Origin of the sequence: Nocardia kruczakiae NBRC 101016, from assembly GCF_001612965.1 — a bacterium.
In the GTDB taxonomy this organism is placed as follows: Bacteria; Actinomycetota; Actinomycetes; order Mycobacteriales; family Mycobacteriaceae; genus Nocardia; species Nocardia kruczakiae.
Genome location: NZ_BDBL01000018.1, coordinates 1 through 57,671, shown reverse-complemented (window position 1 = coordinate 57,671; position 57,671 = coordinate 1). Strand labels below are relative to the sequence as shown.

Below are 57,671 nucleotides of genomic sequence, written 5' to 3'. Positions count from 1 at the left end.
GGTGAGTTCGGCCGGTTCGGTGACCTGCCGATCGCCCACCTTGACGATCACATCGCCCTCGGCGATACCCGCCTTGGCGGCCGGGCTGTTGCCGACCACATCGGCCACCGCGGCGCCGCTCATGACGTCGTTCTCGACCTGCTTGGTCTTCGCGCTGACACCGAGCCACGGGTGATACATCACACCGTCGCGGATCAGGGTCTGCGATACCCGCTGCACCAGATCCACCGGGATCGCGAAGCCGAGGCCGACCGATCCGCCGCTCTCGCTGCGGATGGCGGTGTTGATGCCGATCAACCGGCCCTCGCCGTCGACCAGGGCGCCGCCGGAGTTGCCGTGGTTGATCGCGGCGTCGGTCTGCACGGCGTCGAAGGCGCCCGCGGTGTCGTCGCCGGCCTCGGGGCTCTCCTGGATCGCGCGGTGCAACGCGCTGACGATGCCGGAGGTGACGGTCTTGCTCAGGCCCAGCGGCGAGCCGATGGCCAGCACGTCGTCACCGACCTGCACATCGCTCGACTTCCCGAGCCGGGCGACGGTGAGGTTCTTGACGTCGACCTTCAGCACCGCGAGGTCGGTCTTGGGGTCGCGGCCGACCAGCTGGGCCGGGGCCCTGGTGCCGTCGGAGAAGGTGGCCTGGATCTTGGCGCGCCCGGATTTGTCCTGCGCGGCCATCGAGATGACGTGATTGTTGGTGACGATGTAGCCGTTGCCGTCGATGACCACGCCGGAACCGAGGGCGCCGTTGTCGCCGACGGTCTCGCGGATCGAGACGACCGAGGGCAGCACCGCGTCGGCCACCTTGGCGACCTGGCTGTGCGGTTTGTCGGTGTTGCTCTCCTGCTGCAGCGCGATCTTGCGCGAGGTCAGCGCTCCGGTGTTCTCGGCGGTGAATCGGCCGACGAGGCCGCCGAGCACGCCGATGATCAATGCGGCCACACCCAGGATCGCCAATGCCTTGGGCGCGACCTTGCCGCCGAACAGCACCTCGCGGGCGCCGAGTTTGACGCCCGGCGGCAGCGGCTGCGGGGCAGGGGTGTGGATGGCGGGATCGCCGAGCCGGGCCGCGGCCGCGGGATCGCGCCACGGATCGACCGGTGCGCTCGGATCGGGTGTGTCGGCCCCGGCCTCGGGATCGCGCTGGAGGAGCTCGTCGGAACCCGCCGGCCGTCCGAAGGCCTCGGCGAGCACCGCGTCCGGCGGGCGATTGACCAATTCGGGAGCGTCGTGGCGCGGCGCGGGCGCGGCCTGGGTATGTGAGGCGAAAGATCCGGCCTGCCCCTCGGGGCGGCGGAAAGCGCGGGCGGTGTGTTTATCGATATCCGGGCGGTACACCGGGCGCGGCCCCAGCACGGGCGCGTCCGACGGCCTCAGGTTCCCCCTGGCCGCCGAATCCGATGAAGCGGACGGCGTCGATTCGGTGGTCACGTTCGCAAACTCTACTTGCGCCACCATCCCGTCCACCGCCTGCTCTCGAATCCCATTTCTCGATTCGAGGAGGAAGCGAAACGGAACGAATCCGCCCGCAGGCCGAGGAAACTCGCGCCACGCGACATATCGTCGGTGCTGCTACCGGTGAGGTCGGCCAACGGAATTCGGCTCAGCGTGTCCTGCAGATCCGTCGGCGCGGAAATCTGCATCTGTGCCGCGCGGCGCAATGCCACCCGGGCCTGCTGCTGCGCCTCGACCTCGGCGGCGCATTCGGGGCAGCGGGACAGATGTTCGGCCGCGCGCAGATAGGCGTTCATTCTCAGCTCGCCGTCGACATACGCGACGACGGCCTCATTGGCCAGGTGTTCGGTGGGGGCGAATCGACCCTCGCCGGTCATACGGATGCACACCCTTCCGACGGACTCCAGCTTCGCCGGGCACGGCCGCGGCGCTGCACCGCTGTCTACCCGACTTTCTCCTCAGCGGCGAACCGCTGCTGAGAACCATTATGCGCAAGGTATTCCCGCAACGCCTGACGGCCGCGGTGGATACGGCTGCGCACGGTACCCAGCTTCACCCCGAGGGTAGCGCCGATCTCCTCGTAGGACAGACCCTCGATATCGCAGAGCACGACGGCCGCGCGGAATTCCGGCGCCAGCGCGTCGAGCGCCCGCTGCAGGTCCGGATCCAGCCGGGCATCGTGATAGACCTGCTCGGGTCCGGGACCCTCGGACGGCACCCGGTCGTAGTCCTCGGGCAGCGCCTCCATCCGGATACGGTTGCGCCGGCGAACCATGTCCAGGAACAGATTCGTGGTGATCCGGTGCAGCCAGCCCTCGAACGTGCCGGGCTGGTAGTTCTGCAACGAGCGGAAGACCCGGATGAAAGTCTCCTGGGTGAGGTCCTCGGCGTCCTGCGGGTCACCGGTCAGGCGGTAGGCCAGCCGGTACACCCGGTCGGCGTGCTCGCGGACCAGGTCGTCCCAGGACGGCATCATGGTGCGGTCGCCGGTGGCGTCGAAGGCGGCGGTACCGCTCAGCGCATCGTCGTCCGCGGCATCGCCCGCGACGGCTTCGGTATCGTCGAAGTCGGCGCCGTTCAGGACGTCGGCCCCGGGACGGACCTCGACTTCGGTACGGACATCGCTACGAGCCGCACCGGGCAGCTCGTAGTCGGCCGAGACGCCGATCGGCAGACTCGACTCGGGCAGGGTGGCGTACTCGCGCGCCGCATCGACCTTGTGGATGGGGTGACCTCCTACTCGGGACCGTGGTAGGCGCACGACGACTGGTGGTCGTCGCGTACCGGGTACAACCCCGAACCTGAGTCCGGTGTTCCCGGGCGCCGTCCGACGGTCGGCCGGCCCTTGCTTGGTCATTACTCTGGCGGTTCCCGATGTGCCGGTGGTATGGGGAGGCTGAGGGACACCTGAGAAAAACACCGGCCGTCGTCGCGCCCCCCGACTGCCACGCCGTTAGCCTCATATTCGTGAGCCACATCCCAGCGGCATCGGCCCTGCAGCGCAACCTCGCCTACGTGGAGGACTCCGTGGTCGAGGACGAGATCCTCATCGCGGCGCGGGAGCGGGCCACCGAACTGGGCGCCGCGCCGGTGCCGCCGTCGGTGGGAGCGCTGCTCAGCATGTACGCCCAGCTGCTCGGCGCGCGGGCGGTGGTCGAGGTCGGCACCGGTGCCGGCATCAGCGGCCTGTGGCTGCTCGACGGCATGCGCGAGGACGGCACGCTGACCACGATCGACTCCGAGCCGGAACATCAGCGCGCGGCCAAGGACGCCTTCCGCGCGGCCGATATCGCCCCCGCGCGCACCCGGCTGATCAACGGCCGTGCGCTGGACGTGCTGCCCCGGCTCGCCGACGGCGCCTACGACCTGGTGTTCATCGATGCGGCCCCGCTCGAACATCCGCAGTACGTCGAGCAGGCCGTACGTTTGCTGCGCGAGGGTGGGGCGGTCCTGATGTACAACGCGCTGCTGGGTGGGCGGGTGCCCGATCCGGCGCAGCGCGACGCCGCGACCCAGGCGGTGCGGGCGGCGACGCGGGCCGTGGCCGAGGATCCGGACCTGACCAGCGTGCTGATCCCGGTCGGCGACGGCCTGCTCTGCGCCTCGCGCGGCTAGTCACCGCTCGCGATCACCCGGCGGCTCGATCCCGCCTGCCCCGGCATTAACTCGCAGGACGCTGTCCACCTGCGTATTCGATCAACGAAATTCGCCGCGTGCCGAGTCTTGCGTGCGGATTGAACGAGTGTTTAGTATATTGAACATGTGTTTAAGGGAGCAGCCGTACCGGAAGGATCCGCCTCGGATCTGAGCACGCCCGCCCGAATCCGGGATGCGGCGATCGTCGTCTTCGGAGAAGAGGGATTCGGGATCGGGGTGCGGGCCATCGCCAAGGCGGCGGGGGTCTCGCCCGGACTCGTCAATCACCACTTCGGTTCCAAGGACGGCCTGCGCGAGGCGTGTGACGAGCACGTACGTGCCGTCATTCGTGCCGCGAAGACGGAATACGTCCAGCAGCCCTCGCCGACTTCGACCCTGAAGGCCCTCGCCGACATCGAGGAGTTCGCGCCCTACACCGCATATCTGATGCGCAGCTTCCAGGCCGGCGGAACGCTGATGACCTCGCTGTTCGATCAGATGCGCGCGGATGTGGAGTCCTATCTCGAGGTCGGCATCGCGGCCGGCACGTTGCGCCGGCCCAGGGACGTCTCGGCGACGGCGAATTATCTGGCGGTGCAGAACGGCGGGGGATTCTTCTTCTACCTGCAGCTCTACGCCGCCCGCCACGAAGGAAAGCTCGACTTTCGACAAGCGTTGCGCGAGTACGCCGACCAGATGATGCTGCCGGCCATGGAGGTCAACACCCACGGCCTGTTCGCCGATTCCTCGGTGCTCGACTCGTTGCTCGCCGAAATGTGAACCCATATCTCGCAAGGAGATTCGATGTCATCGGCAATCGAGGTCCGGAAGCTGCACAAGCACTTCGGATCGGTACGCGCCTTGGACGGCCTCGACCTCGAGGTCGCCGAGGGCGAGGTGCACGGCTTCCTCGGGCCCAACGGGGCCGGCAAGTCGACCACCATCCGCATTCTGCTCGGCATCCTGGCACGCACCTCTGGGCAGGCGCGGGTGCTCGGGCGCGACCCGTGGACCGATGCGGTCGACCTGCATCGCGATATCGCCTACGTCCCCGGCGATGTCACGCTGTGGCCGTCGCTGTCGGGCGGGGAGACGATCGATCTGCTGGGGCGGATGCGCGGCGGAATCGATACCGGGCGCCGCGCCGAGATGATCGAGCGCTTCGAACTCGATCCGCGCAAGAAGGCGCGCACCTACTCCAAGGGCAATCGGCAGAAGGTCGCCCTCGTGTCCGCCTTCTCCTCGAATGCGCGCCTGCTGCTGCTCGACGAGCCGACCTCGGGCCTGGATCCGTTGATGGAACAGGTTTTTCGCGAGTGCGCGCGGGAAGCGGCCGAGCGCGGCGCCACGGTGCTGTTGTCGAGCCACATCCTCTCCGAGGTAGAGGCGCTGTGTGATCGGGTCACGATCATCCGCGCCGGCAAGACCGTGGAGAGCGGCACCCTGGCCGAGATGCGTCATCTCAGCCGCACGGCGATCACGGCCGAACTCGTCGGCGACCCGGGCGATATCGGCGCCATCGCGGGCGTCGAGGACGTCACGATCGAGGACCACACGCTGCGCTGCCAGGTCGACAGCGAACATCTCGGGGAACTGATCCGTGTGCTCGGCGACGCCGGCGTGCGCAGTCTGGTCAGTCAGCCGCCGACGCTGGAAGAGCTTTTCCTGCGCCACTATTCGCTCGACGGCGACGCGCCGGACGAGGCCCGGCGACGCGCACACGCTGCCGCGCGGGACGAGCAGGCATTGAGCGAGGCGACGAAATGACCACCGCGACCCTCGACCGCCCGCACGGCGGGTTCGCCGAATCCTCCACTCGCGCCCCGGAATTCACCGGAACCGGGCAGCTGCTGCGGCTGTACCTGCGGCGGGACCGGATCGTCTTGCCGCTGTGGGTGCTGGTGCTCTCGGCGCCGCTGGGCAGCGTCTACGTCTCCAGCGTGAAGAATCTGTACTCGTCGCCGGCCGATCTGCGGAATTTCGCGCACACCATCCTGTCCAGCCCGGCGCAGCTGGCGCTGTACGGCCCGATCTACAACACCAGCATCGGTGCGGCGGGCGTGTGGAAGGCGGGGGCGTTCTACACCCTGATCGGCATCGCCACCATCCTCACCGTCATCCGGCACACCCGCGCCGAGGAGGAGACCGGACGCGAGGAGCTGCTCGCCTCGACCCGGATGGGCCGCTTCGCCGCCCTGACCGCCACCCTCCTGCTGACCTGTGCCGCCTGCGTGACGGTCGGAATCGTCGCGACGCTGAGCATCGCCTCGTCGGGAGTGCCGTTCGACGGCTCGCTGGCCTTCGGCGCGGCGCTGGCCGCCTCGGGCATCGTCTTCGCGGCGGTGGCCGCGGTCGCCGCGCAGCTGAGCGCGAGCGCGCGCCTGGCCCGCGGCATCGCCCTGGCGGTACTCGCGGTGACCTTCACCCTGCGTGCCGTCGGTGACGCGCGGGCCGGAGACGGTCCCACCGACATCCTGACCTGGTTGTCGCCGCAGGGCTGGTCGCTGCAGGTCCGTCCCTTCGCGGGAGATCACTGGTGGGTCCTGCTGCTGCACGCGGTGACCACCGTGGTCCTGATCGCGGTCGCCTATACGTTGCTGCGGCGGCGCGACCTGGGGGCCGGGCTGATCGCCGACCGGCCCGGTCCCACGGCCGGATCGGCCCTGTTGAGCGGGTCGTTCGGGCTGGCCTGGCGGTTGCAGCGCGGCACCCTGGTGGCATGGACGGTCGGGCTCGCGCTCTACGGTCTGATCATCGGCAGCGTGGTCCACGGCATCGGCGACGAGATCGGCTCCAGCCAGACCGTGCGCGACATCATCGCCCGGCTCGGCGGTTCGCAGGGGGTGGAGCAGGCCTTCCTGAACACCGCCTTCTCGATGGTCGGGCTGGGCGCGGCAGCCTTCTCGATCTCGGCCGCGCTGCGGATGTACGCGGAGGAGAGCGACGATCGCGCCGAAACGGTGCTCACCGGCGCCGTCGGCCGAATCCGCTGGGCCGCAAGCCATCTGATCTTCGCCTTCGGCGGTCCGGTGGTGGCGCTGTTCGTCTCCGGAGCCATCGGTGGCCTGGCCTACGGGATCGCCGCATCGGATATGGGTGCCAAGTTCCCGGAGGCGCTCGGCGCGGCGATGATCCAGATTCCCGCCGTGTGGGTGTTCACCGCGATCACGGTGCTGCTGTTCGGACTGCTGCCGCGCTGGACGCCGGTGGCGTGGGGAGTGTTCACCGCGGGCATGGCGATCTATCTGCTCGGCTCGATCTCCGGTATGCCGCAATGGATTCTGGATCTCAACCCCTATGGTCATCTGCCGAAACTGCCGGCGGAGGATTTCCGCGCGGTGCCGGTGATCGTGCTGCTGGTGCTCGCGGCGGTGATCACCGCGGTCGGACTCGCGGGCTGGCGCCGACGCGATCTGCGCTGATCCGCAGGGTATTTCGCCGTCCGGTCGCTCCGGTTCCGGAGCGCCGGGCGGCCGTTCCCGTGGCCCGGATCACCCGGCAGCCGATACCATTGGCACAGTGGGTAATTCGGCGGTACCGGGAGGCGGGGAGTGTACGAGCGCGGAATCCTGATCGAGGTCGCGCCGCGCGGGTGGCTGGTCCTGGCTCTCGTCAGCCTCGGCGCGGCGGTCTTCGTGGCGCTGCTGGTGATGTTGCTGGTCAGTGACGACAAATTCGACGATCCGGCGAGATATCCCAGAGTGCCGCACGGCACCTGCGCACCGTTCTGCTACACGCCGGAGAGCCCGGGCGTCACCGAACCGGCTCCGCCGCCGCAGTATCCGATGCCGGGCCGCTGAGGCGGCGCAGCCTCGAATTCGGGTCAGACCCAGACGCCCTTGCCGACGGTGACCACGCCGCCGTTGCTCACCGCGAACCGCTCGCGGTCGCGGTCCAGATCGACGCCGATGATCTCGCCCTCGCCGACCATCACGTTCTTGTCGAGGATCGCGCGCCGCACGACCGCGCCGCGGCCGATCCGGACCCCGGGCATCAGCACACTGCCCTCCACGGTCGCCCCGTCCTCGATGAACACATTCGAGCTCAGCACCGAATTGCGCACCGTCGCCGCGGACAGGATGCTGCCCGCCCCCACGATGCACTCCTGGGCCAGCCCGCCTTGCGCGAATTTCGCCGGCGCCAGATTCTCCGCGGTACCGCGGATGGGCCAGTGCTTGTTGTAGAGATTGAAGATCGGATGCACCGAGACCAGGTCCATATGCGCCGCGTAGAAGGCGTCGATGGTGCCGACGTCGCGCCAGTAGCCGCGGTCGCGGTCGGTGGAGCCGGGAACGTCGTTGCGCGCGAAGTCGTAGACACCGGCCTGCCCCTGGGAGACCAGCGCCGGAATGATGTCGCCACCCATGTCGTGATCGGAATCGACATCGTCGGCATCGGCGCGAATCGCGTCGACCAGCACCTTGGTGGTGAAGACGTAATTGCCCATCGAGGCGAAGGTCATATTCGGATCGTCGGGGGTGCCGGGCGGATGGACCGGCTTCTCCAGGAATTGCGTGATGCGGCCCGATTCGTCGGAATCGATACAGCCGAAGGCGCCCGCCTCACTGCGTGGCACCCGGATTCCGGCCACGGTCACTCCCGCGCCGGAATCGATGTGGTGGGCGACCATCTGTTCGGGATCCATGCGATAGACGTGGTCGGCGCCGAACACCACGATGTAGTCGGGATCCTCGTCGTAGATCAGATTCAGCGATTGCATGATCGCGTCGGCGCTGCCGGTGTACCAGCGCGGTCCCAGCCGCTGCTGTGCCGGGACCGGAGTGATGTATTCGCCGCCGAAGCCGGACAGCCGCCAGGTCTGGGAGATGTGCCGGTCGAGAGAATGCGATTTGTACTGGGTCAAGACGCAGATGCGCAGATAACCGGCGTTGACGAGGTTGGAGAGGACGAAATCGATCAGGCGGTAGGCGCCCCCGAACGGGACCGCCGGCTTGGCGCGGTCCTTGGTGAGGGGAAAGAGTCGTTTGCCCTCACCACCGGCTAGCACTACTCCGAGTACGTGCGGCTGGCTCCTCACGGAATTCAACCTACCGTCCCAGGACACGGCGTGTCCGATGCCGGTTCACTCCGGCGTGGCCGGGCAGGTGTGGTGAGGCGAGGGCGCACCGATTAGGTTGGACCGGTGAGTTTCGCGGATGGCGACCGCGAGCCGATATCGATTGCCGACCCCGATCTGCTCCGGGTCGCGATGTTGACCCGCGAATATCCCCCCGAGGTGTACGGCGGGGCAGGCGTGCACGTGACCGAGTTGGTCCCGCACTTGCGCCGGCTGTGCGAGGTGACCGTGCACTGCATGGGCGCCGACCGCGTCGACGCGGTGGTGCACCAGCCCGACCCGATGCTGTTCGCGGCCAATTCCGCCCTGCAGATGATGTCCGCGCAGCTGCGCATGGCCGATGCCGTCGGCGCCGTCGACGTGGTCCATTCCCACACCTGGTACACCGGGCTGGGCGGGCATCTGGCGGCGAGCCTGTACGACATCCCGCACGTGCTGACCGCGCATTCGCTGGAGCCGCGCCGGCCGTGGAAGGCCGAACAGCTGGGCGGCGGCTACCGGTTGTCGTCGTGGTCGGAACGGACCGCGATGGAGAATGCCGATGCGGTGATCGCGGTCAGCGAGGGTATGCGCCGCGACGTCCTCGACGCCTATCCGACCGTCGACCCCGCGCGAGTACACGTGGTGCACAACGGGATCGATGCCCGGGCCTGGTTTCCGGGCGGCCCGGTGCCCGAGGCCCGCGATGTGCTCGCGGAACTGGGAGTGCGCGACGATGCGCCGATCGCGGCGTTCGTCGGCCGCATCACCCGGCAGAAGGGAGTCGCCCACCTGCTCGCCGCGGCCCGCGATATCGATCCCGGGATTCAGCTGGTGCTCTGCGCGGGCGCCCCGGATACCCCGCAGTTGGAGGCCGAGGCGGCCGCGGCGGTGCGCGAACTCGCCGCGACGCGCGGCGGGGTGTTCTGGGTCCGCGATATGTTGCCGACCGAGCAGGTGCGCCAGATCCTCTCCGCCGCAAGCGTTTTCATCTGTCCCTCGGTGTACGAGCCGCTCGGGATCGTGAATCTGGAGGCGATGGCCTGCGGCACCGCGGTGGTCGCCTCGGATGTCGGCGGGATCCCGGAGGTCGTCGCCGACGGGCAGACCGGGCGGCTGGCCCATTACGACCCGCAGGCGCCCCGCGACTTCGAACGAGACCTCGCCGACCTGGTCAACGACCTCGCCGGCGACGCCGAGACCGCGGCGCGATTCGGGGCGGCCGGGCGGGCGCGCGCGACGGCCGAATTCAGCTGGGCGAAGGTCGCCGCCCGCACCACCGATCTCTACGACCGCATCCGCAAGGGCTGACGGCCGGGCAGGCACCGGTCGGCGGGCCGCAGTGCCCACGAGGTGACGGTCAGCACGGTCATGGCGCTCAGCACCGCCACTTCCGCGCGCGCGTAGCCGGTGACCAGATGCGAGGCGATCGCGCCCGTGTAGACGAAAAACGTTCCGGCGTAAGCCCATTCCTTGCACAGGGGGAGCCGGGGAGCGGCCAGCACGATCGCGGCCGGGATCTTCCACACGCCTAGCAACACCAGGAAATAGCGCGGATATCCGAGATGGGTCACCACATCGGTCACGAACGGGATGCGGGCGAGATCCCAGACGCCACCCACCCCGGCCTCGGCGACGATGGCGGTGGTGGCGACCCGATAGGCGAGGGTGCGGTAGCGGCCGGTGAACGCCGCGGGCGCCGGTTCGCTGCGGAAGCGTCCGGTAGGGCCGGTCGACGTGGCCGTACGGACCGGCTGAGAGCGGGAAAGACTGCGCATGGCTGCCTCCTGGCTGATTATGGTGGGTGGGCCGCACTTGATATGGCCGCACTGATATGGCCGCACCGATATGGCCGCACTGATATGGCCGCACTGATATGGCGTAGCGCGTGGCGAGGATGTGACCGGCATGAGCGAGCGCGAACAGGCCCTGCAACGGCTGCACGATCAGTGGCCGCGTCTGCGGGCGCTCGCACACCACATCCTGGGCTCGGCGGTCGACGCGGAGGACGCCGTGCAGGAGACCTGGCTGCGCGTGCATCGCAGCCCGCCCCGCGCGGTCGGCGATATCGATGCCTGGCTGACCACGGCCGTGGCGCACACCTGCCTGGATCTGTTGCGCGCCAAGCGGTCTCGGCCGGAGTATCCGAGCGGTGCCCGGCTGCCGGATCCGCTGCTCGTCGCCGATCACCACTCGGGACCGGAAGAGCAAGCGCTGCTGACGGATTCGGTGAGCCTGGCGATGCAGAGAGTGCTGTCACAGCTGGATCCGGCCGAACGTGTCGCCTTCGTCCTGCACGACATCTTCGCGGTGCCGTTCGATCACATCGCCACGCTGCTGGACCGAACCCCCGCCGCCGCACGGCAATCGGCCAGTCGCGCGCGGCGTCGGCTGCGCGCCGCGCCGATGCCCGAGGGTGACCCCGGCGACCAGCGCGCGGTGGTGGATGCCTTCTTCGCGGCCGCCCGTGGTGGGGACTTCGAGGCTCTAGTGGCGCAATTGGCCCCGGGAATCGTCCTGCGCGCCGACGCCGGTGCGGGAGGCGGCTGGGAGATTCACGGCCCGCGCGACACCGCCGACCGTGCGATGCTGTTCGCCCGTCCCTCCTCGGACGTGCGGCCGGTCCTGGTGAACGGTGCCGTCGGTGCGGTCGTCATGTTCGACGGACAGCCCGGAGTGCTGCTCGCCTTCACGGTGACGGCCGGGCGTATCGCGGAGATCTACGTCTACGCCGACCGAGAGCGCGTGGCGGGCTTCTTCAGGTGACCAGCGTGAACGCCGGTCAGCGGTGGTAGGTCGCGACCGTGACCGAGGCCGTAACCGGCATGGCTTCGGGGAGGTCGGCTATCGAGGCGTCGCGGGATGCGGCGGCGTGGTGAGCCGACGGACCCATGCCGACCACATTCGCGATCGCGACGTGATCGAGGGTCATCTCGTATTCGACCGTGACGCGTTCGGCGGGCCGGAAATCCGCGGACAGCGCGTCGGTCAGGCGTTCGTCCTTGTCCGTCTGCACGCCGACCATATCCAGCGGCGCGATGAGCTCGGCCAGGTGGCGCGGGGTGGGCGTGACGACGACGAAGGTGCCACCCGGGCGCAACACCCGCGCGACCTCGGCGGGGTTGCGCGGCGCGAAGACACACAGCACCCGGTCGAGCGCGTGGTCCCGGATCGGCAGCCCCCGCCATACGTCGGCGAGTATCGAGGCCGCACGCGAATGGGCGCGAGCGGCCCGGCGCGCAGCCGGTTTCGAGACGTCGAGTGCGATGCCGTGCGCGCCGGGCGCCGCCTGGAGCCCGGCCGCCAGGTAGTAGCCGGTGCCGGCGCCGATTTCGAGAATCGTGCGGGTCGGCGCGCCGTCGGCCACGGCCTCGGCCGTCGCGCGCGCGATCGGGTCGAAATGGCCCGCGCTCTGGAACCGGGCCCGGGCGTCCAGCATGTCCGCGGTATCGCCGGTCATCTTGGTCGCGGCGCCGGTCAGCAGGCTGACGTAGCCCTGTTTGGCGAGATCGAAGCTGTGGCCGGACTCGCACACCAGGCGCCGATCCCGGAGCACGACGCCCGCCCGGCATTCGGGGCAGGCCACCGCGGATGCGATCGCCGCCAGGGGTGTGGCGTGGACTGTGGGCGTCCTCGGCGTGGGGCCGGGGTTCGCTTCACGCGTCTCGTGGTCCGGACCGTTCATGTGGTCCGGCGGGTGGATACGGCCGCCCGGCCGGGGTAGCCGCCGCGACGGGCGCAGATCCGGCCGGTGATCCGGCCGGATCTGCGCGCGCGGGTTCGCGCCGGCAATTTCATCACCGGTGTATTTCGTTGGGTCGAGCGGCTAGCTGGTTACCGCGGTGAGCTCTTTACCGAGAGCTGCCGCTTCCTCCGGCGTGAGCTCGACGACCAAACGCCCGCCACCCTCGAGTGGAACCCGCATGACGATTCCACGCCCTTCCTTGGTTGCCTCGAGGGGACCGTCCCCGGTGCGGGGCTTCATGGCCGCCATCCTCTGCTCCCTCCAGATCCGCGCGGTCTGCTGCGCACTTCTCGGAACTAATGTGTTGTCACCAACAGGCAGCCGCCGGACGCGACAGGCATGTCCGGTGGGCTGCACCACGCCCATTCTTCCTTATCAGCGAACCGGCCGGGTACCTGAGTTCGAAAACCGACCGGCGTGGCGCGCGATCAACGCCGCAGATCGACCCAGCAATCGGCCAGATGGTCATCGACCATTCCGGTCGCCTGCATCAATGCGTAGGCCGTGGTCGGACCCACGAACCGGAACCCGCGCTTCTTGAGTTCTCTTGCGAGAGCTACGGATTCGGGTGTGACGGCGGGCACGTCGGACAGCGCACGCGGACGCGGGCGAGCCGGCGGCGCGAACGACCAGAGCAGCTCGTCCAGCCCCGGGCTCAGGTCCCGCGCAACCCGGGCATTGGCGACACACGCGAGGATTTTGGCGCGATTGCGCACGATGCCTGGATCGGCCAGCAGCCGTTCCACGTCGTCGTCCCCGAATTCGGCCACCCGGTCGATGGCGAATCCGGCGAATGCCGCCCGGAACGCCGGTCGCTTGCGCAGGATCGTGATCCACGACAGCCCCGACTGGAATGCCTCGAGGCACATCCGCTCGAACAGCGCATCGTCCCCGTGCAGCGGCCGGCCCCACTCGGTGTCGTGATAATCCCGGTAGAGCTGCGACGACTGCGACCAGCCGCAGCGCACCTTCCCGTCGTCCACGACCGCCTCGACGCTCATCGCAGTCCTCCGGCGGATGAGGGGGGATCGCCCGGTAACGGCGGTGGCGCCCACCCGGTCGCGGATGCCTCCGTCGCCGGCGCGAATCCGGTGTTCCGTTCCGGTCCCGGGGCGGCGATGTAACCGGTGGTTCCGGCCGCTTCCGGTTCGGTCGTGGGCTCCGATCCGGGCCGGTGGTCGGGTGTCGAAACGGCCGGTGCCGCGGCGTCACTCCCGGCGGTCTGCGGGGTGGTTCCGTGCTGGACCGATCCCGGAGCCGGTGCCGCGGTCTGCGCGGTGGCGTCAGGCGGTGAAGCGGCACCGCCGGGCGGTGACGCGACACTGCCGAGAGTGTCGTGGGCCGGACCGAGGCTGCCCGGCTGACCGACAGTAGACCCGGTGGGCGTGGCAGTGCCGGGGCCCGGTGCATATCCGCTCCCCGAATAGCCGGCCACCGGGAAGGCGGTGCCCGTCGGCGTCCCCGGCCCGGTGGGGAGGCTGCCGAAACCACTGCTGCCGAAACCACCGCCGATGGCGACGCCTGGCCCGGCGGTGAGGCCCGCCCCGGGACCGAAGCCCGCCCCGGGACCGAAACCGGTGCCGAAGCCATCGACCGGACCGATGGACGTCGGACCGGTCGGACCGCCGAGGGCCGGGTTACCTGGATAGGCCGGACCACCGAGAACCGGGCTACCGGAATCGGCCGGACCGCCGAGAGCGGTGTTGCCCGGACCCACCGGAGCGCCGAACGCGTGGCTACCCGGTCCGGCCGACGCCGGTCCGCCCAGGCTGTTGGGAGTCGTGCCGCCGGGACCGCCGAAGGTGGCACCACCGGGAGCCGGCGTCCCCGGCCCGGCCGACGCCGGCCCGCCCAGACCGTTGAGAGTCGTGCCGCCGGGACCGCCGAAGGCTGCTCCGCCGACAGTCGGGGTGCTCGGTCCGGCCGAGGCCGGTCCGCCGAGGCTGGGGGGAGTCGTGCTGTCGGGACCGGCGAAGGGGGCACCGCCGAAGAAGGTTCCGGTGCTGAAGTTGGTGGTCGTGCCGTTGGCGGCGGCCGGGGGAGTGTCCGTGGAAGGCGTGCTTCCTGTATTCGGTTGCGCCGCCGAGGTTTCCGGCTCTCCGATGGCGGACGGAGTGGCGACGCGGCTGCGCTCGAGCTGAAGTTCCAGTTCGTCGATCCGTGCGGCCAATCGGCTCAGCGCCCAGTCGACCTCGCCCGCCTTGTACCCCCGGAAGACCTGCTGGAATCGCAACGCGCGCACATCCGAGCCGCGAATCCCCGCGGCGGGCAGCACCGTCACCGTCGTGCCCTCCGGCAGCGGACCCAATTCCTCCCCGCGCCCGAACACCGCACTGGCCACCAGGAACAGCAACGCGGCCACCAAGCCGACGATGAGCACGTACAACAGCAGCGTGAGCATAGGTCGAGCTTAGGTGGCGACACCGACAGCGAGCCCGGCAGCTGTGGCGAGCCGGTGCCGACCTACAGGTGCCGGGTCGTGTCGATGCCCAGCGACATGCCCGCCAGCCCACGGCGGCGCACCGCCAGCTTGTCGGCGATGCTCCGAAGCGCTTGAGCCGCAGGGTTTTCCGGGTCGCTCAGGACGATCGGGGTGCCTTCGTCACCGGCCTCGCGCAGTTCCTGGGTGATCGGGATCTGGCCGAGCATCGGCACCTCGGCGCCGACCGCACGGGTGAGCCGGTCGGCGACGGCCTGGCCGCCGCCCGAACCGTAGAGCTCCATGCGGGAACCGTCGGGCAGATCCAGCCACGACATGTTCTCCACGACACCGGCGATGCGCTGACGGGTCTGCAGGGCGATGGCCCCGGCCCGTTCGGCGACCTCGGCGGCGGCCGGCTGGGGCGTGGTCACGACCAGGATCTCGGCGTTCGGAATGAGCTGGGCGATGGAGATCGCGACGTCACCGGTGCCCGGCGGCAGGTCCAGCAGCAGCACGTCCAGGTCACCCCAGAACACGTCGGCCAGGAACTGCTGCAGCGCGCGGTGCAGCATCGGTCCGCGCCACACCACCGGGGTGTTGCCCTGGGTGAACATGGCGATCGAGATGACCTTCACGTCGTGCGCGACCGGCGGCATGATCATCCGCTCCACCTGGGTGGGCCGCTGGTCGGTGCCGAGCATGCGCGGTACGGAGTGGCCGTAGATATCGGCGTCCAGCACGCCGACCGAGAGACCGCGTGCCGCGAGCGCGGCCGCGAGATTGACGGTGACGCTCGACTTTCCGACGCCGCCTTTACCGGAGGCGACCGCGTACACGCGGGTCAGCGACCCCGGCTGGGCGAACGGGATCACCGGGTCGGCGGAGTCGCCGCGCAACTGCTTGCGCAGTTCGGTGCGCTGCTCGTCGCTCATCACATCGAGGTCGACGGTCACGGCACCGACGCCGGCCACATCGGCCACCGCCTTGGTGACCATCTCGGTCAGCTTGGTGCGTAGCGGGCAGGCCGCGGTCGTCAGGTAGATCTCGACGTGGACACTGCTGTCGTCGCGGACCGAGACGCTCTTGACCATGCCGAGTTCGGTGATCGGCTTGCGGATCTCCGGGTCGTCCACCTTCGCGAGCGCGCCCCGCACATCCGTTTCCGTAACCACTGGCATATCGGTGAGTCTAGCGACCGTGGCGATGGCGCCGTTCGGGGCAGCCTGACCGGCTACCGTCCGGCTCAGATTCGCGGCAGCTGGCTGGGCTTGGGCGCCACACCCGTCCGGTACGCGACCTCCCACGCCATCACGTTGGCGACGTAGGCCATCGAGTTGTTGTAACGCATGATCGCCTTGGACTGCTGCGACAGATCCGACATGTCCAGTCCGCCCGAGCAGAGGTAGTTGCCGGCGGTCAGGGCGGCGTCGAACAGGTTCTGCGGATCGGCGATGCCGTCGCCGTCGCCGTCCCCGGCGTATTTGCGCCACGTCTCGGGCAGGAACTGCATCGGGCCGACCGCGCGGGTGTAGCCCCGCATGCCGCCGTCGAGATCGTCACCGGTCGCGTGCACGACGTTGTTGCCCGCCAGGCTCCCGTCGAGGACGGGCCCGTAGATCGGGTCGAGCGCGACGCCCTTGGAATCGGCCTTGCCGTAGGCGTGATGCGATTCGACCTGTCCGATACCGGCCAGCACCGACCACGGCATATGGCAATCCGGCTGCTCCTGGGCCAGAACGCGTTCCGCGTTCTGGTAGGCAGCGTAGGCGATGCCCGGCAGGCCGTTGGGTCCCGGCGGCAGATCGGCGGCGACCCGGCCTTCCGGCTGCGCAACGGTTTTCACGATCGGCGGGCCGGGATGCTTTGCGGCGCGCATCATTTCGTCCGGCGCGGCCTGCTGGTCCACGGCCTGCTGAGCATCCGGAGTGTGTTGCGGCAGAGCCACAGCGGTGAATTCGCCGGTGTTGACCTCGGCGGCGGAGGCGCCGACGGCCACGAGTCCCGCGGGGACGAGGCCGGTCAGAGCGATAACGGATCCGCGCCGGACAGGGGTGGCCGGCTGCTTACGGTGACGTCCCACGATGTGGTGACCCTCCAATGCTCGCTGTGAGCTTTTCGTGACACAACGAGATCAGATTACCGCATCCGAGACCTTTTCGTTACTGCTTCGTGACCGCCTGTCCCGTTTACGCCGAAACCCCCGCCTCAGCGGGGGTTTCGGATCGAACGAGGGCGTCGGGCGACTACTGCGGCGGCGCCGGCGGACCCGGCAGCACGGGCAGCGGGACGACGATTCCGAACGGCAGCGTGATCCCCGGCTGCTGTGTCGGGCTCGGCGGTGCGGCCGGCGCGGGTGCCGCCGCCTCCGGGCCGGGTTCCGGTGTCTTGGACGGCGTTTGCGACTCCTGCTCGGGCGCGACCGGTGCCGGCGCGCCGTTCGGCTGTGCCGGTGCGCCCGGCTGCGCTCCGGGCGCAGGCTGGCCCTGCGGCTGCGTGCACGCCGGGGCGGCCGGCTTCGGTGCGTTCGGATCGGCCGGGGCCGCATTCTGATTCGCCGGCGCGTTCGGATCGGCGGGCTTGCCCTCGGCCGCCTGCGGATCGACCGGGCGCACCGGGTCGCCCGCCGCCCAGCGCTGGGTCTGGGCGGGTGCGGCCGGTCGGGCGGGTTGCCCGGGTTGCGGCATCGGCGCCGGCACCGCGGCCGGATCGCACGGATTCGGCTTCGGCGGCGGGCAGAAGATGCCGCACGGAATCGGCGGCAGCCCGGGGATATTGATCATCACCTGCGTCGGCTGCTGCGGCGCGGGCACGGTGGTGGTGGCCTGCGACGGCGGCTCGGTGGTGGTCGGAATGCTGCCGTTGGCGGCAAGGATGTCCGGACCCGCGGGCGGGGCCTGCATCGTGCCCGGCGGAATCAGATCGGGCGAGATCTGTACCTGGGTCGGGGCGCCGCCGGTCTTGTAGGCGTTGGCCCAGCTCAGCACGTTGGCCGCATAGGCCGTCGAGTTGTTGTAGCGCAGGACCGCGCGCAGTTCCTGCTGCGGGTCACGCAGATTCAGCCCACCCGAGCACAGGTACTTACCGGCGGCCAGCGACGCGTCGAAGACGTTGTTCGGATCCGCGACACCGTCGCCGTTACCGTCGGACGCGTACAGCGACCAGGTGCCGGGCAGGAATTGCATCGGGCCGACCGCCCGCACGAAATTGCCGTCGGCGGCCTTGATGACCTCGTTACCCGGCAGTGTGCCGTCCAGCGAGGGCCCGTAGATGGTGCCGATGGTCGTGCCGGCGGCGTCGGTGCGGCCGTGCCCGGCGTGATTGGACTCGATGCGTCCGATCCCGGCGAGCAGGCTCCAGTTCAGACCGCAGTTCGGCTCCGAGGACTGCAGTGTCAGTTCGGCATTGCGATATGCGGCGAGCACGATCTCCGGAATACCGAAGGCTCCGCTACCGCCCGGCAACGCGATGTCCTGCAGCGGAACGGTACCGCCGAACAACGGCGCCCCATCCGCGGGCGCCGTCATAGCTCTGAGTTTGCGAGGAGGTTCGGGAGCGGCGGGTACCAGCCCCACCGCCTCGGCGTCGGAGTTGCCGGCGTCGGTGGGGGAGCTCGCTGCCGCCAGGCGCGCCTCGGTCGTCTTCGGCGCACTGGTTCGCGCGGTCGTGTGCGCCGCCGAACCTGTAGCCATCAAACCCGCAACCACCAGCGCCGATACGGTAATCGGTCCAGATATTCGCATCGACACAACCAATCCCCTCGTAGTTGTTGAGCGACCTGATACGCGCGGGGCCGCCACGGACAACGTGATCCAGGTTACCTGCCAGTCAGCACGTTGTTATCGATAATTGCGGTCAGCCGCCATCTATTTGAGGCGAAATCGGTACTCGACCCCTCTTCCTATCGGTACTTTTCTTGGACTTCGCGGTCTCGACAGCATCTTCGTCGTCCAGCGGCGCGTGTAGTTGGAGCCGCGCCAGCGCGTCTTTGATGTCTTCGAGTTCGCGGCGCAGATAGTCGCGAGTGGCGACCTCGCCCACCGCGATCCGCAGCGCCGCCAGTTCCCGTGCCAGGAATTCGGTGTCGGCCTTGGTCTGTGCCGCGCGGCGGCGATCCTCCTCGAGAGATACCTTGTCGCGGTTGTCCTGCCGATTCTGGGCCAGCAGGATCAGGGGTGCGGCGTAGGCGGCCTGCGTGGAGAAGGCCAGGTTCAGCAGGATGAACGGATACGGATCCCACTGCAGGCTCACCGCGAAGACATTGAGCCCGATCCAGACCACGACCACGACCGTCTGCAACAGCAGATAACGACCGGTCCCCAGGAATCGGGCCACCGTCTCGCTGCCGCGCGCCACCGCCTCGGCGTCGATCTCGAAACGGAACCGCGATTCGACCGGGGTCTCCAAGCGCTGCCGAGCGATCGGCTTGTCCGAACGGGCCGCGCGTTCGCTGCGCTCACTCATGCCTTCGCCCTTCCGGCCGCCGCGCTACCCGTCTCCGCTTTGCCCGTCTCCGCTTTGCCCGCCGCTGCTCTGCCCGTCGCCGCCGCCGCGCGCGCCGCGGCCGCGATCGAATGGATCGTGCTCGCCGGCTCGAAGGCGTCCTCGTCCTGTTCGCGCCAGTCCTCGGGGAGCAGATGGTCGAGCACGTCGTCGACGCTCACCGCGCCGAGAAGGTGATTCTCCTCGTCCACCACCGGCCCGCAGACCAGGTTGTAGGTCGCGAAATAGCGGGTGACCGCGGTGAGCGGGGCATCGGGATGCAACTGGGTGAGGTCGCTGTCGACCAGTCCGCCGACCAGCGTCGCCGGCGGCTCGCGCAGTAACTGCTGGGTGTGCACGCAGCCCAGATAACGGCCCGTCGGTGTGGCGGTCGGCGGCCGGACGACGAACACCATGGAGGCCAGCGCCGGGGTGAGATCGGGGTCGCGGATGCGGGCCAGCGCCTCGGCGACGCTCGCCGCGGGGGTGAGCACCACGGGGCGGGGCGTCATCATGCCGCCCGCGGTGTAGGGCGAATATTCGAGCAGGCGCCGCACCGGCTCGGATTCCTCGGGATCCATCAGTGCCAGCAGCGCCTCGGCCTCACCGGTCGGCAGTTCGCCGAGCAGGTCGGCGGCGTCGTCGGGGTCCATCGCCTCGAGCAGATCGGCCGCGCGTTCGACGCCCAGATTCTGCAGCACGTCGACCTGGTCGTTCTCCGGGAGTTCCTGCACGACGTCGGCGAGGCGTTCGTCGTCGAGGGCCCGGGCCAGCTCGATCCGGCGCTTCTCGGGCAGTTCGCGCAGCAGATGCGCCACATCGGCCGGGCGCAGGCCCTCGAACTGGCCGAGCAACTGGGTGACGTCCTGACCGGGCAGATTCAATTCGTGCTGGGTCAGCCCGCGCACATCCGACCACTCGACCACGTGCACCTCGCGGCGCCGGCCCAGGCGCCGATGCCCGCGCACCGCCACCCGCGAGAGCACCCAGTCGCGGGTGCGGCTCTGTTCGATGCCCAGATCGACGACGAAGACGTCCACCCCCTCGAGGTCAGGGAGTTCGGGATCGACCACGCGCACCTTGGAGTCGAGTACCTGCGCCAACGCCAGCATTTCGCCGGGCCGCTGCTCGAAGCGGCGCAGGCTCACGGTGCCGGTGTTGAGGTTGACCGAGTTCGGCTCGATCGCGTTGACCCGGAGCATCGGGACGAAAATACGTTTGCGCGTGGGTAATTCGACCAGTAGCCCCAGCACCCGGGGTTGCTGGCGGTCGTAGCGGATGGAGATCACCACGTCTCGCAGACGGCCGATAGACTCGCCGTCCGGACCCAGTACCACCAGGCCCGCCAGCCTGGCGGCGAAAACTTTCGTTGCTGCCATAAGTGCAAGGCTATGTGGTGCAGCCCCGCGAGACGATTCAGGAGCCGCCCATGTCAACGCGTCGTTCGGTGCTCGCCGTACCCGGCAGTAATCTGCGGATGATCGACAAGGCCAAGGGTTTGCCCGCCGACGAGATCTTTCTCGACCTCGAGGATGCGGTCGCCCCGCCCGCCAAGGCCGCCGCGCGCGCCAATATCGTCGCCGCGCTGAACTCGCCCGGCTGGGGCACGCAGATCAAGGTGGTTCGGGTCAACGACTGGACGACGGAATGGACCTACGCCGACGTCATCTCGGTGGTCGAGGGCGCCGGTCGGGATCTGGACGCGATTCTGCTGCCGAAGGTCCTCGACGGCGCCCAGGTGCGCGCACTCGATCTGCTGCTGACGCAGCTGGAGAAGGCCAACGGCCTCGAGGTCGGGCGCATCGGCATCGAGCCGCAGATCGAGAACGCGCAGGGGCTGCGCAACATCGACGAGATCGCCACCGCCAGTGCGCGCGTGCAGACCCTGGTCTTCGGCCCCGCCGACTTCATGGCCAGTATCAATATGCGCACACTGGTGGTCGGTGAACAGCCCGAGGGCTACGAACCCGGCGACGCCTACCACCACATTCTGATGACCATCCTGCTCGCCGCCCGGGCGCACGGCCTGCAGGCCATCGACGGTCCCTATCTGCAGATCCGCGACCTCGACGGCTTCCGCCGCGCCGCATCCCGTACCGCGGCCCTCGGATTCGACGGCAAATGGGTGCTGCACCCCACCCAGGTCGAGGCGTGCAACGAAATCTTCAGCCCTCGCCAGGCCGACTACGACCGCGCCGAGGAAATCCTGGACGCCTACGCCTACCACACCTCGACCGCCGGCGGTGCCCGCGGCGCGGTGATGCTCGGCGACGAGATGATCGACGAGGCCAGCGCGAAGATGGCCCAGGTCGTCGCGGAGAAGGGGCGGGCCGCCGCGATGACGCGCACCACGAGTTTCGTCCCGCCGCAGGCATAACGACAACTCACAATCGACCGCCCCGTTACTAGTGAAACCTCTTGAACGGCGGGCGAATCCGGCGAGCGGTGGTCCGGGCGTGTTTAGGCTCTGCGCAGCCGAGAGTTGAGGAGTGTGGCTTGTCCGAGGCAACCGTGGACCAGGCAACCGTGGACCAGGCGACCACAGGCGAGGCGACCGCGGATGCGTCGGCATACACGCGGTCGCTGGTGGGATATGCCTACCGTGCCGAGGACTACTACGAGGTCGGGCGGGAGAAGATCCGCGAGTACGCCCGCGCCGTGCAGGATTACGGCTCGGTGCACTGGCGGGAGGCCGACGCGGCGGAGTACGGCTACGGCGCGGTGGTCGCGCCGCCCACCTTCCTGTCGATTCCCGCGATGCTGGCCAATCGCAGGCTGTTCGAACGCGTCATCACCGGCTACGACGTGTACGTGCAGACCGATCAGGTCTTCGAGTTCCATCGGCCGGTGGTCTCCGGCGACCGACTCGTGAGCGATGTCGAGGTCAGCGCGGTGCGCACCATCGCGGGCAAGGATCTGATCACCGTCACCAACACCTTCACCGATCAGTTCGACGAGGTCGTCCACGTGATGCACACGACCGCGGTCGGCGTCACCGGGGAGGACATCGACTCGGGTATCGCGGGTGCGATCGAACGGGTGATCATGCACGGCGTAGGTGCGCCGTCGGCGGCGCCGGGTCTGTCCGAGGCGGAGTTGCTGGACGCCGCCGTCGCCCCGCGTCGCGACCACCGCTTCTCGGAGGTGTCGCGAACACGTGTGCCGCACAACGTCGTCCGGTTCGACGAGGTCGCGGTCGGTGACGAGCTTCCGTCGCGCACCGCGCGAATCACACGCGGTGATCTGGTGAACTACGCGGGCGTCTCGGGTGACGCCAATCCCATCCACTGGCACGACGGCGTCGCCGCGCTCGCGGGCCTGCCCGACGTCATCGCGCACGGCATGCTCACCATGGGGCTCGGCGCGGGCTTCGTCACCGGATGGCTCGGCGACCCGGGAGCGCTGATCAGATACGCGGTGCGGCTGTCGAACTACACGATCGTGGATGCCCGGTCCGCCGGCGTCGTCGAATTCACCGGCCGGATCAAATCCCTCGATCCGCGGACGCGCACGGCCGTCGTGGTGGTCGTCGCGAAGTCGGCGGGCCGCAAGATATTCGGACTGGCCACCGCCGAGGTCCGCTTGGCGTGACGGGGAGCCGCCCGGCTCGTCCGGGTCGACGAGCGCTGCCCACCTGCTGTGATCCTCGCCCGGGCGATGTCCGATTTGCCGCTCCTCGGCGGTAAAATCGGACACGCGGGGCGGCCGCCGGGGCGCCGCATCCAGCCACAGCGGCGATATCGACCTAGGATCGTGGAGTTATGACCAATCCGTTGGGTAGTCCGAATCGCAATCGGCCCGGCTTGCCGACGCCGCCGTCGGGGTGGCCGGTCGCCTCCTATCCGACCTATGCCGAGGCGCAGCGGGCGGTCGACTATCTGGCCGACAACCAGTTCCCGGTGGAGAACATGACCATCGTGGGTGTCGATCTGATGCAGGTCGAACGAGTGCTGGGCCGGCTCACCTGGGGCAAAGTCATTGGCGGCGGCATGGTTTCGGGCGCCTGGCTGGGCCTGTTCCTGGGGTTGCTGCTGAGCCTGTTCACCACGGGTGGCGTGATCGGGCCGCTGGTGGTCGGCCTGGTCGGCGGCGTCATCTTCGGGCTCATCTCGGCGGTGATCCCGTACGCCGCCACCCGCGGCACCCGCGACTTCGCGTCCACCATGCAGTTGGTCGCCGGACGCTACGACGTGCTGTGTGATCCGAAGGTCGCCGAGCAGGCGCGGGATATGCTGGCGCGCCTGGCGCTGTAGGGCTCTGGCACGCTCTAGGGCTATGGAACTCGATCAGGTGCGGTCCGCGGTACTGACGCATTTCGGCATTCCCCGGACGGGGCCGGGATTCGACGACACGCGCTTCGACTCCGCGTCGGTGACCTTCCTCGGCCTGGAACCGATCGACATCCTGCGCATCCCCGACGGCGAGTTCGTGCACTACGTCACCCTCGGTGGCTCCCGGCATCCGATGACCGATTCCGCGGCGGCCCTGGCCGATCCCGTACGCGGCCCGCGCGCCGAATTGGTGCTGACGCTGCGCGGCGGCGCCGGTGCACAGGCGGGGCTGCCGCGCGGACTCGGTGTGCTGATCGCCGCTCCGTCGGTGGAAGGCGTTGTGCTGCAACCGGATGCGCTGCTCGACCTGGGAGAGCCGTTGTGGCACAACGCTCCCTTCACCGCGGTGCTGCTGGGCGAGGCGGATATCGATGAAGTCCCCCTGCCGGAGCCCGCCGATCCGGTGCGATTCCTGTCGGTCGCGCCGATCACCGCCACCGAGGCGGCATGGGTGCGAGTGCGCGGGGCCGCGGCGCTGCGGGACGCGTGGACCGAAGCGGGGATCGACATCCGCGATCCGCACCGCGCCGCGGCGAATCTGTAGTCCTCACAACCACTTGTTACGCCGCAGCGCGACGAACAGCGCGCCGCAGATGACCAGGATCACCACCCACACCATCCCGTAGCCGTAGGTCCACGACAGCTCCGGCATATGGGTGAAATTCATACCGTAGATGCCGGCGATCATGGTGGGCACCGCGGCCATCGCGGCCCAGGCCGAGATCTTGCGCATATCGGTGTTCTGCTGGACGCTCACCTTCGCCAGCGCCGCGTTGATCAGCGCGCTGAGCGCCTCGTCGAAATCGCTGATCCGTTCGGCGACCGCGGTGTGGTGGTCGGCGACGTCACGCAGATAGCGGCGGATCTCCTTCGGCATCGGCAGTTCCGAACTGCGGCTGAGCACCTGTAGCGGCAACGCCAGCGGGTTGACCGCCCGACGCAACTCCACCACCTCGCGCTTGAGCTGATAGATGGCCTCGATGGTGAGCCGGCTGCGCGGGGTGAAGACCTCTTCCTCCATCCCCTCCACATCGTCTTCGACCGACTGGGTCACCAGCAGATACGAATCCACCACGTGGTCGGCGACGGCGTGCAGGACCGCCCCGGGCCCCAGCGCCAGGCGTTCGGGATGCTTCTCCATCTCCTCGCGAACCACCTTCAGCGCGGTGTGCTCGCCGTGACGGACGGTGACCACGAAATTCGCGCCCACGAAGATCATGATCTCGCCGGTCTGCACGATCTCGCTGACCGAATTGGGGTCGTGTTCGAGATATTTCACGGTGCGCAGCACCAGGAACAGGGTGTCGTCGTAGCGTTCCAGTTTGGGGCGCTGATGCGCGTGCACGGCATCTTCGACCGCGAGTTCGTGCAGGCCGAAAATCTCGGCGACCTCGGCCATCTGGTCCGCGTCCGGAGCGTGCATACCCACCCAGACGAAGCCGTCGCCGCGCTCGCGTACCTGCGCCAGCGCATCCGCCGGGGTCACATGCCCGGACTGCCGATGGCCGTCGACATAGACGCCGCAGTCGACGATCGCACGGGCGGTGGGGACCGGGATCCGGGGCAGCTGCGGCCCGCGCCGCGACCTCCCGGAGCCACGGAACGGGGGAAACGGCGGTATCGAGGGCACGTCCCGGATGCTAGTTGGGCAAGATGGAACGCGTGCGCATCGACCTCCACACCCATTCGACCGCATCCGACGGCACAGACACTCCCGGCGAGCTGATGCGCGCGGCCGCCGCGGCGGGGCTGGACGTGGTGGCGATCACCGATCACGACACCACCTCCGGGTGGGACGAGGCGGTCGCCGCGTTGCCCGCTGGGCTGCGTTTGGTGCGCGGGATGGAGATGTCCTGCGTCGGCATGGGGGAGGACGGCTGGCCGGTGCCGGTGCATCTGCTGGCCTATCTGTTCGATCCGGCCGATGCCGCCTTCGCCGCCGAACGCGAGCGGTTGCGCACCGAACGGGTATCGCGGGTGCGCGCGATGGCCGATCTCATGGTGGCCGACGGCCTGCCGATCGATCCGGACGCGGTCCTCGCGGCCGCGGGCCCGGCGGCGGGACGACCCCATCTGGCGCGAGCGCTGGTCGAGGCCGGTGTGGTCCCGACGGTCGGCGCGGCCTTCGACGAACTGCTCGCGCCCCGTGGCCGCTACTACGTCGAGAAGGCCGACACCCCGTTGCGGCAGGCGGTGGACATGGTCGCGGCGGCCGGCGGAGTGACCGTGGTCGCGCACGCGCGGGCCCGCACCCGCGGGCGGCTGCTGGCGATCGACGACATCCGCGATCTGGCCGGGCACGGGCTGGGCGGACTCGAGATCGATCACCCCGATCACAATCCGGCCGACCGGGCGGTGCTCCGCGAGCTGGCACGCGAACTGGACCTCATCGGCACCGGATCCTCGGACTATCACGGCGCCGACAAATCCGTGGGCCTGGGTGAATGCACCACGGACGCAGAGCAATTCGAGCGTCTGGCCGAGAAGGCGAGCGGGGTCGCGGTGATCGCCTCGTGAGAGTCGTGCGGGCGCTCAGCGGAACCGTGGCCGCCGGACTGGTGGTGCTCGCCGCGGTCGTCGTCGGCGCGGCGGTCCTCGGGGTGCGGCGCGGATTTCCGGGACCGGGTGCGAGCAGTGTCGCCTGGCATATCGGAATGGCGGTGCTGGCACTCGGCGCGCAAATTTTTTCCGATCGACGTCGGGGAATTTCGGCGTTTTTCGGATCGCTGGTCGTCTTTGTGGCGGCGGGTTACCTATTGGTTACGCAATGGTGGAATTAGCCTTCGCGTAACAGTTGCGGCCGGATGAATTGTGGCCGAATATTTTCCTTTGTGAGCGTGCGTAGCCGGTCTACTATTCGCGCGGAATCCGAGATCGCGGCGGAGGCGTCCGCCGATGTGCTGGTGGTGGGTGGCGGTCCGGCGGGCGCCTGGGCGGCGTTGACGGCGGCGACGGCCGGAGCGCGGGTGATCCTGGTCGACAAGGGGCGTTCCGGGGAATGCGGACCGACGTCGAAAGGCGTTGTCGCACTGTGGGATATCCCGCCGGGACCGGATCGGGAGCGGGCACTGGTGCGCAGTCTGTCGCACGGCGGCGACCTCGGTGACCCCGAGTGGATGGACCGGGTGCTCGGCGAAACGCATCACCGCATCGCCCATCTGCTGCGCTGGGGATACCGGCAGACCGGAGACGGGCTCGGGACGCGCGTCCATCTCGAGGGCCGGCGGTATCTGGCGGCGCTGCGGCGCACCCTGTTCCGGTTGGGTGTGCGGGTCGTCGACCATCATCCGGCGCTGTATCTGCTGGTCGACGGCGACGGTGTGGTCTGCGGGGCCGGTGGGGTGGCCGGCGACGACCACTACCGCGGCTGGACGGTCCGCGCGGGCGCGGTGGTGCTCGCGACGGGTGGCTGCGCATTCCTGGCCGGCGGCGCCGGAACAGATGTCGACACCGGTGAGGGGTTGCTGATGGCGGTGGAGGCGGGCACCGAACTGTCGGGGATGGAGTTCTCCGGCGCGTACGGACTCGCCACGATGAGCGATCTGCGCGAGCCCCGGTTCGCGAACCTGTACGACGAATCGGGAGCTCGCATCGACGGTGACGACTTCACCGCCCGGTCCGCGGCCCTCGCCGCGCTGGCGCAGGGGCAGGCGGTCTACGCCGACATTCCGCCGGCGCCGGCGGTCCGGTACGGCCCGGCGTCGGCGGCGCCCGCGGGGACCGCGGCGGTGTCCGTGACCGGTGCCGATTCCGTCGGGGCGTCGATCGATCCTCGGTCCGGCTGGGTGCGGTTGCGTCCGGTGCTGCAAGGTACGGTGCGTGGTTCGGGCGGGGTCAGGTTGATCGGATTCGATTGCGCCACAACGGTTCCCGGGCTGTATGCCGCAGGCGACGTGGCCTCGCGGGAACCGATCACCGGTGCCGTCGGCGGATTCGACGGGCACGGTGGCGGGTGGGCGATCTCGTCCGGGATGTGGGCCGGATCGGGCGCGGCGCGGTTCGCTCGCCGCCGCGGCCGGATCGGGGACGCACGGCCGGTTCCGGGGGCCGGGCTGAATCATCACCTGGGGGCCGATGCGCGCGCCGACATCGATCCTCGTGCGGTGATCGGGCTGGTGCAGGAACATACGCTGCCGCTGCGGCGCAGCTACTGGCGCAGTGCGGGCAGTCTGCGCGACAGCATCGCCGAACTCGACGCGATGTGGCCGGTCACCGAATACGGACTCGGCGGCACCGGCGCCGACCAGGTTCGGGCCCGGCAGGCCGCGGCATTGCTGGCCGTGGCCCGCTGGACGAAATACAGCGCCCTGGCCCGGACCGAAACCCGGGGCCTGCATCGGCGCACCGATCATCCCGGCCCGGCCCGCGACTGGCGCCGCCGCCTGCTCACGGGCGGCGTGAACGAGATCTGGGTGCGCCCGGCATGATGTGCCGGATGGGGCCCTGAGCTCACACCGGCGTTCCGGTTCCCGGTGGGACTGTTCACCGCCGCTTCCCAGCACGGGCGAGTTTCCCCTTACGCGCAGGTAATTCGGCGGCCCTACCCTCGGAAGATGGCAGTAGACACCCGGCCTCGGGCCGGTCCCGCATCCGAGCGGATCGCGCCCCGGTCGAGGAGCGATTTTGCAACTCCCTGTTCCTACTGGCAGAATGTTGCGGATTCCCGGCCGACGCCACCGCCCGGTCCGGGACGGTTGGTGACCTTCGGTTCGTGACGCACGGCTCCGATCCGCGGATCACCCCATAGCCTTGCCCGGACCACCCGTCCGGTTCTCGCTCGATGGATCGTGCGCGGCCAGATCGCAAAGAAGCCCGGATCGCAAACACGCGATGCGACGTAATCACCGAACGGTTTTGCGCGACCGCGTGAACGCCCGGTCGGCGCACATCGTTCGAATTCCGAAGACCTTTAATACGAAAACCCGGCGGTAACCGTGAGCCGGTTCAGCCCGGACCGAGCAGGAGTGAAATCGTGTCATCTGTGACTGACGCACCGAATGCCACTACAGCGAGCCGTGAAACCGATACGACCGATCTGTCCGCTATCACGCACGAGGAAATTTTCGCCGGCCATCTCGGTGGCAAGCTTTCGGTGGAATTGTCCTCACCGCTGGAGACCCAGCGGGATCTGTCCATCGCGTACACGCCGGGCGTCGCGCAGGTGAGTCGCGCCATCCACAAGGACGAGGCGCTGGCCAAGCGCTACACGTGGACCGACCGGCTGGTGGTCGTGGTGAGCGACGGCACCGCGGTGCTCGGCCTCGGCGATATCGGCCCGCGGGCGTCGCTGCCGGTCATGGAGGGCAAGGCCGCGCTGTTCAAGAAGTTCGCCGGGCTGGACTCGATTCCGATCGTGCTCGACACCAAGGATGTCGACGAGATCGTGGAGACCCTGGTGCGCCTGCGGCCGAGCTTCGGCGCGGTGAACCTGGAGGACATCTCCGCCCCGCGTTGCTTCGAGATCGAGAAGCGCGTCGTCGAGGCGCTGGACTGCCCGGTCATGCACGACGACCAGCACGGCACCGCCATCGTGGTGCTGGCCGCGCTCAACGGTGCGGCCAAGGTGCAGGGCCGCGATATCGCCGACCTGAAGGTGGTCGTCTCCGGCGCCGGCGCCGCGGGTGTGGCCTGCTCGAACATCCTGCTGGCCGCGGGAGTGTCGGATGTGGTGGTGCTCGACTCGAAGGGCATCGTGAGCCGGGACCGCGCGGACCTCAACGAGGTGAAGGCCGATCTGGCCGCGCGCACCAACCCGCGCGGCATCACCGGCGGTGCGGCCGAGGCCCTGGCCGGTGCGGATGTGTTCCTGGGCCTGTCGGCCGGGACCATCGCCGAGGAATTGATCGCCTCGATGGCGCCGGAGTCGATCGTGTTCGCCATGTCGAACCCGGACCCGGAGATCCATCCGGAGGTCGCGCACCGCTACGCCGCCATCGTGGCGACCGGCCGCAGCGACTTCCCGAACCAGATCAACAACGTGCTCGCCTTCCCGGGCGTGTTCAAGGGTGCGCTGGATGCCGGTGCGCGCCGGATCACCGAGGGGATGAAGGTCGCGGCCGCCAACGCCATCTTCGGTGTCGTGGCCGACGAGCTCTCGGTCGACAAGATCATCCCCAGCCCGCTCGACCCTCGGGTCGCGCCGGCGGTCGCCGAGGCCGTGGCCGCCGCCGCGCGCGCGGAAGGTGTTGCGTAACAACAGGTTCGAACACAACGAGGGCGCCCCGGGAACTCCCGGGGCGCCCTCGCCGTATTCGGATGCCGACGCGCGGCCGCTACTTCTTGTGGCAGGACTTGCGGTAGTCGATCAGCGGCTGCCGTACCCCGCGGAAGTCCTTCAGCTCCTGCTGGTGGCCCTGGCGGTAGGCCTGCATCTCGGCCTTGCGCTGCTCCTTCGGCAGCCCCTTCACCTTGGCCAGTTCGGCGGCCAGATCCGGGTGGCTCGCCAGGAATGCGGCGACCTGCGGAGCGGTCTGGGCCTGAACCTGGGCGCGTGCCTGCGGGCTGCACTGCGGGGCGTCGGCCGAGGCGACGCCGGGCACGGCGACAGCCAGGGCGGCGATTCCGGCGGTGCCGGCCAGCAGGGCGGCGACAGTGCGCTTCATACCGGTAACTCCATTCGTGACGGGATGATGTCGGCTCCGAATCTGCGCGCCGAATCTGAAAGGACCCTGAAAACGCCGAGTGGGCGTACGCGATCTTCAGCCGATCCTCAGGCGGGGGACGGCCCTTCCGGCGATGTCGGACCGACTTCCCGGGCGGGCAGCGTCAGCACGAATACCGCGCCGGTGGTTCCGGGTGGCGGCTCCACGCAGCGCAGGTCGCCGCCGTGGGCGCGGGCGATACCGCGTGCGATGGCCAGCCCCATCCCGGCACCGTCGCGGCGGCGGTCCCGGCTCGTATCCAACCGCACCAAGCGCCCGAAGATGTGTTCGCGCTCGGTGGCCGGTACACCGGGACCGGTGTCGGCGACGCGGATTTCCGATGGGGTGATGCCCGTATCGGTGTCGCCGACCGTTCCCACGGTGAGGGAGACCGCGCCGCCTGGGGGAGTGGCCTGACACGCATTGGCGAGCAGGTTCACCAGGATCTGGCCCACCCGCTCGGGATCGGCGAGGGTGAGCACGGTGTGGCCGGTGAGCCGGAAGTCGATGTCGGGGTGCAGGATTCGCATGCGGTCGACCTGGGCGTGCGCGAGTTCGTACAGGTCGACCGATTGCCGATACAGGGTGAGCCCGGCGTCGATGCGGGCCATGTCGAGCAGATCCTCCACCAGGCGCCCGGCGCGCTGGGCTTCGCGGACCAGCAGCAGATACATGCGTTCGCGCTCTTCGGGTCCGGTGTCGGCGGGCTGGTGCAGGACCGCTTCGGCCATGGCCTTGATGCCGGCGATGGGCGTGCGCAGTTCGTGAGCGGCGTCGCCGACGAAGGCGCGCATCTGTTGTTCGGAGGCCCGTGCCCGGGCTTCGGCGCCCTCCAGGGCGTCCAGCATCTCGTCGAAAGCGCTCGCCGTGCGGCCCAATTCGGTATCGGTGCGGGTGGGGGAGAGGCGGCGGCCGCGGCCACCGCGAGCGATCTCGCGGGCCAGCCGGGTCATCGAATCCAGGGGCGCCAGCGCGTGGCGCAATCCCACCCACAGCGCGGCCGTGATGGCGACGATGGCCGTGGCGGTCACCCCGATCAGGACCAGGCCGAGTCGTGACCGCAGCGCGGTCAATAGCGGGGTGTCGACCTGGAGGGTGAGCCTGGCGCGATCCACCGTTCCGCCACCGCCGAGGGTGACGGTTCTGGTCCGGGGGCTGCCGTCCCCGGCATGCCGGGGCGAGAGGCTGCCGTAGACACTGCCGTCGGTGAGGACCAGCCGGGCTCGTACCGAGCGATTGTCCACGCGGGCGATCAACTCCGCGGGCGGGGTGTTCTGCTGCGCGAGCTGCCGGGCCAGCTGGACTCGGTCGGTGAGTACCGTATTCGCGCTGCGCGCCACCACGACCCCGAACAGACTGTGCACCGCCAGCGCCACCACGATCAGTGCGAGCCCGGAAATGGCTGCGGCAGTGAGGGTTACCCGGCGCCGCAGCGAAATCGTCGGCAGTGCCGGCGGTCGGGGCCGCACCGCCGCGGGCGGGGCCGAGTGGTCCGGCGCGGGTCCGAGAGCGTTCGATCCGGTGGTGTCGTCCGGAGTGCCGGGTGGTGTGGGCGCGGCGTCGGCCGGATCGTCGTTCATCGCGGATTCGCCCGTAACGCGTAGCCCATGCCGCGTACCGTGTGCAGCAGGCGTGGGCCGTATGCCTCCAGTTTGCGGCGCACCGCGCTGACGTAGACCTCGACCAGATTCGGGTCGTAGTCCTCGTAACCCCAGACCGCGGTGAGGATTTGGGTCTTGGTGACGACCCGGTCGCGGTGGGCCGCGAGGTAGGCGAGGAGTTTGAATTCGGTGGCGGTGAGGGTGATCGGTTCGCCGCCGCGCAGCACCACGCCGGAATCGGTTTCCAGCACCAGATCGGCGATGGTGATGCGGCTGTGCATGCGCCCCATCCGCCGCAGCAACGCCTCGATCCGCGCTACCAGTTCGGCCAGGTCGAACGGTTTCACCACGTAGTCGTCGGATCCGGAACGCAGTCCGCGCACCCGGTCCTCCACACCGTCGCGCGCGGTCAGCATCACCACACCGGCGCCGCTGCGGGCGCGCACCACCTCGAGCAGGCCGAAACCGTCGCGACCCGGCAGCATCACGTCGAGGACGACGACATCGGGACGGAATCGCTCCAGATCGGCCTCCAGCCGATCGCCGTGCTCGCGCGCGAGGACCTCGTGTCCGGCGGTGCGCACGGCCGCGGCGACCGCCGTGCGAATGGCGTCGGCGTCTTCGATCAGGAGAATGCGTCCCGGCTGCACCCGCACATTATTCGCCGCACTTGCTGAGACCTGGCTGAATGCCGCTCGAGAGTCCGGTTCGCGCTCCCGCGGAGGCCGCTACTTGTCGGTGGCCGGGCGTAGAATTATCGGTATCGGGAGAGTGGAAGAGGTTGGTGCGCTTGGGAATTCGTCGTTTCATCGAACGGTTGACGGGGCGTGGTGCCACTGGCGACGACATATCGGAAAAGCGGCAGCGGAACAGGCGAGCGGCCCGTGAAATCGCCTCGCTGCGCCGCGCGAACGAACGTTCGCGACCGCGGGAGGGCAACCCGTACGGAGATGCGGGCACTCGGGGAATTCAAAGCTGAAACCGGCAGCTGCGGTTGGCCCATGGTCGTCGCAGGGTGGGTGCGGATCGGATGTGCGGATGCGGCGCACCTACGATTCCTGTGCCGGGCGTTCCCGGCTGCCGGATGTTGTCGCTGACTATCGGGAGTGGGTGTCGCCGGATGGGATTGGCCGGATCGGCGCGAGTGACGGCCCGGGTGCTGGTCGCCGTCACCGCCGCCACGCTGGCGGTGTCATGTGCCAACGGTGACGGCGAGTCGACGATCACCGTCGGCGCCGGAGATTCGGCGCAGTCGGAGGTCGTCGCCGAAATCTATGCTCAGGCGCTCGCGCGCACCGGCACGCGAACGACGGTGAAAAAGCATCTCGGACAGCGTGCGGACTATCTGGCGGCGCTGGACGCGGGCACGATCACGCTGGTGGGCGACACCAGTGGTGATCTCCTCACCACCTTCGACTCCTCGTCCTCGGCGACCGCCCCGGATCGGGCGACGGCCGCGAGCGTCGCGGAGCATCATGAGCCCGGCCCGCCGATCGATATGACCGCGGGGACGCCGGTGACTCTCGAGGCGCGCCATATCGGCTCGGTCGCCGATGATCTGAGCCGGGCCGTGCCGGAGGGTCTGGCGGTGTCCGATTTCGCCGACGCCACCGATCTGCGGCCGCAGCTCGCACTCGGCGCCACCGCGGCAGCGCGCTATCCGGCGAATGCGGCCGACCTCGCACAGCATTGCGGTGAACTGACCGTGGGCATCGCCGGCGGGCGCGAACTCGACCCGCTCCGGACGCCGCCGGACCCGCAGCGCGATGTGCTGACGCCGCTGCGCACCGTGTACGGCTGCGATATCACCCACCACGTCGACTTCCCCGGTGACGGCGAACTGCGAAAGGCATTGCGCGACGGAGCAGTCGACGCGGGCGTGTTCACCTCGGCCGTCGCACTACTCCCGGGCGGCCCCGGTGACCCGGCCGTCGGCACCGACCCGGCCGTCGGCACCGACCCGGCCGTCGTCACCGATCCGGCGTACGCCTTCCGCGCCCAGAACATCGTCCCGCTGCTGCGTCAGGGCGCCCTGGACCAGCGGCAGATCAAGAAACTCGATTACGTAGCCGGCGAGCTCACCACCGCCGACCTCGCGACCATGGTCCGCCGCGTCCGTGACGAACACGCCCCGGCGGCCGACCTCGCCCGCATGTGGCTCGACGAACACGCCCTCTGAGCACCCCGCTCATCCGCCGTTCCCGCCCATCGTCCATGATCAGGTTCGATACGGAGTCGGGCGTACAGTGCGAATAGATCACCTGAGCGGGGGTCCGCATGGTCCTGGTCATCGCGTTGGGAGTGCTGGCCGCATTCTTGTTCGCCGCGGCCGGATATCTGCAACAGCGCGCGGCGCGCACCGTGGTCGCCGAACAACCCCGGGCGGCCCGGGTCTTCGGTATGACCACACTCATGCAGCGTCTGCTGCGCAGCGGCACCTGGCTGCGCGGCTGGATCACCAACCTCGCGGGCTTCTTCACCCAGGCGGTCGCGCTGCATCTGGGCTCGGTGGCCGCCGTGCAACCGCTGATGTCGACTCAGCTGCTGTTCGCGGTCCCGCTCGAGGCGTTCGGACGCCGGCGTCGCCCGCGTGGCCGCGACATCTGGTTCGCGCTGCTGGTCTGCGCCGGCCTGGGCGTGCTGTTCGGCGTCGGCGGTGTGGCGCCGCTGGCGGGAGATCCGGATCGCGGCCGGGTGCTACTGGCCACCTTCTCCGCCGCGGGTCTGGTGGCACTGCTGGCCCTGATCAGCATCCGCTGCCCGATCTGGGTGGCCGCGAACCTCGTGGCGGTGGCCGCCGGCGTCTGTTTCGCGATGAGCGCCGTCTTCATGAAGTTGACCACCGAGGATCTGGTCTACCGCGGCATCCCCGCTACCGCCACCGACTGGCCCGGCTATCTGCTCGCCGTTTCCACGCTCAGCGGGCTGGTGCTGGAACAGACCGCCTTCGCCGCCGGGCCGCTGCCCTGGGCGATCGCGGCCATGAGCGTGACGAATCCGATCGTCAGTTACGTGGTCGGCGTGCTGGCCTTCAAAGTCGTGCCGCCGCACACCCCCGGAGCGCTGGCCGGAGTCGCGGTCGCCGGAGCACTGATCGCGGCCGGGATCGGCGGACTCGCGCATTCGCCGCTGGCCCGCGCCTTCTATGCCGGTAACAAGGAGATAACCGACGAATCGCCCAGCCTGATGTCGTAAAAGCTTGCGACGCATGTGTTATGACGGTTGTGTGGGCAATCCGTCGCGTCCGGTGCTGTGGCGGGACTGTGTGGCCGGGCTCGCGGTATTCGGGCTGTACCTCGCGGTCGACGCCCTGCACACCCCGGCCCGCCGCGAACTGGCCGACCGCAACGCCCACCGCATCTTCGATCTCGAACAGTGGCTCGCGATCGACGTCGAGCGCCCGCTCAACAGCTGGCTGGAGTCACAGGCGCTGCTCGCGACCCTGGCCAACTACGAATACGCCTTCACCTACATCGTCAGTGCGTTCGCGCTGCTGTTCTGGCTGTATTTTCGCCGCCGCGCCGAATACGCCCGCGCCCGCGACTCGTTTCTGCTGCTGAACATCCTGGCCATCGCCTGTTTCGCGCTCTGCCCTGTCACCCCGCCGCGACTGCTGCCCGAACTGGGCTTCACCGATACCGTCGTCGCCGGCCACACGTGGGGGTCCTGGGGTTCGTCCCTGGTGTCGGGGGCGAATCAGCTCGCGGCGGTCCCCTCGCTGCACGTCGGCTGGGCGCTGTGGGTGAGTGTGGTGCTGGCCCGGGTCTCCGGCGGGTGGATCGTGCAGGTGCTCAGCGCGCTGCACGTCGGGCTGACCACCTACGTGATCGTCGCGACCGCCAATCACTTCATCCTCGACGCGGTGATCGCGGTGGCCTTCGTCGCGGCGAGTATCCAGCTGGTCGACCGCTGGTACGCGCGAGCGCCGGTGGTGCCGCCCGCCGACGCGTTCTTCCTCCACATCGAGAAGACCGGCATTCCGCAGCAGGTGGGCGGCATGGTCGTGTTCCGGCCGCGGGCCGACGGCGGACCCGATCTCGCCGCGGTGCGGGAACTGGTCCAGGGCGAGCTGGCACATCTGCCGCGCTTCCAGCAGCGTCTGGACCAGCCGGGGCGGTGGCGCCGGGCACGCTGGGTGGACAGTCCGGTCGACTGGGACTGGCACGTCACCGAGCGCACGATTCCCGGCACCGATCCGGAGGCCCTCGGCGAACCGGATGGTCTCGAGGTGGGGTCCGGGGCGGCCCTCAGCGCAGTGCTCACCACCGGTATCGCCGTCGGGCCGGCAGCGGCCAACGGGGAGTCCGTGGAATCACGTGGTGCGGTGGCGGCCGAAGCGACCATGACACCGGGCGCGGTGGTGCGGCGGGTGGACGAAATCAGCCGGGTGGTCACGGATCTCGCCGCCGAGGTGCTGCCCAAGGATCGGCCGCTGTGGCGACTCGTCCTGGTGCGCGACCCGGAGGCGGGCGCGATCGGCGTGGTCCTGCTGCTGCATCACGTGGTCGCCGACGGTATCGGCACGGTGGTGCAGGCCCTGCGCCTGCTGCGCCCGACCATCGATCTGCCGGTGGCCGAGCGTAAGCCGCCGAGCTGGGGGACCACCGTCGCCGGCACCGCGGCCGGTCTGGCGCAACTGGCCGCCGATGCCCAGCCGAAGGGAACGCTGCCCGACGACTGCGTGCGACGCGTGTTCACCGTCTGTTCGCTGGACCTGGAAACCGTTCGGGCCGTGGCCCGTTCGCATCGCGCCCGGGTGACCGACGTACTGCTGAGCATCACCGTCACGGCGCTGCAGCGTCTTCGCCCCGATCTGGGGGAGCGGTTGGGCGGGCAGATCCGGGTGGCGGTGCCGTTGATGGTGCGCGACCCGATGTCGGGGGCGGAGGGCAATTCGACCGCCGCCGTGATGATCGACATTCCGCTGACGGCGGCGACCCCGGCGCAGCGTCTTTCCGAGATCCGCACCCGCAGCGACCGGCTGCATTCCGGAACCCGCGCGCTCGCCTCGCATTTCGTGATGGATCGGGTGCTCAGGCTGCTCCCCGAACCGGCCGTCGGGGCCTTCGCGCGGTCGGTGTACGGCGGGCGGTTCTTCCACGCCATCGTCTCCAACATGGCCGGTCCCGAACTGGCGATGACCTTCGCGAACATGCCGATCACCCGGGTGTTTCCGATCCTGCCGTCGGCTCCGGGAGTTCCGCTGGTCGCCGGGGTGCTGAGCTGGAACGGCGCATTGGGGATCGGCCTCTCGGTGGATCCGGCGCTGCTCGACGCGCGGGCGGTCGCCGCCGAGTTGCCCGATGTGCTGGCCGAACTCGCCGATACCACGTTCGTGTCCGATAAGCGTCCGTAGCCCGGTTCCGGCGAGTAGTCTTCGAGCGAGTTGATCACCGAGCCTACCGTCGCCGAGGGAGGCCGCCTCATGTTCGAACGCGGGATAGTGGCGAAAATGTCTGCGGCATGCGCGCTTACCGCGCTGGTGACCGCCGCTGCCGCCTGCGGCAGCGATGACTCCGGCAGCAAATCCACCGAATCGTCGAGTAGCGGCACGCCGACGGTGACCCAGGCGGTGACCCGGAACTTCGAGCGCTTCTTCGACGGATCCACCTCCGCCGACGAGAAGGTCGCGCTGCTGGAGAACGGGCCCGCGTTCGCCGCCGCGATCGAGGCACAGGCCGATTCGCCGATGGCGAAATCCGCCTCGGCCAAGGTCACCAATGTCGCCAGCACCAGCACCGACCACGCCGACGTCACCTTCGACGTGCTGTTCAACGGCACACCGGCGCTGTCCGGTCAGCAGGGCGGCGCGGTGCAGATCGAGGGCACCTGGAAGGTGACGGCCGCGACCTTCTGCGCCCTGCTCACGCTGGAGGGCGCGGCCCCGCCGGTCTGCGGTGCGACCTCGGGGACCCCGGCACCCAGTACGACGCCGGCACCGGGTGCGACAACGGCGGCGCCGGGCGGGCCCACCATCCTTCCTGTGCCGACCAGTTGAGGTCGCGATGACGTCGCCGGATCGCCCTGGGCCGGCCGCCCGGCATTCCGAATCGGGAGCCGGGGCCGAATCCGCCGCGCCGGATACCGGCCCTGCCGTGAGCGCTCGCGCCGAGACCGCAGCGGCGATGGGATCCATTGCGGCGCAACCGGTATCGTCCGGCACGAAGCGGCCCTATGTGGCGCTCGCGGTGGTCACGGCCGTCCTGTTCGTCACCTTCCTCGACACCACGATCGTCAGCGTCGTCCTCGGTGATATCCAGTCCGACGTCCATGCCGGTGTGGTGTCGCTGCAATGGGTGGTGAACGCCTACACCCTGGTGTTCGCGAGTCTGATGCTCACCGCCGGCACCCTCGGCGACCGGTGGGGCCGCAAACGCGTCATGGTCGGCGGGCTGGTGGTGTTCGCCGTCGGCTCGGTGTTGTCCGCGGTGGCCGGAAGTGTGTCGATCCTGATCGCCGGGCGGGCGGTCATGGGCGTGGGTGCGGCGGCCTCCGAACCGGGCACCCTGTCGGTGATCCGGCACATCTTCCCCGATCGCGGCGCCCGCGCGAAGGCACTGGGTGCGTGGGCGGCGGTCTCCGGATTGGCGCTGGCGCTGGGGCCGGTGATCGGCGGGCTGCTGGTCGGGGCGTTCGGCTGGCGCTCGATCTTCTGGTTCAACCTGATCGTCGGCGTCATCGTGCTGGCGGCGGCGCTGAAATTCGTGCCGGAAAGCGCCGATCCGCAGCCGGGCCCGGTCGATTGGGCCGGATTCGTCCTGGGCGCAACGTTTCTCGGCTGCGTGATCTACGCGGCCATCTCCGGTGAGCAGGTGGGCTATTCGGCCGCCTCGGTGATCACGCTGTTCGTGATCGGCGGGATGGCCTTCGTCGCCTTCCTGGTGGTCGAGTCGCGCGCGCGCAATCCGATGTTCGACTTCCGCTACCTGGAGCGCCCGCTGGTGCGCAGTGCGCTGGTGGTGGCGTTCGCGGTCTACTTCGGCATCTTCTCGATCTTCTTCTTCACCGCGCTGTATCTGCAAGAGGTGCTGGACTATTCGGGGTGGCGAACCGCCGCGGTATTCGGCCCGATGGCCGTGGCGATCATCGCCGGCTCGCTGATCTCCGGATTCTGGGTGGCGCTGCGCGGCTCCCGCACGCCGATGATCGCCGGCTGTGTGCTCGGTGCGGCGGGCATTCTGCTCACGCGTCAGTTCCTCGGCGTCACAGTCGAATTCACGCCGCTGGCGCTGGCCCTGATGCTGGCCGGCCTCGGGTTCGGTATCGCGGTGGTGCCGCTGACCTCGGCCGTGCTGTCCGGCGTTCCGGCCGAACATTCCGGTATGGCGGCCGCCGCCACCAACACCATGCGCCAGGTCGGGGCGGTGGTCGGTGTGGCCGTCCTGGGTTCGCTGGTCAATTCCTTCCTGAATTCGGACCTGCGGGATCGGTTGCGGCAGATCGGCGTGCCGGCGAATTTCCAGGCCATCGTCATCGACGCCATCGAGACCGGCAACGTCCCGGCCGGGGGTGACGCGGCGGCCTCGGCCGCCTACGGACCGATCGTGAACCGGGTCATCCACGCGACCTACGAGGCCTTCCATCGTGGACTCGAGGTGGCGCTGCTGGTGTCGGCGATCATGATTCTGATCGCCGCCGTGGTCACCGCACTATGGCTACCGCGGCGCGGCGACCGCGCCGGATACGTGCACGAGGACTGAGGTCATGCGGGCAGCACGCTGCTGAGGTCATGCAGGCAGCACGCTGCTGAGGTCATGCGGGCAGCACGCTGCCGTCGGCCGAACCGGCCAGCCATTCGGTGAGCACGGGATGCATGGCGAGTGCGGGCAGCGCGCCGACCAGGGTGTCGATCAACTCGGTGCGGCCGATCTGCTCCTCGCGCAACCAGATCAGGGTCGTCTCCTCGACGAACGCGATCCAGCCCCGAAACACCAGGCGAAGTCGCGGGAGTTCGGGGTCGTCGGCGGCCAGCGGTGTTTCGGCGAGGATGCGATCGACCATGGCATCGCGGGTGGCGTCGGCCAGCGCCATCAGTTCGGGGCTGCCGCTGGCGGGGCCGCGGAGCAGGCCCTGGTAGGAGATCCGGTTCTCGCTGACGTACTCGACGTAGCGTTCGACCGCGTCGCGCAGCATGCTGAACAGGTCGAGGCTGCGGTCGGGCATGGTGCGAGCGAGTAGTTCCTCGTTGGCGCGGCGCACGATGGCGCGCTGGAAATCCTGCTTCGACGCGAAGTAGTGGAAGAGCAGGCCGCGGGAGATGCCCGCCTGCCGGGCGATCTCCCCGATGGAGATGTCCTCCAGCGTGCGGTCGCGCAGCATTTTCACGCCCAGGGACACGAGCTGTTCGCGCCGTTCGCCCGGGCTCAGCCGCACCCGTTTGGTGCCGGGACCGTTGTCACTCACGGTTGCCATCCTACTGAACGGTAGTCAATACTGTTGACTCCTGCTCAATAGGATCGTAGGGTTGGGTACATGAGTCGTAGGGTTACAGACAACGGCCGTAGCGACGCGCTCGGAGGCGGTAGCTTGCGTGACCACGGAGAGCGCGGCGAAGGCCGTGATGGGCGGAGCCGCAGTATGGCGGCGGCGCGTCATGTGCATACGTTGATCGTCGGCAGTGGATTCTCGGGCCTGGGCCTGGCCATCCGGTTGAGCCAGCAGGGTCGCGACGACTACCTGGTGCTCGAGCGTGGCAACGATGTCGGCGGTACCTGGCGCGACAACACCTATCCCGGCGCCGCCTGCGATGTGCCGTCGCAGCTGTACTCCTACTCGTTCGCGCTCAATCCGAACTGGTCGCGCTCGTTCTCCAAGCAGCCGGAGATCCAGTCCTACATCCAGGGCGTGGCCGATCGTCACGGCGTGCGGGACAAGCACATCTTCGACTGCGAGATGACCGGCGCCCGGTGGAACGAGGAGCAGGCCCGCTGGGAGGTGCAGACCAGCCAGGGCGCGTTCACCGCCGACATCCTGGTCTCCGCCGTCGGCGCGCTGTGCGAGCCGAACCTTCCGGATATCAAGGGCATCAACGGTTTCCAGGGCCGCATCTTCCACTCCGCGCGCTGGGATCACGACGCGGATCTGACCGGCAAGCGGGTCGCGGTGATCGGCACCGGCGCCTCGGCCATCCAGATCGTGCCGTCGATCGCGCCGAAGGTGGCCCATCTCGACGTCTACCAGCGCACCGCCCCGTGGCTGCTGCCACGGATCGACCGTCCGTACACCCTGCCCGAGCGGCTGGCCTTCAAATACGTTCCGGGCGTGCAGAAGTTGTCACGTGCCGCCATCTACGCCGCCCGCGAAACGCAGGTCGTCGGCCTGGCGAAATTCCCGCCGGCCATGCTCGCGCTGGAAGGCCTCGCCCGGCTGAAGCTGCGGCTCGAGGTGCCGGACGCGCAGCTGCGCGAGAAGGTCACGCCGAACTTCCGCATCGGCTGCAAGCGCATGCTGATCTCCAACGAGTACTACCCGGCGCTCGGGCGCGACAATGTCGACGTGGTCACCGACGGCATCCGCGAGATCCGCGCGAATTCGATCGTCACCGCCGACGGCACCGAACGCGAGATCGACGCCCTCATCGTGGCGACCGGATTCCACGTCACCGATTCGCCGGTGTACGAGACGATCGCCGGCCGCGACGGACGCACGCTCACCGAACTGTTCGACGAGATCGGGCAGCAGGGCTACAAGGGCGCCGCGATCCACAACTTCCCGAACATGTTCTTCCTGCTCGGCCCGAACGTCGGCCTCGGCCACACCTCGATGGTGTACATGATCGAATCGCAGATCAACTACATCGCCGACGCGATCGCCACCTTCGACCAGCGCGGCCTGCGTACGGTCGAGGTGCGAAAAGATGTGCAGGACACCTACAACCGCGACCTGCAGGACCGCATGTCCAACAGCGTCTGGCTCAACGGTGGTTGTGCCAGCTGGTATCTGGACAAGCACGGCAACAACACCACGCTGTGGCCCGATTTCACCTTCCGCTTCCGCAAGCTGACGGAGAAGTTCGACGTCGCGGCATACGACACGACCCGATCGACCGACGGGGCCGCGCGGCCCGATCTGAAAGTGGTAGCAGCACAGTGAGCAATGACGCTTATTTCACCGGCAAAGTATGTGTGATCACGGGCGCCGGCTCGGGTATCGGCCGCGCGCTGGCCGAGAATCTGGCCCGCCGCGGTGCGAAACTCGCACTCTCCGATATCGACACCGAAGGACTGGCCGAAACCGTCCGCCGCGTCGAGGCGCTGGGTGCGCAGGTGAAGTCCGATCGGCTGAACGTGGCCGAGCGGGAAGCCGTGCTGCTCTACGCCGACGAGGTGAAGAAGCACTTCGGCGTGGTGCACCAGATCTACAACAACGCCGGCATCGCCTTCCACGGCGAGGTGGTCGACTCCCAGTTCAAGGACATCGAGCGCATCATGGATGTCGATTTCTGGGGCGTCGTCAACGGCACCAAGGCGTTCCTGCCCGCCATCATCGAATCCGGTGACGGCCACGTGATCAACGTGTCCAGTCTGTTCGGCCTGATCGCGGTGCCGGGCCAGAGTGCTTACAACGCGGCCAAATTCGCGGTGCGCGGCTTCACCGAATCGCTGCGCCAGGAGATGCTGGCGCGTAAGCATCCGGTCAAGGTCACCTGTGTCCATCCCGGCGGTATCAAGACCGCCGTGGCGCGCAACGCCACCTACGCCGAGGGAATCGACGCCCAGAAGTTCTCCTCGTTCTTCGACAAGCAGCTCGCCCTGCACACCCCGGAGATGGCCGCGCAGACCATCACCGAGGCCGTGCGCAAGGGTCACGGCCGCGTGCTGATCGGCTGGGAGGCGAAGGCGCTCGATCTGTTCGTGCGCACCACCGCGTCCTACTACCAGCGCATCGCGAACGTCGTCAACAGCCGGTTCCTGCCCTGATTCGCCGCGGGAATTCACTGTGATGCCTGGTTTTTCGAAATCCGTGGCCCTGCCGCTGCCCGTCGCGCGGGCCGTCCTCGGGCCGATGTTCCGGTTCGCCATGCACAGCCGGCTGCCGTGGGCGGCGCAGCGCCACCTGCTCGACGCCGGTTCGGTGCTGCAGACGCTGCCCGCCGGTACCCGGGTGCATCGGATGCGGCTCGGTGGCCGTCCCGCCGAGCGGGTGACCGCCGGTGCGGCCGACGGCCCGGGTGCGGTGCTGTACCTGCACGGTGGTGGATACACCATCGGGTCGCCGGCCACCCATCGGTCACTGGCGGCGCATCTGTCGCGCGAGATCGGTTGTCCCGTCTACGTTCCGGACTACCGGCTGGCGCCGGAACATCCGTATCCGGCCGCGCTCGACGACGCCGAGGCGGCCTTCCTGGAGCTGGTGTCCACCGGGCTCGCGCCGCAGCAGATCGCGGTCGCGGGGGACTCCGCCGGCGGCGGGCTGTCGCTCGCGCTGGCGTTGCGCCTGCGTGACCGGCACGGAATGCGGCCCGCCGCACTGGGTTTGATCGCTCCGTGGGCCGACCCGAACGAGTTGCCGGCTCGCGAGCGCGACCTGGTGGTCAACAAGGCGTGGTCGCGATTGTGCGCCGCCGCCTATCTGGGCGACGGCGATCCGCTGGATCCGGGTTACGCGCCGCTGCTCGGATCGCTGGGCGGGCTGCCCGCGACCTATGTCCAGGTCGACGAGGGCGAGTTGCTGCATTCGCAGTGCGTGCGCCTGGCGGCCGCGCTGCGGGCAGCGGAGGTGCCGGTGCAGTTCTCGGTGACGCGCGGGCTCTGGCACGTCTCGCAGCTGCAGGCGTCGCTGGTGGCGCCGGCCGCGCTCGCCGCGCGCGAACTGGCAGGATTCCTCGGTCAATCGCTGCAACCAGCGCAAACCGGATCCATAGGATAGAAGCCGTAGGACAGGTTCCGCCCGGCCGCATCCGCGTCGAAATACTCGACCGGGCGGCCGGGCGGAGCCTGCCGTTGCGGCTGGCGTAAATTACTGGCGAGTAGACCACGTGGAAGGGCACCGATGCGAGAGTTCGAAGTCCCGGCTACCTACACCATCCCCGAAGACGCCAATATGTCCGATGGCGCCTTCCGGCACGCCGAGCGCACGCCCGGCCTGGTGGTGTTCAACAGGCCGGACGGCAAGGGCGGGTGGACAGATGTCACCGCCGCGGAGTTCGCGAAACACGTCACCGCGGTGGCCAAAGGACTGATCGCCTCCGGCATCGAACTCGGCGACCGGGTCGCCATCCTGGCCTCCACCCGGTACGAGTGGGTCGTGCTGGACTTCGCCATCTGGGCGGCCGGCGGCTGCACCGTCGCGATCTTCGACAGCTCCTCGGCCGAGCAGGCGCGCTGGATCCTGTCGGATTCGGGCACCAAGCTGATCGTGGTCGAGAACGCCCGGCACCGGGCCACCATCGCCGAGATCGAGGACGGCCTGCCCGAACTGGGCGAGCCGCTGGTGATCGACGACGGCGCGATCGACACCCTGGTCGCCCGGGGCAAGGATCTCGGCGACGAGGCCGTGCACGAGCGGCGCAAGCAGGTCAAGGCGGCCTCGCCGGCCTCGCTGATCTACACCTCCGGCACCACCGGCCGGCCCAAGGGCGTCATGCTCTCGCATGCCAACCTCTACGCCGAATCGGCCGCCGACCGTGCCGCGATGCCGCAGTTCCTCAAGCCCGGTCATCGCTCGCTGCTGTTCCTGCCGCTGGCCCACGTCTTCGCCCGCGCGGTCGCGCTGGCGGCCTTCGACGCCGGGGTCACCGTCGCGCACACGGCCGACTGGTCGACGCTGGTCGAGCAGTTCGGTGAGTACAAGCCGGACTTCATCCTCTCGGTGCCGCGCGTGTTCGAGAAGGTGTTCAACGGCGCGAAGCAGAAGGCGCACGACGGCGGCAAGGGCAAGATCTTCGATCTGGCCGCCGACACCGCGGTGGAGTACAGCCAGGCGCTCGACAACGGCGGCCCGGGCCTCGTGCTCAAACTCAAGCACACCGTGTTCGACAAGCTGGTCTACGGCAAACTGCGCGAGGCCATGGGCGGGCGCTGCAAGTCCGCCGTCTCCGGCGGCGGCCCCCTCGGCGCGCGGCTGGGTCACTTCTTCCGCGGCATCGGCGTCACGATCTACGAGGGCTACGGCCTGACCGAGAGCACCGCCGCTGTTTCGGTGAACACCCCCGATCACCTGAAGGTCGGCTCGGTGGGCCGCCCGCTCGGCGGCCACGCCGCGAAGGTGGCCGAGGACGGCGAGCTGCTGCTGCGCGGCCCGGTCGTGTTCGCCGGCTACTGGAACAACCCGGCCGCCACCGAGGACGCCTTCGCCGACGGCTGGTTCAAGACCGGCGATCTCGGCGCCATCGACGAGCAGGGCTTCATCACGATCACCGGCCGCAAGAAGGAAATCATCGTCACCGCCGGCGGCAAGAACGTCTCCCCGGCGATGCTCGAGGACTCTCTGCGCTCGCATCCGCTGATCAGCCAGGTGATGGTGGTCGGTGACGGCAAGCCGTTCGTCGGCGCGCTGATCACCCTCGACCCGGAGGCGCTGCCGGGCTGGAAGACCCGCAACAACGTGCCCGAGGACACCCCGATCGAGAAGCTGATCGAGCTGCCCGAACTGACCGCCGAGATCGACAAGGCGGTCAAGGACACCAACAAGCTGGTCTCCCACGCCGAGGCGATCAAGAAGACCCGCATCCTGCCGGTCGACTGGACCGAGGAGAGCGGTGAGCTGACGCCGAAGATGTCGCTCAAGCGCAATGTGGTGATGAAGAACTACGCGACCGAGGTCGAGGCGATCTACGGCTGAGCCCGCTCGTACGCCCGGACGGCCCGTCTTCTTCCGGAAGGCGGGCCGTCCGCGTTCGTGACGTGCGACGATATGCGCGATCGACCCCGATGATTTTTCCCGGCTGTCGCCGTCTCATCTGTGGGGCAGTGGCCGCCGGCCGCAGGCCCGTATCCATTCCGGAGGAGGCAATCGTGAAGTCGGCTACCGCATATCTGATGTTCGACGGGGATGCCGAGGAGGCATTCACCTTCTATCAGTCGATCCTGGGCGGGGAACTGCAGATGGTCCGCTATCGCGATATGGGTGACGGCGGTGGCGGGAGCCTGCCCGAGGAGGTGGGCAAGCGCATCGCCAACGCCGCGCTGACCTGGCGCGAGGATCAGCTGCTCATGGGCTCGGACTGTCCGCCAGACCAGAAGCTCAACCACGACAACGTCCCGTTCAGCGTCTGCCTGGATGTGGACGACGAATCCGAGGCCGCCCGGATCTTCACCGGGCTGTCCGCGGGGGGCCAGGTCACCATGCCGCTGGGCAAGACCGAGTGGGCGCAGCAGTTCGGCATGGTCACCGACAAATATTCGGTGCCGTGGATGGTCAATCTGTACGGCGGCGAATAGGTTTCGGTACCGCGTCGATGGCAGGGAGCTAGCTGTACGGGCTGGGCTCGCCGGCGCGAGCCCACGCCTTCTCGGCTTCGCTGCCGGCCTCCGGCGGGAACAGTCCGGCGATCATCCACAGGTCGCGCGGGGATTCGTAGGTGTGGAACTCCCAGTGCAGTCCCCGCGCGCCGGTGTACGGCTCCATGACCGCATTGAGCCGTTGTGTCGATCGTTTACGCATGTCCGGATCGTCCAGATGCCGGGCCAGGTGTTCCACGACGACGCGCACGGTATCGGCCGACGGTTTCCCGCCGACGAAGAACGACGTCTCCTCGACCTCCTCGAACAACACGACGACGTAGAACGCCGGCAGGCCGAATCCGGTGTACAGGGCGGTGACATCCCGCGCGAAATCTGCCTTGTCCTGGTCGGAGTAGGTGTTCGCGGGATGGTAGACGTGCCACAGCGGCATGGCGATATTCCTTCGGAAGATGGTGGGCGAGAACGGATTCAGCGAGGGATGGCCAGCGCGAGGCCCTCGACGGGGCCGGACAGTGCCGCCTTCACCCCGCGCGTGACATCGTCGACCAGTACTTCGGTATCGCCGCGCAGCACGCCGTCGAAGACGGCCTCGGCCACCACGTGCGGCGCGAGCTTGTCACCCGGCAGACGCCGGACCATTTCGGTATCGGCGAATCCGAGATGGACGCCGACCACCTGGGTGCGCTGTGCGGCCAGCTCCAGCCGCAGCGAATTGGTCAGCGACCACAGTGCCGCCTTGGACGCACCGTAGGCCGCCGCACCCGCCGCCCACGACAGCACCGAATGGATGTCGATCAGGACGCCGCCGCCGTTGTCCGCCAGAATCGGCGCGAACGCCTGGGTCACCCGCAGCGGGCCGAAGACGTTGGTGTCGAACGTGGTGACGATATCGGCCATATCGGCGGTCAGCAGCGGCGCCGGGAGGAGGACGCCCGCATTGTTGACGACGATCTCGACGTCGCGGGCCCGGCGTGCCGCGGCGGCCACCGAATCGGCGTCGGTGACGTCCAGGGCGAGGGGCTCGACGCGGGCGTCGTCGGCCGCCTTCGGGGCGCGGGCGGTGGTGTAGACCTTGGCCGCGCCGCGCCTGAGCAGCTCGTCGGTGAACGCCTTGCCGAGCCCTCGTTGCCCACCGGTCACCAATGCGACCGCGCCGTCGATTCCGGCCATCTCTCGTCCTTTCGGATCGTTCGGGGCGACCGCTCACCCTCTGGATAACGATCTCGTTAGTTAGATGACAGCACAGCTGGCTGGGTAACGCAAGCGTTAGGTAACATGGGGGTCGTGTCGATGATGTTCGAGCCGCGGCTGAGCGACCGGGACGCCTGGTCGATCGGCGACCGATGTTCGGCCGGACGGGTGCTCGAGTTGCTCAGCACCCGGACGGTATTCCTCGTTGTCCGCGAATGCTTCTACGGCACAACACGATTCGAGGACTTCACGACTCGGGTCGGCACCTCGGCGCCGGCGGTGTCGCGAGCTCTCAAACAGCTCGAATCGGCGGGCATCGTGGTACGGGTGCCGTATCGGGAACCCGGGCGGCGCGAACGCGCGGAATACCGCCTGACCGCGGCCGGTGAGGACCTGCTGCCGGTATTCCTGTCACTGATGCAGTGGGGGGACAAATATCTGCAGGACGGGAAGCCGCCGCTGTCGTTCGTCGACCGGGAATCCGGAGCGGTGGTGGGGGTGCGGGTCACGCCTGAGCAGGTACCGGACAAGAAGGCCCGTGAGATCGAAATTCGACTGAACTCGTCGGGACGGAAGCGCCCTTCGCCGGCCGCGGACTGAGAACCGGCGGCCCATACGCGAACCCCGCCGCATCCTCACCGGAATGTCGGCGGGGCCGGATGTCGTCGGCGCCGGGTCAGCCCACGGGCCCCTGGGCGAGCGACGCTTGACCGGATTCGCTCTGTCCGGAGCGGTCGACCCAGGTGAGGGTGACGGTGTCGCCAGGGTGGTGCTGATCCATCGTATTGGTCATGGTGGTCGCCGAATCGATGCTGTGACCGTCCAAGCCCGTGATCACATCGCCCGGAGCCAGACCCGCGGACTGTGCCGGACCGCCGCTCACGATATTGCGGACCAGCGCGCCGGACCCGTTGGCATCGCTCATCGTGATACCGAGGAACGCCGAATCGCCGATGTGCACGCGGTCCGAACTCTTGCCGGCCTGGATCTGCGCGGCGATCGTCTTCGCCTTGTCGATCGGAATCGCGAAGCCCTGACCGCCGCCCGCGCCGAGCTGGAATCCTTGTGACGCAGCGGTATTCACACCGATCACCTGGCCGGAGGTGTTGATGAGCGGACCGCCGGAATCGCCGGGCTGGATATTCGCGGCGACCTGAATGAGCCCGGTCAGCTGTTCGGAGGCGCCGGCCGATTCGTCACTGGCGGTGATGGAACGGTCCAACGCGGTGACGCGTCCGGCGGCGGCGGTCGGGGAGCCGGTGCCGCCCGCGTTGCCGACACCCACGATGGCATCGCCGACCTTCACCTGGTCCGAATCGCCGAGCGGCGCCGTCTGCAGCCCGGAGGCGCCCTTCAACTTCACCACGGCCAGATCGTCCTGCCGGTCGAATCCGGCGACGCTGCCGCTGTAGGTGCGGCCGTTGCCCAGATCGGTGACCGAGATGTCGGTGGCGCCCTCCACGACATGGTTGTTGGTGAGGATCGTGCCGTCGGAGCCCAGCACGATGCCGGTTCCGGCGCCCGCGCCGTTCTGCATGCCGAGTTCGGTATCGATCACGACGATGCCCGGCACCACCGCGTTCGCCGCCTGTTCCAGCGCCGTGGACTGCGGTTGCGAATCGACCGGCTGCACCACCGAACCCTGGCCGTGGCCGAACGGGGCCGCCTGGTTGGGGCCGTGCGCATCGATGCGGGATCCGACCAGGGCGATCGCCAGCGCCACTACCGCCACCAGGGCCGCCACCGCGCCGAAGGTCAGGCCGTGCCGAGGCGTGCGTCCGGGCGGCGAGTACTGCGGGTGCGGCTGACCCGGATACGGCGGCTGCCCCGGATACCCGTGCGGGCCGTACGCCCCCGACCGTGGTTCGTACGGTCCGGGCTGGTGCGGCCGATTGCCCTCGTTCGGATACACGCTCATCACGTCCTGTTCGGTCACATCCTGTGTGTCGTCGGACCCGGCCCCGACGCGTTCGGATCCTCTCTCAATTAAGCGCGCGATTCCTGAGAAGGGGCTGGGTGCTTGCCGTGGAACCGCCGACATGGGCTGAATCACTCGTGCGCGATTCGGTGCAGGGGCGCAGGTCGGCGCGCCGTCTCTTCTCGCGGGTACCGATTCCACGCACAGTCCTACCGCCGGGGCGCGTGCCGTGGGTGCTGGACTGCCCAGCGTGGCGCCTGGCGGTAGGCGCGTCCGCGCTTCTCGTGGCGGGCCGGAGTGCCGAGATCCGCAGTACGCTCGCGATTATGGCCGGATCGGGACTGCGCGCGGCCTGCGGGATCGTCTCCGCGGGGCTGGCGCTGGGTGTCGCGGAATTGGTGTCCGTCCCGGTGGGAGCTGGGAGCGCGCCGTTGGCGGCGATCGGAGCGACGGTGGTCGACCACACGCCCGACGGGGTGCGGGAATGGGCGATCGGCACCTTCGGCACGAACGACAAGATGATGCTCTACCTGCTGATGGGCGTGGTGGCGCTGATCGTCGCGGCGCTCGTCGGGGTGATCGAGCGAACCGCGCGGCCGATCGGGTCGGCGGTGCTCGGGCTGTTCGGGATCGGCGCGGCATGGGCTGCGCTCGAACGCCCGGCCGCCAACTGGACCTGGGCGTTGCCGTCGGTCATCGGGGTGGCGCTGGCAATCGTGGCGCTGCGGTGGCTGATTCGGCGCTACGAGGCGGCCGGTGCGCCGGCGATGGCGCGGGGTGGTGCCGGTGCAAGGGCAGCCGCTCCAGATCCGACGAAAGCCATTGCGGCGCAGGATGACCGCACGCGCGCGGCGGAGATTCGGATCGAAGGCGGGGCGGCCGGTTCGGGCTCGGGTGGTGGTGCCGGCGGGGATGGGAGTGCCGGGGCCGGTGCGGAAGACTCGGCCGGGGGCGGTGATCACCCCGAGGGGATGCCGGGGCGCTCCCATGGAGAGGATGCTCCCCTGAGTGCGCGCGGCGCTGCCTGGCCTCGTGTGGTGAAAACCGACGTGGCGCAGCTCGATCGGCGGCACATGATCCGCGGGATCGCCGGGGTCGGGTTGCTGGCGGTCGCGGCCGGAATCGCCGGGCGCGTACTCGGGGCGAGCGCGCGCAGTGTGGCGGGCGAGCGTGCCGCGGTGCGGCTGCCCCCGCCGAATGTGCCTGTGCCGCCGGTGGATCCGGCCGCCGATCTGCGGATACCGGGACTGGCGCCGTATCTCACCCCGAATTCCGACTTCTACCGGATCGATACCGCGCTGACTGTTCCGCAGGTCAGCAAACAGACCTGGTCACTGCGTATCCACGGCATGGTGGATCGCGAAATCCTGCTCGACTACGCGGATCTGGCGCGCAGGCCGTCGGTGGAACGGTTGGTGACGCTGACCTGCGTATCGAATCCGGTCGGTGGCGATCTGATCGGTAACGCGAGCTGGCTGGGCTATCGGCTCGACGAGTTGATCGCCGAGGCCGGCCCGCATCCCGACGCCGATATGGTCTTGTCCCGCAGTGCCGACGGCTTCACCGCCGGAAGTCCGCTCGCCGCCCTCACCGATGGGCGCGACGCGCTGCTGGCGGTCGGCATGAACGGTGAGCCGCTGCCCGTCGAACACGGATATCCGGCCCGGCTGGTCGTGCCCGGCCTCTACGGTTACGTCTCGGCCACCAAATGGGTCACCGACCTCGAGATCACGAGATTCGATCGCGCCCAGGCCTATTGGACGCGGCGCGGCTGGTCCGAACGCGGGCCGATCAAAACCGGCACCCGCATCGACACCCCGCGCGGCGCCGTCCGGGCCGGGAAGGTGACGATCGCCGGTGTGGCCTGGGCGCAACACCGCGGCATCGACGCCGTCGAGGTCCAGATCGACAACGGCCCATGGCAGCCCGCCCGCCTGGCCGCCGAACCGTCGGTCGACACGTGGCGGCAATGGAGTTACGACTGGGATGCCACGGCGGGCACGCACACCGTCCGCGCCCGTGCCACCGACGGCACCGCAACGGTGCAGACCGCGGAGGTCGCCGATGTCATCCCGGACGGGGCGAGCGGTTATCCGTCCCGGACGATCCGCGTCGGATAGACCTGCCCCAGCGGAGATCCGAGCCTGACCGAAATGCGACGAGGCCCGCGCGGTGATCACCGCGCGGGCCTCGTTGTCATACGAAGCGGATTGCCGGCCGCCGGCTCAGCCGGGGATACCGGCCTTCTCCCGTTCCGAACCCGCCTCGGCCTCCTGCTTCTTCGCCGAGCTGCCGACGAACAGGGCCGAAGCCACCACACCGATCAGCAGGATCGCGCCGGGCAGGATCATCGCCTGACCCAGGGCCGTGCTGAACTTGTCGATGATCTGCTCGGGGATATGGCCCATTCCGGTGCCGCCGCCCTCACCGAACTGTCCGCTGCCCAGGCCCTGAGCGGACATGCGGGCCGAGACCAGCGCGCTGATCGCGGCGCTACCGAGTACCGAACCGACCTGCCGGGTGGTGTTGTAGACACCCGCACCGGCGCCGGCCTGGTGGATCGGCAGGTTGCGGGTGGCGGTCGACGCCAGCGGCGCCCAGATGCAGGAGTTCGACAAACCGGCGAAGCCCGCGACCACCAGGAACAGCACGATCGAGCTGTCCGGCTTCATCAGTGCCGCGAAGCCGAAGACGGTCAGCGCGAATCCCAGGAAACCGATGGTGGGCAGAATCCGGGGCGGCATCCGGTCGGAGATCTTGCCGATGAACGGCGCGGTCAGACCGGTGACGATCGCCATCGGCGCGAAGACCAGCGCGGCGCGGGTCGGGGTGTATTCGCGCACGGCCTCCAGGTAGAAGTACGCCGGCACCATGAGCGAGGTGACCGCGGCCCCCATCGCGGCGATCGCGATGCTCGACATCGAGAAGTTGCGGTCGCGGAACAGGCTCAGCGGAACCAGCGGCTCGTCCTTGTTGCGCGCCTGGTTCACCACGAACAGACCCAGCACCACCAGTCCGGCGATGATCATCGTCCAGATCCAGGCGTCCCAGTCCCGGGTATTGCCCTCTTGAATGCCGAAGACCAGCAGGAACATGCCGACACCGCTGAGCGCCACGCCCACGAAGTCGAACTTGTGCTGGTGGGTCTCCAGGTTCGGAACCAGCCACACCGCCAAGGCGAACGCGACCACGCCGATCGGCACGTTGATGTAGAAGATCCAGTTCCAGCCCTGCCAGTCGACCAGCACGCCGCCGAGGATCGGGCCGACCAGTGTCGCGAGGCCGGCGACGCCGCCCCACAGCCCCATCGCCGCGCCGCGCTTGTCCGGCGGGAAGGTGCGGGTGATGACGGCCATGGTCTGCGGCGTCATCAACGCCGCGCCCAGGCCCTGCACCGCGCGAGCGGCGATCAGCATCTCCACATTGGCCGAGACCGCGCACCACAGCGAGGCCAGGGTGAAGACCGCGAGACCTGCCAGGTAGATGTTCTTCGGGCCGAAACGGTCACCGAGGCGGCCGGTGACCAGCAGCGGCACCGCGTAGGTGAGCAGATAGGCGCTGGTCACCCAGATGACTTTGTTGATGTCGGTATGCAGATCCTGCATGATCGCCGGATTGGCCACCGCGACGATGGTCATATCCAGCAGGATCATGAAGAACCCGACGACCAGCGCGGTCAGCGCCAGCCACGGATTTCTTTGCGATGTCATAGATTTCGTTCCTGTTCCCGGCATCGATCGACTACGACGACCGATGGGTGGTTCGTATGAAGGTCTCGGGGCGCGCCACGTACCCGCGCCCGATCAGTGCTCGGCAGTGGTCGCACCGCCTTTCCGCAGCTCGGCGAGTACGTCGTCGGTCAGAGCCGCACCCCAGTCGTGGCCGAGGTCGCCGGTCTCCTCGGGGCAACGGGTTCCGCCCTCGTCGAATTCCAGCCACGGCAGCGAACCGTCGCGCAACTCCTCGATGAGACCGCGCAGCCAGGTGACTTCGTGCCGCGCCAGCCCCACCAGATAGTCGATGACCATCCAGTACCGCCGGGGTACCTCGCGAGAGCGCGCCCACTCCCGGATGGCGTCGAGTTCGGTGATGTCGTTGTCCAGCCAGCCGATCCGCTCGGTGATCAGGGCGATCACCTCGTCGGCCGGAAGATTGTGTGCCTCCGCCAGGCCGATGGGGAAGATCGGATACTCCCGAATCGGCTGACGGACGATATCGGCGATGCGGGTGCGCAGCGCCGCGGTACCCGCTTCGGTGATGCGGTAGGTGGTGCGTTCCGGCCGGTTGCCCGAACGCTCGGTACCCTCCGCCTGGACCAGTCCTTGTTCGGCCAGCCGGGTCACCGTGTGATAGAGCGAGCCGGGGCGAATCTTGAGCAGATTGTCCTTCCGGCGCTTGAGTAGCAGTTGATACATCTCGTACGGATGCATGCGGTCTTCTTCCAGCAGCGCCAGTACCGAGATCGCCAATGGCGTCAACGTGGCACCCGGCTGCTTGGACATCGGTCTCGACTCCCTTCGTCACTGCCGCCGCAGACTACGCGGACGGCCCGACATGCTCCGTCTCAAATATTCCACGCCGAATATACGACGCGGAAGTGAGCTGGCGCAAGGTGGTTCCACTCATGACGACGATCGAGCGCGCCCGAATGTGACACCAGAACGGCATCGGAAACGACGAACGCCGGACCGGACCGCTCGGCGGAGCGATCCGGCCCGGCGTCCGGGCGATACGACCTATTCGGTGGGGGCGAACGCCTCGTCGACGATCTCCTGCTGCTCCACCGCGTGCACCTTCGACGAACCCGAGGACGGGGCCGACATGGCACGGCGGGAGATGCGGCGCAGCTTGTTGAACCGGTCCGGCAGGATCTCCGGCAGGTTCAACCCGAAGAACGGCCAGGCGCCCTGGTTGGCCGGCTCCTCCTGGACCCACGCCAGATCCGTGGCGTTGGGGTAGGTCGCGAGCTTCTCGTTGAGCCGGTAGGACGGGATCGGGTACAGCTGTTCGATGCGCACGATCGCGACGTCGTCACGGTTCTTCTTGGCCTTCTCGGCGACCAGCTCGTAGTAGAGCTTGCCGCTGGTCAGCAGGATCCGCTTGACCTTCGACCGGTCGCCGTCGCCGCTCTCGTAGGTCGGCTCCTCGAGCACCGAGCGGAACTTCGCGTCGGTGAAGTCCTCGACATTGGAGACGACGGCCTTGTTGCGCAGCATCGACTTCGGGGTGAAGACGATCAGCGGACGGCGGATGCCGTCGAGCGCATGCCGGCGCAGCAGGTGGAAGTAGTTCGACGGAGTGGAGGGCACCGCGACCGTCATCGAACCCTCGGCGCACAGCTGCAGGAACCGCTCGATGCGGCCCGAGGTGTGGTCGGGACCCTGACCCTCGTGACCGTGCGGCAGCAGCAGCACGACCTCCGACAGCTGACCCCACTTGGCCTCACCGGAGGAGATGAACTCGTCGATGATCGACTGCGCGCCGTTGACGAAGTCACCGAACTGCGCCTCCCACAGCACCAGCGCGTCCGGGTTGCCCAGCGAGTAGCCGTACTCGAAACCGACCGCGGCGAACTCGCTCAGCGCCGAGTCGTGCACCGCGAACCAGCCCGGATTCTCGCTGCCGATGTTGTGCAGCGGGGTGTACTCCGCACCGGTCTTGCGGTCGATGATCACCGAATGCCGCTGGGTGAAGGTGCCGCGCCGGGAGTCCTGACCGGTCAACCGCACCGCGCGACCCTCGTCGATCAGCGTGCCGAAGGCCAGCAGTTCGGCGAAGGCCCAGTCGATCTTGCCCTCGTAGGCCATTTCGCGACGGCGCTCCAGCACCGGCTTCACACGCGGATGCACGTTGAAGCCGTCCGGCACACCCAGGAAGGCGTCACCGATGCGCTGCAGAACCGATTTGTCGACCGCGGTGACCACTGTGCCCGGCACGGTCTGCTCCTCCTCGACCGATTCGCTCGGCTCCGGCGGATACTTCTCCAGCTCGCGGACCTCGTTGAACACCCGCTCCAGCTGGCCCTGGTAGTCGCGCAGGGCGTCCTCGGCCTCTTTCATCGAGATGTCGCCGCGGCCGATCAGAGCCTCGGTGTAGGACTTGCGGACGCTGCGCTTGGTGTCGATGACGTCGTACATGTACGGCTGGGTCATCGACGGGTCGTCGCCCTCGTTGTGGCCGCGACGGCGGTAGCAGATGAGGTCGATGACCACATCCTTGTGGAACTTCTCGCGGAAGTCGGTCGCCAGGCGCGCCACCCAGGTGCAGGCCTCGGGATCGTCGCCGTTGACGTGGAAGATCGGCGCGCCGATCGACTTGGCGATATCGGTCGAGTACTCGGTGGAGCGGCTGTTCTCCGGTGCGGTGGTGAAGCCGATCTGGTTGTTCACCACGATGTGCACCGTGCCGCCGACGCGGTAGCCGCGCAGGCCCGACATGTTCAGCGTCTCGGCGACCACACCCTGGCCGGCGAAGGCCGCGTCACCGTGCAGCATCAGCGGCACGACCGAGAAGGTGCGCGCCTCCTCGCCCTTGGTGACCAGGTCTTCCTTGGTGAGCAGATCCTGCTTCGCGCGGACCAGGCCCTCCAGCACGGGGTCGACGGCCTCGAGGTGCGACGGGTTGGCCGTCAGCGACACCTCGATGTCGTTGTCACCGAACATCTGGATGTAGGTGCCGTGCGCGCCGAGGTGGTACTTCACATCGCCCGAGCCGTGGGTGGCGGCCGGGTTCATGTTGCCCTCGAACTCGGTGAAGATCTGCGAGTACGGCTTGCCGACGATATTGGCCAGCACGTTCAGGCGGCCGCGGTGCGGCATGCCGATGACGACCTCGTCGAGCCCGTGCTCGGCGCACTGGTCGATGACGGCGTCCATCATCGGGATGGTCGACTCGGCGCCCTCCAGCGAGAAGCGCTTCTGGCCGACGTATTTGGTCTGCAGGAAGGTCTCGAACGCCTCCGCCGCGTTCAGCCGCGACAGAATGTACTTCTGCTGGGCGACGGTCGGCTTCTCGTGCTTCTGCTCGACCCGGTCCTGAATCCATTGCAGCTGTTCGGTTTCCAGGATGTGGGTGTACTCCACGCCGACGTGGCGGCAGTACGCGTCGCGCAGCACCGAGAGCACGTCGCGCAGCTTCATCCGCTCCTGACCGTGGAAGCCCGCGACGTTGAATTCGCGGTCGAGGTCCCACAGGGTCAGGCCGTGCTGGGTGACGTCGAGGTCGGGGTGGCTGCGGAACTTGTCCTTGACCAGCCGCAGCGGGTCGGTGTCGGCCATCAGGTGGCCGCGGCTGCGGTAGGCCGCGATCAGCTCCTGGACGCGCACGCTCTTGTCGACGCCGCGCTCTTTGATGTCCTTGCGCCAGCGCACCGGCTCGTAGGGCACACCCATGCCGTGGAAGATCTCGTCGAAGAATTCGTCGGAGATCAGCAGGTTGTGGATGGTGCGCAGGAAATCACCCGACTCCGCGCCCTGGATGATGCGGTGGTCGTAGGTGGAGGTCAGCGTCATCAGCTTGCCGATACCGATCTCGGCGAGCTGCTGATCGCTCATGCCCTGGAATTCGGCCGGGTACTCCATGGCCCCCGCGCCGATGATCGCGCCCTGGCCGGGCATCAGCCGCGGCACCGAGTGGTTGGTGCCGATGGTGCCCGGGTTGGTCAGCGAGATGGTGACGCCGGTGAAGTCCTCGGTGGTGAGCTTGCCGTCGCGCGCCCGGCGCACGATGTCCTCGTAGGCGCTGTGGAACTGCGCGAACGACATCGTCTCGGTGTTCTTGATCGCCGCGACGACGAGGGTGCGGCTGCCGTCCTTGCCCGGCAGGTCGATCGCCAGGCCGAGGTTGGTGTGCGCGGGGGTGACCGAGTTCGGCTTGCCGTCGACCTCGGCGAAGTGGCGGTTCATATTCGGGAACGCCTTGACCGCCTGGACGATCGCGTAGCCGAGCAGATGGGTGAACGAGATCTTGCCACCGCGGGTACGGGCCAGATGGTTGTTGATGACCAGACGGTTGTCGATCATCAGCTTCGCCGGAATGGCGCGCACGCTGGTCGCGGTCGGGATGGTCAGCGACGACGACATGTTCTTGACGATCGCCGCGGCCGGGCCGCGCAGCACCTTCGACTCGTCGGCGGACGGTTCGGCCGGAGCGGTCTTGGTGGGGGCGGCATTGGAGGTCGGCGCCGGAGTGGTGCTGGCCTGCGGCTTGCTGCCGCGAGCCTGCGGCGGGGCGGCGGCGGCCGATGCGGCGGCGGTGGCCTTCGGTGTGGCCGGAGCCGATGCGGCAGGTGCGGCAGG

51 protein-coding genes and 1 pseudogene (1 of these 52 running past the window's edge) are annotated in these 57,671 nt (G+C 68.6%); 27 read left to right on the top strand and 25 right to left on the bottom strand.

The window, feature by feature from the left end:
* From NK1_RS14980 to sigE, 3 genes are all read right to left on the bottom strand, one after another.
* A protein-coding gene (locus tag NK1_RS14980; protein ID WP_063009108.1) for a S1C family serine protease crosses the window boundary here: on the bottom strand, nt 1-1,452 show its 5' portion. 123 nt of this gene lie to the left of the window's left edge; the window shows 1,452 of its 1,575 coding nt (coding positions 1-1,452); it begins with the start codon at nt 1,450-1,452; its stop codon lies beyond the left edge, outside the window.
* Entirely contained in the window at nt 1,437-1,826 is a 390-nt protein-coding gene (locus tag NK1_RS14975) for an anti-sigma factor (protein ID WP_036504793.1), read from the bottom strand. Before NK1_RS14975 ends, NK1_RS14980 begins: the two co-directional genes overlap by 16 nt.
* 65 nt (nt 1,827-1,891) lie before the next feature.
* Nucleotides 1,892-2,530 carry an RNA polymerase sigma factor SigE gene (gene sigE / locus NK1_RS14970; RefSeq protein WP_063009201.1) on the bottom strand — a complete coding sequence of 213 codons (639 nt, stop codon included), beginning with the start codon at nt 2,528-2,530 and terminating at the stop codon, nt 1,892-1,894.
* A gap of 395 nt (nt 2,531-2,925) precedes the next feature.
* On the opposite strand from sigE, the gene NK1_RS14965 reads away from it, so the two are divergent.
* From NK1_RS14965 to NK1_RS14945, 5 genes are all read left to right on the top strand, one after another.
* Nucleotides 2,926-3,564, top strand: a complete 639-nt coding sequence (locus NK1_RS14965) for an O-methyltransferase (RefSeq protein WP_128145803.1) — start codon at nt 2,926-2,928, stop codon at nt 3,562-3,564.
* Between the two features lie 147 nt (nt 3,565-3,711).
* On the top strand, nt 3,712-4,365 hold the full coding sequence (locus tag NK1_RS14960) for a TetR/AcrR family transcriptional regulator (protein ID WP_063009107.1): 654 nt from the start codon (nt 3,712-3,714) through the stop codon (nt 4,363-4,365).
* A 24-nt stretch (nt 4,366-4,389) separates the two neighbouring features.
* Nucleotides 4,390-5,352, top strand: coding sequence for an ABC transporter ATP-binding protein (locus tag NK1_RS14955; RefSeq protein ID WP_063009106.1), 963 nt, complete (start codon nt 4,390-4,392; stop codon nt 5,350-5,352).
* A complete protein-coding gene (locus tag NK1_RS14950) occupies nt 5,349-7,007 on the top strand; it encodes an ABC transporter permease (protein WP_063009105.1) in 1,659 nt (552 codons plus the stop codon). Before NK1_RS14955 ends, NK1_RS14950 begins: the two co-directional genes overlap by 4 nt.
* 129 nt (nt 7,008-7,136) lie before the next feature.
* Nucleotides 7,137-7,385, top strand: coding sequence for a hypothetical protein (locus tag NK1_RS14945; RefSeq protein ID WP_036504790.1), 249 nt, complete (start codon nt 7,137-7,139; stop codon nt 7,383-7,385).
* 23 nt (nt 7,386-7,408) lie between these two features.
* On the opposite strand, the gene glgC is transcribed toward NK1_RS14945, so the two are convergent.
* Entirely contained in the window at nt 7,409-8,623 is a 1,215-nt protein-coding gene (gene glgC, locus NK1_RS14940) for a glucose-1-phosphate adenylyltransferase (protein ID WP_062995342.1), read from the bottom strand.
* A 171-nt stretch (nt 8,624-8,794) separates the two neighbouring features.
* Here glgC and glgA point away from each other — a divergent pair, with 171 nt between their 5' ends.
* Nucleotides 8,795-9,952, top strand: a complete 1,158-nt coding sequence (glgA, locus tag NK1_RS14935) for a glycogen synthase (protein ID WP_063009197.1) — start codon at nt 8,795-8,797, stop codon at nt 9,950-9,952.
* Here the strand turns inward: glgA and NK1_RS14930 are convergent.
* Nucleotides 9,928-10,419, bottom strand: a complete 492-nt coding sequence (locus NK1_RS14930) for a DoxX family protein (RefSeq protein WP_084460961.1) — start codon at nt 10,417-10,419, stop codon at nt 9,928-9,930. The genes glgA and NK1_RS14930 overlap by 25 nt on opposite strands.
* Nucleotides 10,420-10,549: 130 nt before the next feature.
* Here NK1_RS14930 and NK1_RS14925 point away from each other — a divergent pair, with 130 nt between their 5' ends.
* Nucleotides 10,550-11,407, top strand: a complete 858-nt coding sequence (locus NK1_RS14925; RefSeq protein WP_063009195.1) for a sigma-70 family RNA polymerase sigma factor — start codon at nt 10,550-10,552, stop codon at nt 11,405-11,407.
* A gap of 16 nt (nt 11,408-11,423) precedes the next feature.
* On the opposite strand, the gene NK1_RS14920 is transcribed toward NK1_RS14925, so the two are convergent.
* The 9 genes and pseudogenes from NK1_RS14920 to NK1_RS14880 all read right to left on the bottom strand — a co-directional run bounded on the left by NK1_RS14920 (nt 11,424) and on the right by NK1_RS14880 (nt 20,666).
* Nucleotides 11,424-12,326 carry a putative RNA methyltransferase gene (locus tag NK1_RS14920; RefSeq protein WP_084460960.1) on the bottom strand — a complete coding sequence of 301 codons (903 nt, stop codon included), beginning with the start codon at nt 12,324-12,326 and terminating at the stop codon, nt 11,424-11,426.
* 141 nt (nt 12,327-12,467) lie between these two features.
* Nucleotides 12,468-12,635: a DUF3117 domain-containing protein gene (locus tag NK1_RS33750; protein ID WP_064902036.1), complete on the bottom strand. Its 168-nt coding sequence runs from the start codon at nt 12,633-12,635 to the stop codon at nt 12,468-12,470.
* A gap of 179 nt (nt 12,636-12,814) precedes the next feature.
* On the bottom strand, nt 12,815-13,387 hold the full coding sequence (locus NK1_RS14910; RefSeq protein ID WP_157104273.1) for a DNA-3-methyladenine glycosylase I: 573 nt from the start codon (nt 13,385-13,387) through the stop codon (nt 12,815-12,817).
* Nucleotides 13,388-14,445: 1,058 nt separating this feature from the next.
* Nucleotides 14,446-14,787: pseudogene (locus NK1_RS14905) on the bottom strand (DivIVA domain-containing protein); the annotation flags it as partial.
* Between the two features lie 62 nt (nt 14,788-14,849).
* Entirely contained in the window at nt 14,850-15,986 is a 1,137-nt protein-coding gene (locus NK1_RS14900; RefSeq protein WP_063009103.1) for an Mrp/NBP35 family ATP-binding protein, read from the bottom strand.
* A gap of 65 nt (nt 15,987-16,051) precedes the next feature.
* A complete protein-coding gene (locus NK1_RS14895; protein ID WP_063009189.1) occupies nt 16,052-16,888 on the bottom strand; it encodes a lytic transglycosylase domain-containing protein in 837 nt (278 codons plus the stop codon).
* 163 nt (nt 16,889-17,051) lie between these two features.
* A complete protein-coding gene (locus NK1_RS14890; RefSeq protein WP_245660511.1) occupies nt 17,052-18,497 on the bottom strand; it encodes a lytic murein transglycosylase in 1,446 nt (481 codons plus the stop codon).
* Nucleotides 18,498-18,660: 163 nt separating this feature from the next.
* Nucleotides 18,661-19,269 carry a DUF1003 domain-containing protein gene (locus NK1_RS14885; RefSeq protein ID WP_063009102.1) on the bottom strand — a complete coding sequence of 203 codons (609 nt, stop codon included), beginning with the start codon at nt 19,267-19,269 and terminating at the stop codon, nt 18,661-18,663.
* Entirely contained in the window at nt 19,266-20,666 is a 1,401-nt protein-coding gene (locus NK1_RS14880; RefSeq protein ID WP_084460958.1) for a magnesium transporter MgtE N-terminal domain-containing protein, read from the bottom strand. Before NK1_RS14880 ends, NK1_RS14885 begins: the two co-directional genes overlap by 4 nt.
* A 50-nt stretch (nt 20,667-20,716) precedes the next feature.
* Between NK1_RS14880 and NK1_RS14875 the strand changes: the two genes are divergently transcribed.
* From NK1_RS14875 to NK1_RS14860, 4 genes are all read left to right on the top strand, one after another.
* Nucleotides 20,717-21,664, top strand: a complete 948-nt coding sequence (locus NK1_RS14875; RefSeq protein WP_063009185.1) for an HpcH/HpaI aldolase/citrate lyase family protein — start codon at nt 20,717-20,719, stop codon at nt 21,662-21,664.
* 149 nt (nt 21,665-21,813) lie between these two features.
* Nucleotides 21,814-22,878, top strand: coding sequence for a fused (3R)-hydroxyacyl-ACP dehydratase subunits HadA/HadB (locus NK1_RS14870; protein ID WP_063009101.1), 1,065 nt, complete (start codon nt 21,814-21,816; stop codon nt 22,876-22,878).
* A 170-nt stretch (nt 22,879-23,048) separates the two neighbouring features.
* A complete protein-coding gene (locus NK1_RS14865) occupies nt 23,049-23,540 on the top strand; it encodes a YflT domain-containing protein (RefSeq protein WP_039780463.1) in 492 nt (163 codons plus the stop codon).
* A gap of 22 nt (nt 23,541-23,562) precedes the next feature.
* Nucleotides 23,563-24,162, top strand: a complete 600-nt coding sequence (locus NK1_RS14860; RefSeq protein WP_083871184.1) for a suppressor of fused domain protein — start codon at nt 23,563-23,565, stop codon at nt 24,160-24,162.
* A 3-nt stretch (nt 24,163-24,165) separates the two neighbouring features.
* Here the strand turns inward: NK1_RS14860 and NK1_RS14855 are convergent, their stop codons facing one another.
* Nucleotides 24,166-25,248, bottom strand: a complete 1,083-nt coding sequence (locus NK1_RS14855; RefSeq protein ID WP_063009100.1) for a magnesium and cobalt transport protein CorA — start codon at nt 25,246-25,248, stop codon at nt 24,166-24,168.
* 32 nt (nt 25,249-25,280) lie between these two features.
* Between NK1_RS14855 and NK1_RS14850 the strand changes: the two genes are divergently transcribed.
* The 4 genes from NK1_RS14850 (at nt 25,281) to NK1_RS14835 (ending at nt 29,811) form a co-directional block, all read left to right on the top strand.
* On the top strand, nt 25,281-26,135 hold the full coding sequence (locus tag NK1_RS14850) for a PHP domain-containing protein (protein WP_063009181.1): 855 nt from the start codon (nt 25,281-25,283) through the stop codon (nt 26,133-26,135).
* A gap of 26 nt (nt 26,136-26,161) precedes the next feature.
* Complete coding sequence (locus tag NK1_RS14845; RefSeq protein WP_245660509.1) at nt 26,162-26,398, top strand: hypothetical protein; 237 nt, start codon at nt 26,162-26,164, stop codon at nt 26,396-26,398.
* A gap of 51 nt (nt 26,399-26,449) precedes the next feature.
* Nucleotides 26,450-28,045, top strand: coding sequence for an FAD-binding protein (locus tag NK1_RS14840; protein ID WP_439955942.1), 1,596 nt, complete (start codon nt 26,450-26,452; stop codon nt 28,043-28,045).
* Between the two features lie 545 nt (nt 28,046-28,590).
* Nucleotides 28,591-29,811 carry an NAD(P)-dependent malic enzyme gene (locus tag NK1_RS14835; RefSeq protein WP_373281716.1) on the top strand — a complete coding sequence of 407 codons (1,221 nt, stop codon included), beginning with the start codon at nt 28,591-28,593 and terminating at the stop codon, nt 29,809-29,811.
* Nucleotides 29,812-29,890: 79 nt separating this feature from the next.
* On the opposite strand, the gene NK1_RS14830 is transcribed toward NK1_RS14835, so the two are convergent.
* The 3 genes from NK1_RS14830 to NK1_RS14820 all read right to left on the bottom strand — a co-directional run bounded on the left by NK1_RS14830 (nt 29,891) and on the right by NK1_RS14820 (nt 32,510).
* On the bottom strand, nt 29,891-30,220 hold the full coding sequence (locus NK1_RS14830; protein ID WP_036504715.1) for a heme-binding protein: 330 nt from the start codon (nt 30,218-30,220) through the stop codon (nt 29,891-29,893).
* 107 nt (nt 30,221-30,327) lie between these two features.
* Complete coding sequence (locus NK1_RS14825) at nt 30,328-31,839, bottom strand: sensor histidine kinase (protein ID WP_084460952.1); 1,512 nt, start codon at nt 31,837-31,839, stop codon at nt 30,328-30,330.
* The gene (locus tag NK1_RS14820) at nt 31,836-32,510 is read right to left on the bottom strand and encodes a response regulator transcription factor (RefSeq protein WP_063009099.1); all 675 of its coding nucleotides are present in this window, start codon (nt 32,508-32,510) and stop codon (nt 31,836-31,838) included. The genes NK1_RS14825 and NK1_RS14820 overlap by 4 nt, the downstream gene beginning before the upstream one ends.
* A gap of 470 nt (nt 32,511-32,980) precedes the next feature.
* On the opposite strand from NK1_RS14820, the gene NK1_RS14815 reads away from it, so the two are divergent.
* The 5 genes from NK1_RS14815 (at nt 32,981) to NK1_RS14795 (ending at nt 39,560) form a co-directional block, all read left to right on the top strand.
* Complete coding sequence (locus NK1_RS14815) at nt 32,981-34,039, top strand: glycine betaine ABC transporter substrate-binding protein (RefSeq protein WP_063009098.1); 1,059 nt, start codon at nt 32,981-32,983, stop codon at nt 34,037-34,039.
* Between the two features lie 98 nt (nt 34,040-34,137).
* Entirely contained in the window at nt 34,138-35,055 is a 918-nt protein-coding gene (locus tag NK1_RS14810) for a DMT family transporter (RefSeq protein WP_063009097.1), read from the top strand.
* Between the two features lie 31 nt (nt 35,056-35,086).
* Nucleotides 35,087-37,216 carry a bifunctional phosphatase PAP2/O-acyltransferase family protein gene (locus NK1_RS14805; RefSeq protein WP_063009096.1) on the top strand — a complete coding sequence of 710 codons (2,130 nt, stop codon included), beginning with the start codon at nt 35,087-35,089 and terminating at the stop codon, nt 37,214-37,216.
* A 96-nt stretch (nt 37,217-37,312) separates the two neighbouring features.
* Nucleotides 37,313-37,858, top strand: coding sequence for an MTB12 C-terminal domain-containing protein (locus tag NK1_RS14800; protein ID WP_063009095.1), 546 nt, complete (start codon nt 37,313-37,315; stop codon nt 37,856-37,858).
* Between the two features lie 97 nt (nt 37,859-37,955).
* Nucleotides 37,956-39,560: an MFS transporter gene (locus NK1_RS14795; RefSeq protein ID WP_063009178.1), complete on the top strand. Its 1,605-nt coding sequence runs from the start codon at nt 37,956-37,958 to the stop codon at nt 39,558-39,560.
* A 52-nt stretch (nt 39,561-39,612) separates the two neighbouring features.
* Here NK1_RS14795 and NK1_RS14790 read toward each other — a convergent pair whose 3' ends face one another.
* Nucleotides 39,613-40,272 carry a TetR/AcrR family transcriptional regulator gene (locus NK1_RS14790; RefSeq protein WP_063009094.1) on the bottom strand — a complete coding sequence of 220 codons (660 nt, stop codon included), beginning with the start codon at nt 40,270-40,272 and terminating at the stop codon, nt 39,613-39,615.
* Between the two features lie 165 nt (nt 40,273-40,437).
* On the opposite strand from NK1_RS14790, the gene NK1_RS14785 reads away from it, so the two are divergent.
* From NK1_RS14785 to NK1_RS14765, 5 genes are all read left to right on the top strand, one after another.
* A complete protein-coding gene (locus tag NK1_RS14785; protein ID WP_063009093.1) occupies nt 40,438-41,952 on the top strand; it encodes a flavin-containing monooxygenase in 1,515 nt (504 codons plus the stop codon).
* Nucleotides 41,949-42,779 (top strand): SDR family NAD(P)-dependent oxidoreductase, encoded by an 831-nt coding sequence (locus NK1_RS14780; protein WP_036504721.1) that lies wholly within the window; start codon nt 41,949-41,951, stop codon nt 42,777-42,779. Before NK1_RS14785 ends, NK1_RS14780 begins: the two co-directional genes overlap by 4 nt.
* A gap of 22 nt (nt 42,780-42,801) precedes the next feature.
* Nucleotides 42,802-43,728, top strand: coding sequence for an alpha/beta hydrolase (locus NK1_RS14775; RefSeq protein WP_063009092.1), 927 nt, complete (start codon nt 42,802-42,804; stop codon nt 43,726-43,728).
* Nucleotides 43,729-43,851: 123 nt separating this feature from the next.
* Nucleotides 43,852-45,642 (top strand): AMP-dependent synthetase/ligase, encoded by a 1,791-nt coding sequence (locus NK1_RS14770; protein ID WP_063009091.1) that lies wholly within the window; start codon nt 43,852-43,854, stop codon nt 45,640-45,642.
* A gap of 173 nt (nt 45,643-45,815) precedes the next feature.
* Nucleotides 45,816-46,241, top strand: coding sequence for a VOC family protein (locus tag NK1_RS14765; protein ID WP_218023119.1), 426 nt, complete (start codon nt 45,816-45,818; stop codon nt 46,239-46,241).
* A 28-nt stretch (nt 46,242-46,269) separates the two neighbouring features.
* Here NK1_RS14765 and NK1_RS14760 read toward each other — a convergent pair whose 3' ends face one another.
* Together NK1_RS14760 and NK1_RS14755 are read right to left on the bottom strand one after the other, a co-directional pair.
* Nucleotides 46,270-46,695 (bottom strand): tautomerase family protein, encoded by a 426-nt coding sequence (locus NK1_RS14760; RefSeq protein WP_063009089.1) that lies wholly within the window; start codon nt 46,693-46,695, stop codon nt 46,270-46,272.
* A gap of 38 nt (nt 46,696-46,733) precedes the next feature.
* Nucleotides 46,734-47,435 carry an SDR family oxidoreductase gene (locus tag NK1_RS14755; RefSeq protein WP_063009088.1) on the bottom strand — a complete coding sequence of 234 codons (702 nt, stop codon included), beginning with the start codon at nt 47,433-47,435 and terminating at the stop codon, nt 46,734-46,736.
* Nucleotides 47,436-47,555: 120 nt separating this feature from the next.
* Between NK1_RS14755 and NK1_RS14750 the strand changes: the two genes are divergently transcribed.
* Nucleotides 47,556-48,056: a winged helix-turn-helix transcriptional regulator gene (locus tag NK1_RS14750; RefSeq protein ID WP_063009177.1), complete on the top strand. Its 501-nt coding sequence runs from the start codon at nt 47,556-47,558 to the stop codon at nt 48,054-48,056.
* A 76-nt stretch (nt 48,057-48,132) separates the two neighbouring features.
* Here NK1_RS14750 and NK1_RS14745 read toward each other — a convergent pair whose 3' ends face one another.
* Nucleotides 48,133-49,392, bottom strand: coding sequence for a S1C family serine protease (locus tag NK1_RS14745; RefSeq protein ID WP_245660507.1), 1,260 nt, complete (start codon nt 49,390-49,392; stop codon nt 48,133-48,135).
* Between the two features lie 308 nt (nt 49,393-49,700).
* Between NK1_RS14745 and NK1_RS14740 the strand changes: the two genes are divergently transcribed.
* Nucleotides 49,701-51,494, top strand: a complete 1,794-nt coding sequence (locus NK1_RS14740; protein WP_063009173.1) for a molybdopterin-dependent oxidoreductase — start codon at nt 49,701-49,703, stop codon at nt 51,492-51,494.
* Between the two features lie 105 nt (nt 51,495-51,599).
* Here the strand turns inward: NK1_RS14740 and NK1_RS14735 are convergent, their stop codons facing one another.
* From NK1_RS14735 to NK1_RS14725, 3 genes are all read right to left on the bottom strand, one after another.
* Nucleotides 51,600-53,084 carry a DHA2 family efflux MFS transporter permease subunit gene (locus NK1_RS14735; RefSeq protein WP_063009087.1) on the bottom strand — a complete coding sequence of 495 codons (1,485 nt, stop codon included), beginning with the start codon at nt 53,082-53,084 and terminating at the stop codon, nt 51,600-51,602.
* Nucleotides 53,085-53,177: 93 nt separating this feature from the next.
* Nucleotides 53,178-53,876, bottom strand: coding sequence for a PadR family transcriptional regulator (locus tag NK1_RS14730; protein WP_063009086.1), 699 nt, complete (start codon nt 53,874-53,876; stop codon nt 53,178-53,180).
* 234 nt (nt 53,877-54,110) lie between these two features.
* Nucleotides 54,111-57,671, bottom strand: a 3,561-nt coding sequence (locus NK1_RS14725) for a multifunctional oxoglutarate decarboxylase/oxoglutarate dehydrogenase thiamine pyrophosphate-binding subunit/dihydrolipoyllysine-residue succinyltransferase subunit (protein WP_063009085.1), incomplete at its 5' end; no start/stop codon positions are given.

What these genes read in the sequence shown, in the direction of transcription:
- NK1_RS14975 (WP_036504793.1), bottom strand. Translation starts at nt 1,826, where the DNA reads ATGACCGGCGAGGGTCGATTCGCCCCCACCGAACACCTGGCCAATGAG.
- NK1_RS14955 (WP_063009106.1), top strand. Translation starts at nt 4,390, where the DNA reads ATGTCATCGGCAATCGAGGTCCGGAAGCTGCACAAGCACTTCGGATCG.
- NK1_RS14950 (WP_063009105.1), top strand. Translation starts at nt 5,349, where the DNA reads ATGACCACCGCGACCCTCGACCGCCCGCACGGCGGGTTCGCCGAATCC.
- glgA (WP_063009197.1), top strand. Translation starts at nt 8,795, where the DNA reads ATGTTGACCCGCGAATATCCCCCCGAGGTGTACGGCGGGGCAGGCGTG.
- NK1_RS14930 (WP_084460961.1), bottom strand. Translation starts at nt 10,419, where the DNA reads ATGCGCAGTCTTTCCCGCTCTCAGCCGGTCCGTACGGCCACGTCGACC.
- NK1_RS14925 (WP_063009195.1), top strand. Translation starts at nt 10,550, where the DNA reads ATGAGCGAGCGCGAACAGGCCCTGCAACGGCTGCACGATCAGTGGCCG.
- NK1_RS14920 (WP_084460960.1), bottom strand. Translation starts at nt 12,326, where the DNA reads ATGAACGGTCCGGACCACGAGACGCGTGAAGCGAACCCCGGCCCCACG.
- NK1_RS33750 (WP_064902036.1), bottom strand. Translation starts at nt 12,635, where the DNA reads ATGGCGGCCATGAAGCCCCGCACCGGGGACGGTCCCCTCGAGGCAACC.
- NK1_RS14910 (WP_157104273.1), bottom strand. Translation starts at nt 13,387, where the DNA reads ATGAGCGTCGAGGCGGTCGTGGACGACGGGAAGGTGCGCTGCGGCTGG.
- NK1_RS14900 (WP_063009103.1), bottom strand. Translation starts at nt 15,986, where the DNA reads ATGCCAGTGGTTACGGAAACGGATGTGCGGGGCGCGCTCGCGAAGGTG.
- NK1_RS14890 (WP_245660511.1), bottom strand. Translation starts at nt 18,497, where the DNA reads ATGGCTACAGGTTCGGCGGCGCACACGACCGCGCGAACCAGTGCGCCG.
- NK1_RS14885 (WP_063009102.1), bottom strand. Translation starts at nt 19,269, where the DNA reads ATGAGTGAGCGCAGCGAACGCGCGGCCCGTTCGGACAAGCCGATCGCT.
- NK1_RS14880 (WP_084460958.1), bottom strand. Translation starts at nt 20,666, where the DNA reads ATGGCAGCAACGAAAGTTTTCGCCGCCAGGCTGGCGGGCCTGGTGGTA.
- NK1_RS14875 (WP_063009185.1), top strand. Translation starts at nt 20,717, where the DNA reads ATGTCAACGCGTCGTTCGGTGCTCGCCGTACCCGGCAGTAATCTGCGG.
- NK1_RS14865 (WP_039780463.1), top strand. Translation starts at nt 23,049, where the DNA reads ATGACCAATCCGTTGGGTAGTCCGAATCGCAATCGGCCCGGCTTGCCG.
- NK1_RS14860 (WP_083871184.1), top strand. Translation starts at nt 23,563, where the DNA reads ATGGAACTCGATCAGGTGCGGTCCGCGGTACTGACGCATTTCGGCATT.
- NK1_RS14830 (WP_036504715.1), bottom strand. Translation starts at nt 30,220, where the DNA reads ATGAAGCGCACTGTCGCCGCCCTGCTGGCCGGCACCGCCGGAATCGCC.
- NK1_RS14825 (WP_084460952.1), bottom strand. Translation starts at nt 31,839, where the DNA reads ATGAACGACGATCCGGCCGACGCCGCGCCCACACCACCCGGCACTCCG.
- NK1_RS14815 (WP_063009098.1), top strand. Translation starts at nt 32,981, where the DNA reads ATGGGATTGGCCGGATCGGCGCGAGTGACGGCCCGGGTGCTGGTCGCC.
- NK1_RS14810 (WP_063009097.1), top strand. Translation starts at nt 34,138, where the DNA reads ATGGTCCTGGTCATCGCGTTGGGAGTGCTGGCCGCATTCTTGTTCGCC.
- NK1_RS14800 (WP_063009095.1), top strand. Translation starts at nt 37,313, where the DNA reads ATGTCTGCGGCATGCGCGCTTACCGCGCTGGTGACCGCCGCTGCCGCC.
- NK1_RS14790 (WP_063009094.1), bottom strand. Translation starts at nt 40,272, where the DNA reads ATGGCAACCGTGAGTGACAACGGTCCCGGCACCAAACGGGTGCGGCTG.
- NK1_RS14785 (WP_063009093.1), top strand. Translation starts at nt 40,438, where the DNA reads ATGGCGGCGGCGCGTCATGTGCATACGTTGATCGTCGGCAGTGGATTC.
- NK1_RS14775 (WP_063009092.1), top strand. Translation starts at nt 42,802, where the DNA reads ATGCCTGGTTTTTCGAAATCCGTGGCCCTGCCGCTGCCCGTCGCGCGG.
- NK1_RS14770 (WP_063009091.1), top strand. Translation starts at nt 43,852, where the DNA reads ATGCGAGAGTTCGAAGTCCCGGCTACCTACACCATCCCCGAAGACGCC.
- NK1_RS14760 (WP_063009089.1), bottom strand. Translation starts at nt 46,695, where the DNA reads ATGCCGCTGTGGCACGTCTACCATCCCGCGAACACCTACTCCGACCAG.
- NK1_RS14755 (WP_063009088.1), bottom strand. Translation starts at nt 47,435, where the DNA reads ATGGCCGGAATCGACGGCGCGGTCGCATTGGTGACCGGTGGGCAACGA.
- NK1_RS14750 (WP_063009177.1), top strand. Translation starts at nt 47,556, where the DNA reads ATGATGTTCGAGCCGCGGCTGAGCGACCGGGACGCCTGGTCGATCGGC.
- NK1_RS14740 (WP_063009173.1), top strand. Translation starts at nt 49,701, where the DNA reads ATGGCCGGATCGGGACTGCGCGCGGCCTGCGGGATCGTCTCCGCGGGG.
- NK1_RS14735 (WP_063009087.1), bottom strand. Translation starts at nt 53,084, where the DNA reads ATGACATCGCAAAGAAATCCGTGGCTGGCGCTGACCGCGCTGGTCGTC.
- NK1_RS14730 (WP_063009086.1), bottom strand. Translation starts at nt 53,876, where the DNA reads ATGTCCAAGCAGCCGGGTGCCACGTTGACGCCATTGGCGATCTCGGTA.